Origin of the sequence: Niveispirillum sp. BGYR6 (assembly GCF_027568365.1) — a bacterium.
Classification (GTDB): domain Bacteria; phylum Pseudomonadota; class Alphaproteobacteria; order Azospirillales; family Azospirillaceae; genus Niveispirillum.
The window spans coordinates 170,446-226,967 of the sequence record NZ_JANLNL010000002.1; the positions used below are offsets into that span (position 1 = coordinate 170,446).

Annotated in this window: 55 protein-coding genes and 1 pseudogene (2 of these 56 only partly in view); 20 read left to right on the plus strand and 36 right to left on the minus strand. The window is 63.7% G+C overall.

The window, feature by feature from the left end:
• A protein-coding gene (locus PCJ49_RS04710; RefSeq protein WP_269909958.1) for a bifunctional diguanylate cyclase/phosphodiesterase crosses the window boundary here: on the plus strand, positions 1–686 show its 3' portion. It extends 619 nt beyond the left edge of the window; the window shows 686 of its 1,305 coding nt (coding positions 620–1,305); the start codon falls outside the window, past its left edge; its stop codon occupies positions 684–686.
• A gap of 150 nt (positions 687–836) precedes the next feature.
• Here the strand turns inward: PCJ49_RS04710 and mgtE are convergent, their stop codons facing one another.
• The 3 genes from mgtE to PCJ49_RS04725 all read right to left on the minus strand — a co-directional run bounded on the left by mgtE (position 837) and on the right by PCJ49_RS04725 (position 5,114).
• The gene (mgtE, locus tag PCJ49_RS04715) at positions 837–2,261 is read right to left on the minus strand and encodes a magnesium transporter (protein WP_269909959.1); all 1,425 of its coding nucleotides are present in this window, start codon (positions 2,259–2,261) and stop codon (positions 837–839) included.
• Positions 2,258–4,543: an NADP-dependent malic enzyme gene (locus PCJ49_RS04720; protein ID WP_089286793.1), complete on the minus strand. Its 2,286-nt coding sequence runs from the start codon at positions 4,541–4,543 to the stop codon at positions 2,258–2,260. The genes mgtE and PCJ49_RS04720 overlap by 4 nt, the downstream gene beginning before the upstream one ends.
• Positions 4,544–4,697: 154 nt before the next feature.
• Positions 4,698–5,114, minus strand: coding sequence for a 4-oxalocrotonate tautomerase (locus PCJ49_RS04725; RefSeq protein WP_269909960.1), 417 nt, complete (start codon positions 5,112–5,114; stop codon positions 4,698–4,700).
• Positions 5,115–5,223: 109 nt separating this feature from the next.
• On the opposite strand from PCJ49_RS04725, the gene PCJ49_RS04730 reads away from it, so the two are divergent.
• The 3 genes from PCJ49_RS04730 (at position 5,224) to PCJ49_RS04740 (ending at position 8,233) form a co-directional block, all read left to right on the plus strand.
• Entirely contained in the window at positions 5,224–6,078 is an 855-nt protein-coding gene (locus PCJ49_RS04730) for a LysR family transcriptional regulator (protein WP_269909961.1), read from the plus strand.
• A gap of 264 nt (positions 6,079–6,342) precedes the next feature.
• Entirely contained in the window at positions 6,343–7,617 is a 1,275-nt protein-coding gene (locus PCJ49_RS04735; RefSeq protein ID WP_269909962.1) for an ATP-binding protein, read from the plus strand.
• On the plus strand, positions 7,610–8,233 hold the full coding sequence (locus tag PCJ49_RS04740; protein ID WP_269909963.1) for a response regulator transcription factor: 624 nt from the start codon (positions 7,610–7,612) through the stop codon (positions 8,231–8,233). The genes PCJ49_RS04735 and PCJ49_RS04740 overlap by 8 nt, the downstream gene beginning before the upstream one ends.
• A gap of 189 nt (positions 8,234–8,422) precedes the next feature.
• On the opposite strand, the gene PCJ49_RS04745 is transcribed toward PCJ49_RS04740, so the two are convergent.
• The gene (locus tag PCJ49_RS04745) at positions 8,423–9,451 is read right to left on the minus strand and encodes an aspartate-semialdehyde dehydrogenase (protein ID WP_269909964.1); all 1,029 of its coding nucleotides are present in this window, start codon (positions 9,449–9,451) and stop codon (positions 8,423–8,425) included.
• A gap of 148 nt (positions 9,452–9,599) precedes the next feature.
• Here PCJ49_RS04745 and PCJ49_RS04750 point away from each other — a divergent pair, with 148 nt between their 5' ends.
• The 6 genes and pseudogenes from PCJ49_RS04750 to PCJ49_RS04775 all read left to right on the plus strand — a co-directional run.
• The gene (locus tag PCJ49_RS04750) at positions 9,600–9,935 is read left to right on the plus strand and encodes a DUF962 domain-containing protein (RefSeq protein WP_269909965.1); all 336 of its coding nucleotides are present in this window, start codon (positions 9,600–9,602) and stop codon (positions 9,933–9,935) included.
• Between the two features lie 39 nt (positions 9,936–9,974).
• Complete coding sequence (locus PCJ49_RS04755) at positions 9,975–10,238, plus strand: hypothetical protein (protein WP_089286702.1); 264 nt, start codon at positions 9,975–9,977, stop codon at positions 10,236–10,238.
• A 126-nt stretch (positions 10,239–10,364) separates the two neighbouring features.
• Entirely contained in the window at positions 10,365–11,657 is a 1,293-nt protein-coding gene (locus PCJ49_RS04760) for a pentapeptide repeat-containing protein (protein WP_269909966.1), read from the plus strand.
• Positions 11,658–11,779: 122 nt separating this feature from the next.
• Positions 11,780–13,855 (plus strand): TonB-dependent receptor, encoded by a 2,076-nt coding sequence (locus tag PCJ49_RS04765; RefSeq protein WP_269909967.1) that lies wholly within the window; start codon positions 11,780–11,782, stop codon positions 13,853–13,855.
• A gap of 244 nt (positions 13,856–14,099) precedes the next feature.
• Positions 14,100–15,368 carry an FAD-binding oxidoreductase gene (locus PCJ49_RS04770; protein WP_269909968.1) on the plus strand — a complete coding sequence of 423 codons (1,269 nt, stop codon included), beginning with the start codon at positions 14,100–14,102 and terminating at the stop codon, positions 15,366–15,368.
• Positions 15,369–15,440: 72 nt separating this feature from the next.
• Positions 15,441–16,790, plus strand: a pseudogene (locus PCJ49_RS04775) (IS1182 family transposase); the annotation flags it as partial.
• A gap of 265 nt (positions 16,791–17,055) precedes the next feature.
• On the opposite strand, the gene PCJ49_RS04780 reads toward PCJ49_RS04775, so the two are convergent.
• The 5 genes from PCJ49_RS04780 to PCJ49_RS04800 form a co-directional block, all read right to left on the minus strand.
• Entirely contained in the window at positions 17,056–18,789 is a 1,734-nt protein-coding gene (locus PCJ49_RS04780) for a hypothetical protein (RefSeq protein WP_269909969.1), read from the minus strand.
• 136 nt (positions 18,790–18,925) lie between these two features.
• Positions 18,926–19,387 carry a GNAT family N-acetyltransferase gene (locus PCJ49_RS04785; RefSeq protein WP_269909970.1) on the minus strand — a complete coding sequence of 154 codons (462 nt, stop codon included), beginning with the start codon at positions 19,385–19,387 and terminating at the stop codon, positions 18,926–18,928.
• Positions 19,380–20,162, minus strand: a complete 783-nt coding sequence (locus PCJ49_RS04790) for a PhzF family phenazine biosynthesis protein (protein WP_269909971.1) — start codon at positions 20,160–20,162, stop codon at positions 19,380–19,382. Before PCJ49_RS04790 ends, PCJ49_RS04785 begins: the two co-directional genes overlap by 8 nt.
• A 17-nt stretch (positions 20,163–20,179) precedes the next feature.
• The gene (locus tag PCJ49_RS04795; protein ID WP_269909972.1) at positions 20,180–20,611 is read right to left on the minus strand and encodes a GNAT family N-acetyltransferase; all 432 of its coding nucleotides are present in this window, start codon (positions 20,609–20,611) and stop codon (positions 20,180–20,182) included.
• Positions 20,612–20,625: 14 nt separating this feature from the next.
• Complete coding sequence (locus tag PCJ49_RS04800) at positions 20,626–21,243, minus strand: LysE family transporter (RefSeq protein ID WP_269909973.1); 618 nt, start codon at positions 21,241–21,243, stop codon at positions 20,626–20,628.
• 179 nt (positions 21,244–21,422) lie between these two features.
• Here PCJ49_RS04800 and PCJ49_RS04805 point away from each other — a divergent pair, with 179 nt between their 5' ends.
• The gene (locus PCJ49_RS04805; RefSeq protein ID WP_269909974.1) at positions 21,423–22,838 is read left to right on the plus strand and encodes a PLP-dependent aminotransferase family protein; all 1,416 of its coding nucleotides are present in this window, start codon (positions 21,423–21,425) and stop codon (positions 22,836–22,838) included.
• Here PCJ49_RS04805 and PCJ49_RS04810 read toward each other — a convergent pair.
• From PCJ49_RS04810 to fabI, 20 genes are all read right to left on the minus strand, one after another.
• Entirely contained in the window at positions 22,835–23,266 is a 432-nt protein-coding gene (locus PCJ49_RS04810; protein WP_269909975.1) for a DUF3293 domain-containing protein, read from the minus strand. The two genes, PCJ49_RS04805 and PCJ49_RS04810, sit on opposite strands and share 4 nt — an antisense overlap.
• Complete coding sequence (gene thiD, locus PCJ49_RS04815) at positions 23,263–24,063, minus strand: bifunctional hydroxymethylpyrimidine kinase/phosphomethylpyrimidine kinase (RefSeq protein WP_269909976.1); 801 nt, start codon at positions 24,061–24,063, stop codon at positions 23,263–23,265. The genes PCJ49_RS04810 and thiD overlap by 4 nt, the downstream gene beginning before the upstream one ends.
• 5 nt (positions 24,064–24,068) lie before the next feature.
• The gene (gene glmM / locus PCJ49_RS04820; protein ID WP_269909977.1) at positions 24,069–25,439 is read right to left on the minus strand and encodes a phosphoglucosamine mutase; all 1,371 of its coding nucleotides are present in this window, start codon (positions 25,437–25,439) and stop codon (positions 24,069–24,071) included.
• Between the two features lie 86 nt (positions 25,440–25,525).
• Positions 25,526–26,518, minus strand: coding sequence for a dihydropteroate synthase (folP, locus tag PCJ49_RS04825; protein ID WP_269909978.1), 993 nt, complete (start codon positions 26,516–26,518; stop codon positions 25,526–25,528).
• Between the two features lie 90 nt (positions 26,519–26,608).
• Entirely contained in the window at positions 26,609–28,534 is a 1,926-nt protein-coding gene (ftsH, locus tag PCJ49_RS04830; protein ID WP_269909979.1) for an ATP-dependent zinc metalloprotease FtsH, read from the minus strand.
• A 98-nt stretch (positions 28,535–28,632) separates the two neighbouring features.
• The gene (gene tilS / locus PCJ49_RS04835) at positions 28,633–29,946 is read right to left on the minus strand and encodes a tRNA lysidine(34) synthetase TilS (protein WP_269909980.1); all 1,314 of its coding nucleotides are present in this window, start codon (positions 29,944–29,946) and stop codon (positions 28,633–28,635) included.
• Complete coding sequence (ybgF, locus tag PCJ49_RS04840) at positions 29,937–30,851, minus strand: tol-pal system protein YbgF (protein WP_269909981.1); 915 nt, start codon at positions 30,849–30,851, stop codon at positions 29,937–29,939. Before ybgF ends, tilS begins: the two co-directional genes overlap by 10 nt.
• Positions 30,852–31,046: 195 nt before the next feature.
• The gene (gene pal, locus PCJ49_RS04845) at positions 31,047–31,547 is read right to left on the minus strand and encodes a peptidoglycan-associated lipoprotein Pal (RefSeq protein WP_089286740.1); all 501 of its coding nucleotides are present in this window, start codon (positions 31,545–31,547) and stop codon (positions 31,047–31,049) included.
• Positions 31,548–31,699: 152 nt separating this feature from the next.
• Positions 31,700–33,022, minus strand: a complete 1,323-nt coding sequence (tolB, locus tag PCJ49_RS04850; RefSeq protein ID WP_269910498.1) for a Tol-Pal system beta propeller repeat protein TolB — start codon at positions 33,020–33,022, stop codon at positions 31,700–31,702.
• 41 nt (positions 33,023–33,063) lie between these two features.
• A complete protein-coding gene (locus PCJ49_RS04855) occupies positions 33,064–34,059 on the minus strand; it encodes an energy transducer TonB (protein WP_269909982.1) in 996 nt (331 codons plus the stop codon).
• Between the two features lie 23 nt (positions 34,060–34,082).
• Entirely contained in the window at positions 34,083–34,481 is a 399-nt protein-coding gene (locus PCJ49_RS04860; RefSeq protein WP_244559383.1) for an ExbD/TolR family protein, read from the minus strand.
• A gap of 61 nt (positions 34,482–34,542) precedes the next feature.
• Entirely contained in the window at positions 34,543–35,274 is a 732-nt protein-coding gene (gene tolQ / locus PCJ49_RS04865) for a protein TolQ (protein ID WP_089286737.1), read from the minus strand.
• Positions 35,275–35,296: 22 nt separating this feature from the next.
• A complete protein-coding gene (locus PCJ49_RS04870; protein WP_269909983.1) occupies positions 35,297–35,782 on the minus strand; it encodes a YbgC/FadM family acyl-CoA thioesterase in 486 nt (161 codons plus the stop codon).
• Positions 35,775–36,839 carry a Holliday junction branch migration DNA helicase RuvB gene (gene ruvB / locus PCJ49_RS04875; RefSeq protein ID WP_089286909.1) on the minus strand — a complete coding sequence of 355 codons (1,065 nt, stop codon included), beginning with the start codon at positions 36,837–36,839 and terminating at the stop codon, positions 35,775–35,777. The genes PCJ49_RS04870 and ruvB overlap by 8 nt, the downstream gene beginning before the upstream one ends.
• A gap of 44 nt (positions 36,840–36,883) precedes the next feature.
• Positions 36,884–37,504: a Holliday junction branch migration protein RuvA gene (ruvA, locus tag PCJ49_RS04880; RefSeq protein WP_269909984.1), complete on the minus strand. Its 621-nt coding sequence runs from the start codon at positions 37,502–37,504 to the stop codon at positions 36,884–36,886.
• Positions 37,501–37,932: a type II toxin-antitoxin system VapC family toxin gene (locus PCJ49_RS04885; RefSeq protein ID WP_089286734.1), complete on the minus strand. Its 432-nt coding sequence runs from the start codon at positions 37,930–37,932 to the stop codon at positions 37,501–37,503. The genes ruvA and PCJ49_RS04885 overlap by 4 nt, the downstream gene beginning before the upstream one ends.
• Positions 37,933–38,193, minus strand: coding sequence for a type II toxin-antitoxin system VapB family antitoxin (locus PCJ49_RS04890; protein ID WP_089286733.1), 261 nt, complete (start codon positions 38,191–38,193; stop codon positions 37,933–37,935).
• Positions 38,194–38,272: 79 nt separating this feature from the next.
• On the minus strand, positions 38,273–38,800 hold the full coding sequence (gene ruvC, locus PCJ49_RS04895; RefSeq protein ID WP_269909985.1) for a crossover junction endodeoxyribonuclease RuvC: 528 nt from the start codon (positions 38,798–38,800) through the stop codon (positions 38,273–38,275).
• A gap of 32 nt (positions 38,801–38,832) precedes the next feature.
• Complete coding sequence (locus PCJ49_RS04900) at positions 38,833–39,585, minus strand: YebC/PmpR family DNA-binding transcriptional regulator (RefSeq protein WP_089286731.1); 753 nt, start codon at positions 39,583–39,585, stop codon at positions 38,833–38,835.
• 166 nt (positions 39,586–39,751) lie between these two features.
• Complete coding sequence (fabI, locus tag PCJ49_RS04905) at positions 39,752–40,522, minus strand: enoyl-ACP reductase FabI (RefSeq protein WP_089286730.1); 771 nt, start codon at positions 40,520–40,522, stop codon at positions 39,752–39,754.
• A gap of 206 nt (positions 40,523–40,728) precedes the next feature.
• Between fabI and PCJ49_RS04910 the strand changes: the two genes are divergently transcribed.
• Together PCJ49_RS04910 and PCJ49_RS04915 are read left to right on the plus strand one after the other, a co-directional pair.
• Entirely contained in the window at positions 40,729–41,847 is a 1,119-nt protein-coding gene (locus tag PCJ49_RS04910; protein WP_269909986.1) for a hypothetical protein, read from the plus strand.
• Position 41,848: 1 nt separating this feature from the next.
• Complete coding sequence (locus PCJ49_RS04915; protein WP_089286728.1) at positions 41,849–42,013, plus strand: DUF2256 domain-containing protein; 165 nt, start codon at positions 41,849–41,851, stop codon at positions 42,011–42,013.
• Between the two features lie 33 nt (positions 42,014–42,046).
• Here PCJ49_RS04915 and PCJ49_RS04920 read toward each other — a convergent pair whose 3' ends face one another.
• Positions 42,047–42,538 (minus strand): YajQ family cyclic di-GMP-binding protein, encoded by a 492-nt coding sequence (locus PCJ49_RS04920; RefSeq protein ID WP_089286727.1) that lies wholly within the window; start codon positions 42,536–42,538, stop codon positions 42,047–42,049.
• An 89-nt stretch (positions 42,539–42,627) separates the two neighbouring features.
• A complete protein-coding gene (locus PCJ49_RS04925) occupies positions 42,628–42,786 on the minus strand; it encodes a hypothetical protein (RefSeq protein ID WP_160105563.1) in 159 nt (52 codons plus the stop codon).
• 222 nt (positions 42,787–43,008) lie between these two features.
• Between PCJ49_RS04925 and PCJ49_RS04930 the strand changes: the two genes are divergently transcribed.
• Positions 43,009–44,361, plus strand: a complete 1,353-nt coding sequence (locus PCJ49_RS04930; RefSeq protein WP_089286726.1) for a TldD/PmbA family protein — start codon at positions 43,009–43,011, stop codon at positions 44,359–44,361.
• Here PCJ49_RS04930 and PCJ49_RS04935 read toward each other — a convergent pair.
• Entirely contained in the window at positions 44,358–44,759 is a 402-nt protein-coding gene (locus PCJ49_RS04935) for a DUF1465 family protein (protein ID WP_089286725.1), read from the minus strand. The genes PCJ49_RS04930 and PCJ49_RS04935 overlap by 4 nt on opposite strands.
• A gap of 293 nt (positions 44,760–45,052) precedes the next feature.
• Here PCJ49_RS04935 and PCJ49_RS04940 point away from each other — a divergent pair, with 293 nt between their 5' ends.
• Positions 45,053–45,511, plus strand: coding sequence for an Hsp20 family protein (locus PCJ49_RS04940; protein WP_089286724.1), 459 nt, complete (start codon positions 45,053–45,055; stop codon positions 45,509–45,511).
• A gap of 311 nt (positions 45,512–45,822) precedes the next feature.
• Here PCJ49_RS04940 and PCJ49_RS04945 read toward each other — a convergent pair whose 3' ends face one another.
• Positions 45,823–47,718 carry a propionyl-CoA synthetase gene (locus PCJ49_RS04945; RefSeq protein WP_269909987.1) on the minus strand — a complete coding sequence of 632 codons (1,896 nt, stop codon included), beginning with the start codon at positions 47,716–47,718 and terminating at the stop codon, positions 45,823–45,825.
• Positions 47,719–47,893: 175 nt separating this feature from the next.
• Between PCJ49_RS04945 and PCJ49_RS04950 the strand changes: the two genes are divergently transcribed.
• A complete protein-coding gene (locus PCJ49_RS04950) occupies positions 47,894–48,241 on the plus strand; it encodes a hypothetical protein (RefSeq protein WP_269909988.1) in 348 nt (115 codons plus the stop codon).
• Between the two features lie 22 nt (positions 48,242–48,263).
• Here the strand turns inward: PCJ49_RS04950 and PCJ49_RS04955 are convergent, their stop codons facing one another.
• The gene (locus PCJ49_RS04955) at positions 48,264–49,064 is read right to left on the minus strand and encodes a hypothetical protein (RefSeq protein WP_269909989.1); all 801 of its coding nucleotides are present in this window, start codon (positions 49,062–49,064) and stop codon (positions 48,264–48,266) included.
• Between the two features lie 171 nt (positions 49,065–49,235).
• Between PCJ49_RS04955 and PCJ49_RS04960 the strand changes: the two genes are divergently transcribed.
• A complete protein-coding gene (locus tag PCJ49_RS04960) occupies positions 49,236–49,862 on the plus strand; it encodes a DsbA family oxidoreductase (protein ID WP_269909990.1) in 627 nt (208 codons plus the stop codon).
• Positions 49,863–49,931: 69 nt separating this feature from the next.
• On the opposite strand, the gene PCJ49_RS04965 is transcribed toward PCJ49_RS04960, so the two are convergent.
• Entirely contained in the window at positions 49,932–51,341 is a 1,410-nt protein-coding gene (locus PCJ49_RS04965; RefSeq protein ID WP_200819790.1) for a 3-deoxy-7-phosphoheptulonate synthase class II, read from the minus strand.
• A gap of 247 nt (positions 51,342–51,588) precedes the next feature.
• Between PCJ49_RS04965 and PCJ49_RS04970 the strand changes: the two genes are divergently transcribed.
• On the plus strand, positions 51,589–52,944 hold the full coding sequence (locus PCJ49_RS04970) for an MFS transporter (RefSeq protein ID WP_269909991.1): 1,356 nt from the start codon (positions 51,589–51,591) through the stop codon (positions 52,942–52,944).
• Positions 52,945–52,962: 18 nt separating this feature from the next.
• Here the strand turns inward: PCJ49_RS04970 and PCJ49_RS04975 are convergent, their stop codons facing one another.
• Positions 52,963–53,652: a tyrosine-protein phosphatase gene (locus PCJ49_RS04975; RefSeq protein ID WP_269909992.1), complete on the minus strand. Its 690-nt coding sequence runs from the start codon at positions 53,650–53,652 to the stop codon at positions 52,963–52,965.
• A 299-nt stretch (positions 53,653–53,951) separates the two neighbouring features.
• Here PCJ49_RS04975 and PCJ49_RS04980 point away from each other — a divergent pair, with 299 nt between their 5' ends.
• Entirely contained in the window at positions 53,952–55,298 is a 1,347-nt protein-coding gene (locus PCJ49_RS04980) for a hypothetical protein (protein WP_269909993.1), read from the plus strand.
• 249 nt (positions 55,299–55,547) lie between these two features.
• Positions 55,548–56,522: the 5' portion of a retroviral-like aspartic protease family protein gene (locus tag PCJ49_RS04985; RefSeq protein WP_269909994.1), read on the plus strand. The gene runs 30 nt beyond the window's last position; 975 of the gene's 1,005 nt are visible here — the first part of the coding sequence; its start codon is at positions 55,548–55,550; its stop codon lies beyond the right edge, outside the window.

Sequence of the window (56,522 nt, forward strand, 5' to 3'; positions counted from 1 at the left end):
TCGGGGGGGAGGCGCTGCTGCGCTGGCGTCACCCAGTGCGGGGCATGATCCCGCCTGGTACTTTCATCCCTACGGCGGAGGAAACCGGCCTGATCGTCCCCATCGGCGAATGGGTGTTGCGCCAGGCGATCAACCAGATCAAGGCGTGGCTGGACCAGGGGCTGCCGCCCATCCAGATTGCTGTCAATGTGTCGGAACGCCAGTTCCGCTGGGGGCATCTGCCGGCCCTGATTGATGTGTTGCTGGCGGAAAGCGGTATCCCGCCGCATCTGCTGCAGCTGGAAATTACCGAAACCATCCTGCCGGCCGATCTTGACGGTGCCTTGCAGCAGATGCGCTGGATCGCCGATCGCGGGGTGGCGCTGGCGCTGGATGATTTTGGCACCGGCTATTCCTCCCTCTCCTATCTGCGGGAATTGCCGCTGGACTGCCTGAAGGTGGATCGGCAATTCGTCATGGATATGGAGCATGACCAATCCACCCGCCATATTGTGGAGGCCATTGTCGCCATGGCCCAGGCGATGGATCTGAAGGTGGTGGCGGAGGGGATTGAGACACAGGCGCAGTGGGAAATCCTGCAGCGGCTGGGGGTGGAGGAAGGCCAGGGCTATCTGTTCGCCCGCCCCATGCCGGCCGAGGATTTCGCCGCCTATATCCGCAATGGCGGTCCCCTGGCTAAAGGTTAAACCAAGGGGCGTGGAACACGACCCTTGGAGGCCAGCGACTGCTGGCCCGCGGGCGCGTGCCCGCGTGAGCCAAGGCGGTGGATGCCGCCGCCCGGCACTTGAGGGAACCCAAAATCTCCCTGGATCGGTCACGATCAAGGGAGATGGATATTAAAGCAACATCAGCGTTGCCAGCCCCAGGAAGGCCAGGAACCCCACCACATCGGTCACGGTGGTGAGGAAGACGCCGGATGCGACAGCCGGGTCAACGCGCATCCGGTCCAGGACAAAGGGGATCAGGGCGCCGAACAGGCCGGCGCAGAACAGGTTGACCACCATAGCGCAGGCAATCACCACGCCCAACAGCGGTTGTCCAAACCAGATATAGGCGATGACGCCGATAATAATCGCCAGGGCACAGCCATTCAACAAGCCTACCAGCACTTCCTTGCCGATCACGCGGGTGGCGTTGGCCGGTGTCAGTTCCTTGGTGGCCAAGGCGCGGACCGCCACGGTCAGGGTTTGCGTCCCGGCATTGCCGCCCATGCTGGCAACGATGGGCATCAGCACGGCCAGCGCCACCAGATGCGAGATGGTGACGGAAAACAGGTTGATCACCATGGCCGCCAGCAGCGCCGTCACCACATTGACGGCCAGCCAGCGGAAGCGTGACCGCGCGGTGCCCAGCACGGCGCGGTAGAAATCATCCTCCCCGACGCCGCCCATGGCCAGCATGTCGGCCTCCGCCTCCTCCTCGATCACGTCCACCACGTCATCGACGGTGATGACACCCAGCAGACGGCCGCCCTTATCCACCACAGGGGCAGACACCAGTCCGTAATTGCGGAACAGACGGGCCACCTCTTCCTGGTCCATGGTGGCGGGGATGCGGTGGATATCCTCATGCAGGATTTCGTTCAGCTTCACCCCGCGCCGGGCCCGCAGCACGCGTGACAGGGGCACTGTACCCACCACCCGATGCATCGGATCGACGATGAAAATATCGTAGAATTGTTCGGGTACATGGCTGTCATCGGCGGTGGCAGCGGCGCGCAGATAATCCAGCAAACCACCGACCGTCCAGAATTCCGGGACGGAAACAAATTCCCGCCCCATCAGGCGACCGGCGGAGAATTCCGGATAGGTCAGCCCTTCCTCGACCAGTGCCCTGGCCTCCGGCGGCAGGTTGGCCAGGATTTCAGCCTGCGCCTCCTCGTCCAGATCCTGGATGACGTCGATGGCGTCGTCGGTATCCAGTTCAGCAACGGCAGCAGCCAGGGCCTTCGGCTCCAACTGCTCCACCACCTCTTCACGCAGATCGACGGAGAGATAGGCCAGGATTTCAGCGTCGAAGCTGGGGCGCAGCAGCGCCACCAGCTCGACACGCCGTTCATCGTCGGCCTGCTCCAGCAGGTCGGCGACGTCGGACGGGTGCAGGTCCGCCAGCAATGTGGCAGCACCCTGCATATCGCCAGCCTCCATCAACGCGATGACGGCCAGCCGTTCACTTTCCCCGGCATCGCCATCATCAGCGATGACGTGCCGGGGGTCACCATGCGGCCGATCTGAAGGTGGGCGATCGGCCGGAGACATCATGCGGCACCTGCGGGGTTATGAACCTGCGCATCAATGACGGCCAGGGCCGACATGTTGACGATACCGCGCACCGTCACCGACGGGGTGAGGATGTGGGCCGGCTTGGCCGCCCCCAGCAGCACCGGCCCCACGGCCAGACCATCGCCCAGCACCTTCAACAGGTTGAAGGAGACGTTGGCGCTGTCACGGTCGGGCATGACCATCAGGTTGGCACTGCCCTGCAGGCGGCTGTTGGGGAAAATACGGCTGCGGATTTCCGGGCTGATTGCCGCATCTGCGTGCATTTCGCCTTCCACCTCCAGATCGCCACAACGGGCGCGGATGGCCTGCAGCGCTTCACGCATCTTCAGGGCCGCGGTATCATTATGGCTGCCGAAGCTGGAATGCGACAGCAGGGCCACCTTCGGCGTCAGACCGAAACGCCGCACCTCTTCCGCTGCCAGCTCGGTGATTTCCGCCAGATCGGCGGCCGTCGGGTTGGCATTCACATAGGTATCGGTGAGGAAGAAGGTACCGCGATTGAGGATCAGCACCGACAGGGCCGCCATGACGCGGGCCCCCTGCTTCTTGCCGATCACGTCATTCACATGCTTCATGTGCCAGTCATAAAGGCCGACCGTGCCGCAGACCAGGGCATCCGCCTCCCCCTTCTCCACCATCAGCGCACCGATCACGGTGGTGTTGGTGCGCACCACTTGGCGGGCGCGGTCGGGGGAAACGCCGTTACGTTCCATCTTGCGATGGTAGGTCTGCCAATAATCGTTATAGGCGGGGTCGTTCTGCGGGTCGATCAGGCGCACATTCTCGCCCAGGCGCAGACGCAGCCCCAGCTTTTCGATGCGGCGGGCCACCACTTCGCGGCGGCCGATCAGGATCGGCTGGGCGATACCATCTTCCAGCACCTGCTGCGCGGCGCGCAACACCCGTTCCTCTTCGCCCTCGGCATAGGCGATGCGGCGCGGATCGGCCTTGGCCTTGGCGAAGACCGGCTTCATCAGCAGGCCGGAGCGGAAGACGAACTGACCCAGCTGTTCGCGGTAGGCGTCGAAATCCTGGATCGGACGGGTGGCGACACCGCTATCCATGGCAGCCTGGGCCACAGCCGGGGCGATTTCCAGGATCAGGCGCGGGTCGAACGGACGCGGGATCAGATATTCCGGGCCAAAGCTCGGCGGTGCCTCGCCATAGGCCATGGCCACCACATCATGCACCTCCGCCTGGGCCAGACGGGCAATGGCGTTGACGGCGGCGATCTTCATAGCCTCATTGATGGTGGTGGCGCCCACATCCAACGCACCCCGGAAGATGAAGGGGAAGCAGAGGACGTTATTGACCTGATTGGGAAAATCCGACCGGCCGGTGCCGACGATGGCATCGGGCCGCACGGCCTTCACCTCATCCGGCATGATTTCCGGGGTGGGGTTGGCCAGCGCCATGACGATGGGGTGCGGCCCCATCTTCTTCACCATATCCTGCGTCAGCACGCGCGGGGCGGACAGACCCAGGAACACATCGGCATCGCCAATGATATCGTCCAGGGTGCGGGCATTGGTGGGCTTGGCGTAACGGGCCTTGCGTGGGTCCATCAACTCGGTGCGGCCTTCATAGACCACGCCCTTGATGTCGTTGACCCAGACATTTTCCACCGGCAGGCCCATATCGACCAGCAGGTCCAGACAGGCCAGGGCCGCCGCACCGGCACCGGAGCAGACCAGCTTGACGGTGGAGAAATCCCGCCCCGTCAGCTTAAGCGCGTTGGTGATGGCGGCGGCAACGATGATGGCGGTGCCATGCTGATCGTCATGGAAGACCGGAATCTTCATGCGGTCGCGGAGCTGCTTCTCCACATAGAAGCATTCCGGCGCCTTGATATCTTCCAGATTGATGCCGCCGAAGGTCGGCTCCAGCGCGGCGATGACATCGACCAGCTTGTCGGGGTCTTTCTCATTGATCTCGATATCAAAGACATCGATGCCGGCGAACTTCTTGAACAGAACGCCCTTGCCTTCCATGACCGGCTTGGAGGCCAGCGGCCCGATATCGCCCAGGCCCAGCACGGCAGTGCCGTTGGTGATCACGGCCACCAGATTGCCACGGCTGGTATATTTCGCGGCGTTGGCCTCGTCCTCAACGATGGCCTCACAGGCATGGGCCACGCCCGGCGAATAGGCCAGCGCCAGATCGCGCTGGGTGGCCAGCGGCTTGGTCGGGGTAACGGCAATCTTACCGGGCGTCGGCAACCGGTGATAATCAAGGGCCGCATCACGAAAGGCGTCGGTCATTTCCTAACTTGCTCCCAGCAACCGTAACGGAGGGTCTTTGCGGATTGTTTTTCTTTGGTCGCTAGTTAGGCTGTTCCGGGTGCGGCTGTCCAGTCTGTGGCGCTTGCGGCGGGCGTGGACCTGCCCCCCGCCCGCCGCGCCAATGCCGCGTTACTCATGCGCTGGTATTCACCTGCGACGCAGCCCAGCGCTGTTCCTGGGTCGAACCACCATAGCCATAGGCATGTCCATCGACAGCGTGGACCAGCACATAGCTTTCCGGGTGCAGAGGCCCCAACAGGTCCGCCATACCGGTGAAGGCTGCCTGCACAAACCGCGTGGTTTCTCCCTTAAGATTGGTGCCGGCCGTGATTTTGATATCCAGCCAGAAGGCGGCAAGACCAGCATCCGTGGGGCGCTGGCCGCCGATGCACCAACCGCCGGGGTCGGCCGGCTCCACCAGGACAGCGGTAACACCCTTGTCCTTTCCAAGATATTCGGCAGCCCAAGCGGCCGCAGCCTTGGCAATGGCAGGCCGGCGATCTGGCCCCCCGATCTCTGGCTCAACATAACGAATAGTGATCATCGGCATCGCTTGCTCCCATGTTCCAATGGCGATGACGAGATTATGGAGCGGTATCTATCATTTCATAACCGCATGAATTGTGATATTCAAGATCGTAAATTTTAATGGTGTGCTGATGCTTGATCTTGAATCGGTGCGCCTGTTCGTGTTGACGGTCGATCTGGGCGGGTTGACGCGCGCGGCGGAGGCTGTGGGAACCACGCAGCCGGTGGTCAGCCAGCGGATCAAGGCGCTGGAAGGGCAGTTGGGAACGCAACTGCTGGAACGCTCCCCCCGCTTTGTCCGCCCCACGGCAGCGGGGACAGCGTTTCTGGCACGGGCGCGGGCGCTGCTGGCTGCACATGACGCGGCGATCGGCTTCAGGGAGGCGCCAGCCCTGCATCTGCGGCTAGGGATCAGCGACCATGTGATGGGGGCGGCCGCTGGCACGCTTCTCCGCCGGCTGCGCGCCGTATTGCCGCCTGATCTACGCCTGGAACTGAAAGTATCCCTGTCGCAGCCCTTGCGAACGGCGTTCGAGCAAGGGGAACTGGACAGCATCATTATCCGCCGGGAGGCCGGGGGCGGCGACGGCGAGGTCTTGGGCAGCGAACCGTTGATCTGGTGTGGCGATCCAACCACCCTTCCCGGCACTTCCCCTTTACCCATTGCGTCTTTGGGGGAGCCCTGCGGGGTGCGTGCCACAGCGCTACGGGCGTTGGAACGGGACAATATTCCCTGGTACGAGAGTTTCATTGCCGGGAGCAGCAGCGCCCTGCTGGCTGGTATATCGGCCGGATTTGGGATCGCGCCGATGGGACAGTTCGGCGCTGCCAGCCATGATGTCGGGCCATTATTGGGGCTGCCCCGGCTTCCCGCGTCGAACATTGTCCTTCTGGGGCGCGCGGCCGGGCAGGCGCGCGCGAAGGCGATCAATGCCATCGCGGCCAGTGTCCGCGCGGCATTGGCCGCTGCCGCCGGGGGTAGATAAATCGTCGATCACAAGCGGGCGGACGTGCCGGCGATGAAGCGGCGGGGTGTGACTGGGGACAGGAAACGCGGGTCGTCGAAGCCCAGTTCCTGGGCATCGCCATAAATGCCAAGCCAGGGTCGATGCGGACAATTGTACCATCGGGGCAGTTATTTATCCCGCCATCGGCGTGACATTTATCCTGATACCTTCGACCTATGGCCGGTGCTGCCGTCGCGGTTTAAGCTGACTTATCACGCCCGTTGGACGGGAAGGAGGAAGGGCTTGTCGCTGCGGTGGCGGATCATTCTGCTGGTGACGCTGGCGGCGACCCTGTCGGCCCTGGCCGGGCTGGCGGTCACCGTGGCCGGTGCCCGCGTTTCTGTGCGGATGGAGATGATGGCGGCCCTGGAACTGGCGCGGGCAGAGCCACCCAGTGCAGCACTGCCGACTCATGTCCGCCATGTCACCCGCCAGTTCGTGCCCAATGGCACCCCCCTGCCCCCGGCGCAGCGGCACCATCCGGGGGTGCCGGGCTGGTTCGCCGCCCTGGTCTGGGATGGGGCGGATGATATCCTGCTGCCGGTGGAAGGCGGCGTCTGGCTGCAGCGCGCCGACCCGGCGGATGAGGTGGCGGAGGTCTGGGCGGATACGCTGGCCCTGGCGGTGACGGCTGCCATCATGCTGGTGCTGATGCTGCTGGCCCTGTCGGTTCTGGTGGGGCGGGCGCTGGCGCCGCTGAATGACTTTGCCCTGGCGCTGGACCGGCTGACGGAGGGGCGGCAGGCGGGGCCGGCTGCGGCCATTGCCATTCCCGAACTGGCCGCCATCGGCCGGCGGATCGCCCGGCTGGACCGGGAACTCGCGGCGGCACGGGCGGAGAATACCGCTTTGTCACACAGCCTGATCGCCCTGCAGGATCAGGAGCGGGCGCAGCTGGCCCGCGACCTGCACGATGAGCTGGGGCCGCTGCTGTTCGGCATCCGCGTGGATGCCCATGCCATCAGCCGTGCCGCCGCCACCGGGCCGGTACCGGGGGCGGATGCGGCGGGCCGGGCCGGGGCCATCGCCGATGCCGCCGCCGCCATCCGCGACCTGTCCCGCCGCATCCTGAACCGGTTGCGCCCGATGGGGCTGGATCATCTGCACACGGCGGAGATTCTGCGCGACCTGACGGCGGGGCTGGCGCGGCAGCACCCGCAGACCGTTTTCACCGTCGATCTGGACAGCGCGGCCTTCGCCCGCAGCGAGGCCGCCGACCTGACGCTGTACCGCATCGCACATGAGGCAATCCTGAACGCCCTGCGCCATGGCCAGCCCAGCCGCATCGGCCTGCAGGTGCAGTCCCATGCCGACCGCATCACCCTGCGGGTCAGCGATGATGGCGGCGGTATGAAGCCGGATGCCCCGCCGGGCCACGGTATCACCGGGATGCGGGAACGGGTGCGCGCGCTGGGCGGGCGCTTCAGCATCGCCAGCGGCGTGGACGGGCAGACCCTGGTGGAGGCCCATATTCCCGTGCCCGCCGTAACAGCAGAAGGATTGCATCATCATGGCTGAGGCTGCCGCTCCGCTGATTCTGGTGGTGGATGACCATGCCATCGTGCGCGGCGGCTGCCGGCAATTGCTGGAGCCGCCGCTGTCCCGCTTCCGCGTGGTGGAAGCGGCCGACGGGCAGGCCGCGCGAACCCAGGTGGCGCGTCATGATCCCGATCTGGTGATTACCGACCTGAACCTGCCGGGCACGCCCAACGGGCTGGACCTTGTACGGGAACTGACGGAGATGGGACGGCGTGTCGTTGTTCTGTCCATGCATGAAACGCCGGGCATTGCCAGCCGCTGTATTGAGCTGGGGGCCGCCGCCTATGTCACTAAGTCCGACGCGCCGGAAGCCCTGGTGGAGGCGACGGAGGCGGCCTTGCGCGGTGCGCGCTGGCTGTCGGCCGACATTGCCCGCGCCCTGGCCCTGCTCAACCGCGAAAACGATCTGACGGAGCGGGAGGCGGAGATACTGGATCTGCTGGCCGACACAGCCGACCTGGATGATGTCGGCCGCCGGCTGGGCATCAGTTACAAGACGGTAGCCAATACGCTGGTCCGCCTGCGCAACCGGTTCGGCGTGCGCCGCACGGCCGATCTGGTGCGCGTGGCGGTGCAGCGCCGGGTAGGTGGCTAGAGAATAAATATCTGTCTGATATTTCTCATTTATACCATCGGTAAAAATTCTTGACCGATGGTACGACGGCGATATGTCAGGGCTTTTTCAATAGGCCCAAGCCGTTGGCCCAATACCCCGATCCATCGGTACAAAAAAGCCCCGGAGAGCGAACCCTCCGGGGCTTTTTATCGGGCTTTGAAAGCCAGATCAGTCAGCCGGACCGATATGGCCGTCGCGGATCATCACTTCGGCAATCTGCACGGCGTTCAGGGCGGCGCCCTTGCGCAGATTGTCGGCCACGATCCACAGGTTCAGGCCATTCTCAACCGTCGCATCCTCGCGGATACGGCTGATATAGACATTGTCCTCGCCGGCAATTTCGACAGGGGTGACATAGCCCTCGTCAACGCGGTGATCGACGACAGAGATGCCGGGGGCGGCGCGCAGGGCGCGGCGGGCCTCGTCGGCGGTGATCGGGTTCTCGAACTCGATATTGACCGATTCAGAATGGCCGATGAACACCGGCACGCGCACGGCGGTGGCGGTAACCTTGATGGCGGGGTCGAGGATCTTCTTCGTCTCCACCACCATCTTCCATTCTTCCTTCGTCATCCCATCATCCATGAAGCTGTCGATATGGGGGATGACGTTGAAGGCGATCTGCTTGGTGAACTTCTTCTTTTCCACCGGATCGTTGACATAGATGGCGCGGGTCTGGGTGAACAGCTCGTCCATCGCTTCCTTGCCGCCGCCGGAAACCGACTGGTAGGTGGAGACGACGACGCGCTTGATCTTGGCCAGATCATGCAGCGGCTTCAGCGCCACCACCATCTGGATGGTGGAGCAATTGGGATTGGCGATGATGCCCTTCTTGCGCCAGCCGGCCAGATGGTGCGGGTTCACTTCCGGCACCACCAGCGGCACGTCCGGGTCCATGCGGAAATGGCTGGTATTGTCGATCACGCAGGCACCGGCAGCGGCGGCCCGGGGGGCGAATTGGGCCGATACCTTGGCGCCGGGGGAGGACAGCACGAAATCCGTGCCGCTGAAATCGAACTTGGCCAGATCCTGCACCTTCAGCACCTGATCTTCGCCGAAGGAGACCTGCTGCCCCGTGGAGCGTTCCGACGCCAGGGCCACCACTTCGGAGACCGGGAAGTTCCGGTCGGCAAGCGTCTGCAGCATCTCACGGCCGACATTGCCCGTAGCGCCAACGACGGCGACCTTGTAACCCATTTTCCCGGTCCTCAGATGATGATGTTGAAAGGATATGACGAAAGAAGCTGCCATTGCGACAGCTTCAAACGCTATTCTGACTTATTGAAAGGGCGCCCGCATGGCAAGAAAATGACACGTGCGCCCATGTTGCGGGAGGAATGCAACCATGGCACAGCGCCAGTATCGCACCTTTGCCGAGTTCTGGCCGTTCTATTTGCGGGAGCATAGCCGGCCCCGCACGCGGGCCTTGCATTACGTGGGCAGCGCCCTGGCGCTGGCCTGTCTGGCGGCGGCGATCCTGCTGCTGGATGCAAGGCTGCTGTTGGCAGCGCTGCTGGCCGGTTATGCTTTTGCCTGGGCGGCCCATGCTGCCGTTGAGCATAACCGGCCGGCCACTTTCACCTATCCGCTCTGGTCGCTGATCGCCGATTTCCGCATGTTCTTTCTGTTCCTGGCCGGCAAGCTGGGGCCGGAGTTGCGCCGCGCCGGTATTTCCGGCTGAATGCCGATGTGTGGCTGTTAACCAAAAGGGGGCATTCGCGTGTCGGAACCGATCGTGGAGATCATCGCCAAATCCATCAAGAATGCGGATAAAAGCTTCTTCAACGAAGATTATATCAAGCAGGCCAAGGCGGTGGTGGACGGGCTGCGCAAGGCGGGGCTGGAGGTGGTGCCGATCACCCCGCCTGATGCCCTGGTGACCTACGCATCGGAGAATATCCCCTTCGGTCGCTTGCGCCCCACCGACTTCATCCGCACCATGTATTCCACCATGGTGGCCAACGCCCGGAAGTTCGTCAGTTGACGCAGACGTCACGTTGACCCTGGGCCGGCAAGCCCGTACTTTCATCATATCTACTTCGGATGTTTCAGCATCCTGGTTCCGCGCCATCGGCGCATCGGCGGGCCCTATCCCGGAGAATGCAGCGGCATGGCAGAAGAGGCCCAGCCAAAAGCAGAGGCGATGACCTGGCGCCGGCCCTCCCCGGAGGAGCTGATGGAGGCGCTGCGGCGTCATACCAAGCTGATGGAAGGCAGGCTGGGCGGACAGCGGGCCATTTTCGTGCTCTGCGATCTGCGTGCTGTCAATCTGTCCGGCGCCGACCTGCGGGCGGCTGAATTGACCGGTTCCCGCTTTGATCAGGCACAGTTGGTGAAGACGCGGCTGACCGGGGCCAATCTGTTTGCCGCCGATCTGCGCCTGTCCAACCTTCAGCAGGCAGACCTCAGCAAGGCGGACCTGCGCGGGGTCACCATGCGCGGGGCCGATCTCAGCCGCGCCAAGCTGCGCGATGCCGATGTGCGGGAGGCGGTGCTGGCGGTCTATCGCGGCGGCAAGCCGTTGCCACAGGCCTTTGACGGGCGCATTGCCAATCTGGCCGCCGTCATCGCCAATTCCGCCGATTTTTCCGGCGCCAAGATGAATGGCGCCATCACCCTGAAGGCAGATTTCACCGACGCCAATCTGCGCCATGTCGATCTGCGGGGCGCTGATCTGCGCGGGGCCAACTTCAAGGGCGCTTTGCTGGAAGGCGCCAACCTGCAGGACGCCAAGCTTCAGGAAGCTGATTTCGCCGGAGCCGTGCTGACGGACGCGCTGCTGCGCGGCGCCCTGGCCGACGGGACCAATTTCCGCGGCGCCATTCTGGACAGTGGCGCGCTGGCGGATTTGCGCCGGGGCGGCGCGCTGCTGCCCGGTGCCGCCGATGAAGGGGAACCGGTAGGGCAATTGCTGGCCCGCCACGCCGAATGGATTGCCAATGCCGGCCGCAGCGGCCTGCGCGGCGATTTCAATGGGCGCGATCTGGCCGGGCACGACCTGCGCGGCAGCAATCTGACGGCGGCCCGGTTGGGCTTTGTGCTGGCGCGGCGGGCGCTGCTGTCCAATGCCGTTCTGGTGATGGCTGACCTGGAATGTGCTGACCTGCGGGAGGCGGAGTTAAGCCAGGCCGACCTGCGCGGCGCCAATCTGGAACGCGCGCATCTCAACCGTGCGCAGATGCAGGGGGTTAACCTGTCCCCGCTGGTGAGCGCTGAAATGTCCGATCGGCGCTGGCCGGCCCGGCTTTCCGGGGCGCACCTGCAACAGGCCGACCTGCGCAATGCCGATCTGCGGGGTGCGGTGGCACGGGGGGCGGATTTCACCGGTGCGGACCTGCGGGGGGCCAAGCTGGATGGCGCTGATCTGGAAGGGGCCATCTTCACCCAGGCCCGGCACGATTAATCAGGGTGCTTTCCCAACCATTTGCCGACCCTGCGACAACAGTACCCATTTGCGATACTTGACCCGTTCGCCATCACGCGCCTATCAGGAGTTACGTTATAACGTAATTTGAGAGAATCGTGATGCGCGAGGAAAAGGCGAAGGTTTGGCTGGCGGCGGCCCTGATGGGTGGGCTGATGGCATCCGCCCTGCCGGCGATGGCGCAGGATGTTCAGGTCGCGGCGGCCAACCCGCATTCCCATGATGATGTGGAAGAGATCGTCGTCACCGCCTCGCCCCTGGGTGCCCGCCAGTTTGACGTGCTGCAAGGCACCTCTGTGCTCTCGGGGGAGGCGCTGGAACGCTCGCTTTCGACCACGCTGGGTGCCGCGCTGGCCAATCTGCCGGGCATGAGCCAGACGGGCTTTGGCCAGGGCGCGTCGCGTCCGATCATCCGTGGCCAGGGCGGTGACCGTATCCGCATTCTGTCCGGCGGTATCGGCAGCATCGATGCCAGCACCACCAGCCCCGACCATGCGCCGGCCCTGGATCTGGCCACGGCCAAGCGGGTGGAGGTGGTCCGTGGCCCCGCCACGCTGATGTATGGCAGCAACGCTGTGGGCGGCGTCATCAATGTGCTGGATGGCCGCATCCCCATTGCCGCCCCCAAAGATGGGGTGGATGGGTTCGCCCGCATCGGCGTCGGCAGCAATGCCCATGAACGCTCCCTGGCGGCCGGCATGGATGCCAAGCTGGATAGCCCGCTGGTGGTGCATGTCGATGGGTTCTGGCGCCAAACCGACAATTACAAATTCCCCGGCACCCTGGAATCGGCCCGTCTGCGGGCGCAGGAGGTGGCGCAGGGGAAAACCGATGCGGACGGGCAAGACGGCCATAAGGTTCCCAACAGCAGCCTGACGCAGAAGGGGGCCACAGGTGGCCTCTCCTATGTGGCGGATTGGGGCTTCCTGGGGGCCAGTGTCAGCCGGCTGGAATCCAACTATGGCGTTCCCCCCGATGCCGGCGGGGGTGACGGTGGCGAAGATGAAGGCCCGGTCCGGATCGATCTGGGCCAGACCCGGGTCGACCTGATGGGAGAGGTGAACCAGCCCTTCCTGGTGTTCGACACCACGCGCGTCCGCTTCGGCTGGGCTGATTACAAACATACCGAGCTGGAGGATGGTGCGCCCGGTACGCAGTTCCTGAACAAGGGCTGGGAAGGGCGGCTGGAGCTGGTGCAGCACCAATATGGCGCCCTGTCGGGTGCGGTGGGCGTGCAGGCCAGCCAGCGCGATTTCCAGGCCATCGGCGAAGAAGCCTTCCTCCCGCCCAGCAAGACCGTGCAGGTGGGCGGCTTCACCGTGCAGCGGCTGGATTTCGGCCCCTGGGCGCTGGAAGGCGGCCTACGGCTGGAACAGCAGAATATCAAGGCGGACAGCATTAATTACGACCGTGATTTCACCATGGTCAGCCTGTCGGCCGGCGCCTCCTACAAGCTGGGGGATGGCTGGCTGGCGGGCATCAGCCTGTCGCGCAGCGAGCGGGCGCCGAATGCCGAAGAACTGCTCTCCGACGGCGCGCATCTGGCGACCGGCACCTATGAGCTGGGAGATCGTACGCTGGGCAAGGAAACCGGGCTGGGCGGGGAACTGACCCTGAAAAAGACCGGCGGCCCGATCACCGGATCGGCCAACCTGTTCCTGACCGATTACGACAAATATATCTATGAGCGCTACACAGGTGAGCAGCGGAATGGCGTGCCCGTGGCGGCCTTCAGCGCCACCGATGCCCGCTTCTGGGGTTTTGAACTGGAAGCGGCGACGGACCTGTTCCGCCAGCAGGATCAGCGCGTGACCCTGGATGCCGGCCTGGATTACGTGCGGGCGGAAGATACGACCACCAAGACCGACCTGCCGCGCATTCCGCCGCTGACCTTCAAGACCGGTCTGGAATATGCCCAGTCCAGCTTCTCCACTCGGGTGGAGATGGTCTGGGCTGACAGCCAGAACAAGACCAGCGCCTTTGAACTGCCGACCGATGGCTATACCCTGTTCAACGCCTCGCTCGACTGGCACCCGATCGCGGACCGCGACGTGACCATGCTGTTCGAGGTGCGCAATATCACCAACGAGGAAGTGCGGCTCTCCACCTCCTTCCTGAAGGATCGTCTGCCCCAGCCGGGCCGCGATTTCCGTATGGCCCTGAAAATGGGTTATTGATCAGTGCCTAACACCCACAGCGATGGATCATCGCTGTGGGTAATTATCAGTTCCCTGGGACTGGTGACAACCAAGGGAGTTTTCGGGCTCCATCAGTCGCTAGGCGCTGTGACGACGGTCGCCGGCCTCCACCCCGCCTATAAGGTCAACCTTTAGGCGGGGTGGTCCAAATCTTAAGAGCCATGATCCAAGGCTCTTGGTATCATGACGCCGCTGCTTATAGGAAACAAATCGGTAACACCTCATGCGCCATGCCCCGTCCTGGTACGTCGACACCGCCCATCCCGCGCCTGCCCGTCCGATGCTGGTGGGGGACAGGGTGGCAGATGTCTGCATTGTCGGTGCCGGCTATACGGGGCTGGTGACAGCTATCGAGCTGGCCCAACGGGGCCTGTCCGTGGTGGTGCTGGAGGCGGCAAAAGTCGGCTGGGGGGCCTCTGGCCGCAATGGTGGCCAGATCGTCACCGGCTATAACAAGTCCATTACCGAGATCGAACAGCTGGTGGGCAAGGCCGATGCCCGGCGGCTGTGGGACATGTCGGAGGAAGCCAAGCAGATTTTAGCTGGGCTGGTGGAGCAGCATCAGATCGATTGCGATCTGAAATGGGGCTATCTGCTGGCAGCCTTGAAGCCGCGCCATGTCAGTGCGCTTGCGGAACATCAGGCGGAACTGGAAGGGCTGGGCTATGGCCAGTCCCGCCTGATGGGGCAGGCAGAAATGCGTGAGATGGTGGCGACCAAAGCCTATCTCAGCGGCCTTTATGATGCGGGGTCCGGCCAGCTGCACCCGCTGAACTATGCGCTGGGGCTGGCCCGCGCCGCTGAAAGCCTGGGCGTGCGCATCCATGAAGATAGCCGGGTGGTGCGTGTGGAGACGGGCGATCAGCCCTTCGCCACCACGGCCACCGGCAAGGTCTCTGCCCGTTATCTAGTGCTGGCCGGCAATGCCTATCTGGGCGAGCTGGCCGGGTCTGCCAGCAGCCGGATCATGCCCGCCGGCACCTATATTATCGGCACAGCACCGATGGACCCGGCCCGCGCGGAGGCGCTGATCCCCAGCGGCATTGCCGTAGCCGATATTAATTTCGCCCTGAATTATTACCGCCGCTCACCCGACCACCGCTTCCTGTTCGGGGGTGGCGTCAGCTATTCCGGCTTTGATGCGCCGGGCCTGAAGCAAAGCCTGCGCCGCACCATGTTGCAGTATTTTCCGCAACTGGCTGACCTGGCGATCGATTATCTCTGGGGTGGCCATGTCGCCATCACCATGAACCGCCTGCCCCATCTGGGCCGGCTCAGCCCTACCACCTATTTCGCCCATGGCTATAGCGGCCATGGGGTGGCGTTGACGGCCATGGCCAGCAGGGTGATTGCGGAAGCCATCGGCACCCAGGCCGAACGGTTTGATGTTTTCGCCCGCATCCCTCACCTGCCCTTCCCTGGCGGTCAGGCCCTGCGGATGCCAGCCCTTGTCCTGGCCATGACCTGGTACAGGCTGCGCGATTTATTATAATATCAACAGTCAGGGCCTGTTGAAAAAGCCCTAACATTTTGATTCGATGGCGATGTCACGGGAGGCATCGCCATGTTGGGACAGAAGGATCGTCGTCAGCCTGAGCTGTTTGTGTCGGGGTCGTTGCGGGATCTGTTGCCTGCGGACCATGTGCTTGTTCGGGTTGACAAGGTTCTCGATCTGGATTGGCTTGAGGCGGAGGTCGCCGATCTTTACAGCGCTCAGACGGGCCGCCCTGGGATTGCGCCGGAGGTTGCGGTTCGGTTGATGCTGGCTGGTATGCTGCTGGGCATCGTTCATGACCGGCGGCTGATGCGGGAGGCACAGGTCAATCTGGCGATCCGCTGGTTCATCGGCTATGGGCTGCATGAGCCATTGCCGGACCATTCGAGCCTGACCCGCATCCGCCAGCGCTGGGGTGCCGATCGGTTCCGCCGGATTTTCGTGCGCACCGTGCAATCTTGTATCGCCGCCCGGATCGCCAAAGGCGAGATCGTCCATATCGACAGTTCGTTGATCCGGGCCAATGTCAGTTGGGATGCCATCGCGCGGCGCCATGTCGACGCCGTTGAGACCGCCAATCCGCAGGAGAGCGGGGAAGATCGGGGCGATAGCCCGCCGCCGCCGCCGGCGAAGGACGCGAAGAAGACTAAGAAGAATAAGAAGCAGACCACCATCTGCACCAGCGATCCCGATGCCACGCTGACCACCAACAAGACCGGCCGCCGGAGCGAGCCCGCCTACAAACATCACACGGCGGTGGATGCCGAACGTGGGGTGGTGCTCGACGTGGCGGTGACCACCGGTGCCGTCCATGACACCAAGATGGCCGAGGCCCAACTGGATGCCATCACGGCCACCACCGGGGTCGCCATCCAGGTGGCGACCATGGATGCCAGCTACGCCATCACGCGGATTTTTGCCGACCTGGAAGCGCGCAGCATCGAAGCGATCATTCCCACCAAGAGCGAACGAGCCCCCAAGAAGGGTGTCATCCCCGTGCGCCGTTTCAAGCTCGACGCCAGGCACCGCATCGTCCGCTGTCCCGGCGGAAAGTGGCTGAGGCCCCATGGCAAACCCGACAGCGACGGTTTCCAGCATTACCGGGCACGGGCGACCGACTGCCAAGCCTGCCGCCTGCGCTCCCGATGCTTCAGCCCGACCATGAAGCGCCGCGCCATCCTGCTGCACAAGAACCACGACGCCTTGCTGCGTGCCCGCCGCAAACATGCCCGATGGGGCGACCATGAAAAAGCTCTCTACCGCAGCCACCGTATCCGCGTCGAAGGCTATCATGGGGAGGCCAAGACCTGGCACGGACTGGGCCGCGCCGTTCGCCGTGGCCTCGATAACATGCAAATCCAGGCATACCTCGCCGCCACCGCGGTCAACCTCAAGCGGCTGGCCGCCTGTCTGCTGCTGTTCTGGCGCTGGGGGCTCCTGCCAAACAGAACGCTGAACACTTTCACCCGCTGACCAGACTGCAAATCATCAGATCAGCGGGCGGATTGTTCAACAGGCCCAGTCATAATTCATGACCGTTGGTAATGCTGCGGCCGCCGGCCCGCCGCACGTGCGGCGCAAGCCAAGAGCGCGGATGCGCCCGCCCGGCAGATGAGGGAACGCAAAATCTCCCTGGATCGGTCACGATCAAGGGAGATTGGTATAAAACGAACAAGGGGGGCATTCAGCCCTGCGGCACCAGTGATTTATCCACCAGCCCCGACTCCGCCATGGCACTGCATAGTTTGAAATAAGCGTCGCGCCGTTCCTGCGCGCCGGGGAAACGTTCCAGATAGTTCAGGATGAATTCCGGCCGTTTCAGCGCCTGGGTCAACTGGTCCCCCGCCAGCTGACGCGCCCGCCCCTCCGGCAGACCGCCACAGAGGCGGATGATAGCCAGGATGCGGTCAGTATAGTTCATCGTCTGGCTGCTGAGGATTTCGGTGCGGATATTCTCAAAAATCGCCGTGTCGAGAATATCCAGCATCTCCCGCCGCAAGCCCACCGGCATCCCGGACATGGCGACGCGGCGGGCCAGGGTCGCCAGCGTCTTGATTGCCTCCAGCCGGCTTCCCTCTTCCCGGATAATATCCTCAGGGGCGATCAGCGGGCGCAGATATGTCGCAATCTTGGCCTTGGGCGCGTCACCCGGCGCGCTTTCCGCCAGGCTCAACACGGTTTCGGCGCGGGTCAGCGTGCTGCGGATCGGCCCGATCAGTTCCGACATGGCCTCGGGCTGGATCAGGCGATCCGCGCGCTGGGACAAAGCCTCCAGCACCTCCTCATCCCGCGCCAGCGCCGGGGCCTTGCGCCGCAGATGAGTCAACACCTCCACCGTGGCCTGCATCTCATCCCGGATGCCGCGATCACTGCGCAGCGGCAATCTTGCGTGCAAGTGCCGCAACAGGCCCAGCCGCAGCTCCGCCAGGGTGCGGGGCAGCGCGCCATCCGCCAGCAGGGTGGACAGGGCGCGCACGCCGGGCAACTGCACCCCGCCTTCGCGGGCCAGATTGCCGACATAAAGATCAATGGCCTTCAATACCAGATCCAGGCGCGTCGTCTCCTGCCCCGCCAACTCCTTCAAGGCAAAGGGGGAAGCCAGGATTTCCGCTGCCAGACTGTCCAGCAGCCGCATTTCCCGGCTGCTCAGTGCCGGGTTGGCCAGCTGGAACAGCCGATCCAGCTTTTCCACCCAGTTCTTGGTATCCGCCAGATAGGCGGCCAAAGCGCGGTAAAGCGCCGGCACCAGCTGATCCGCCGGCCCCTTATAGGCATCGAACAGGGCGGCCAAGCCGCCGGGCCCAATGGCCAGGGCCGGCCCGGTCTTGGCATTGCGCAGCAGCCGGGCCAGACCATTGTCGGCCAGGGCCATCAGTTCCTTCATCCGCGACACGGCTGTCTGCTTGGTACCGCGCACCTGGATGGAGGCAAGACGTTGCAAGGCCCCCTGCACCACGGTGCCCGCCCCGTCCAGCGCCTTGGCATGGACCTCATAGGTCAGCACTTCCAACGGGGTCAGCCGCTTTTCATCCAGATATTTGGCGAAGAAGACGCGCATCACCTGTCGCTGCACATCACCCAGCACATCATCAGGCTGGTCGCACCAGGATGCATCGCGGCCCGGATTGGCCCGCGCCAGCGGATCAGCCTCCTGCACGCCGGCGCGCAGCCGCTTCACCATGGTGACGGTGGTGGTGAATTCATGATCGATATAGTCAGTGCGCCGCACCAGACGGATGCCATCCACCTCCGCCCGCTGCACCAGCATGGCGGCGGACGGTTCCAGCTGACGCAGGTCAGGCGATTCCCGCACGACAAGCCAGGTGTCGCCGTGAAAGCTATGCAGCTCGAAGACCGTACGGACGGTTCCGATTAATTTGTCCTTATCCACAGACAATGCCCAGAAATAACCGTCCATCGGACCGCATAACCGCTTTACGCGCAGGGCGCGAAGTGTCAGCGGAAAACCGAAAGCATTTTGCTCAATTCCTCAGACAAGGTAAACAAGGTAATACGCATTTCGGCCAGCCGCTCAGGGCTGGGCTATTTTGCTGTCATGCGCGGCTGGGCAGCCTTGCCATCACCCGGTCAGGCTCCACCAGACCGGAAAAGCCAAATTGCTGATAAAGCCCATGGGCATCGGCGGTAAATAACAGCCAGCGCCGCACTGCCCGCCAAGCTGGAATGCCGGTGACGGTGCCGACCAGGAACTTGCCCAGACCCAAGCCGCGCAAGCCGGGCTCAACCCAGACATCGGCCAGATAGGCGAGTGACACCTGATCAGTGATCACCCGGCAATAGCCCACCTGCCTTCCATCAGGCGCATAAAGCCCAAAGGGAATGCTATGGGCAGCGGCCATCTCCACCGCCTGCCGGCTGATCCCTGGCGACCAGTAGCTGGCCGCCAGGGAGCGGTGGATGAAGTCGAAATCCAGTCTCTCCCGATCGCTGGAAATGACATGGCCGTCGTCCCGCCGGCAATGCCAGCCGGCGGGTGAGAAGCCGCCCTCAGACATGGATAGTGCCTTCCAGATACAGCACGGCGTGGCCGGCAATCTGCACCCGAGCCCCCTCCATCCGGCACCAGAGCTGGCCGCCACGGGCGGAAATCTGCCGGGCGGTCAGCTCAGGTTTGCCCAGCCGATCCGCCCAATAGGGGATCAAGGTGCAATGGGCGGAGCCCGTCACCGGATCTTCCGCAATGCCAACGCTGGGGGCAAAGAAGCGGGAAACGAAATCAACATCGTCGCCGGGGGCGGTGATGATGATTTTCCGGCCCGTGCGGGCCAGGGCGGCGAAGTCCGGCTTTACCGCCGCCACCTGTTCCGCCCGGTCATAAACCAGCATCAGGTCGCGGGCGGCAAAGGCGGCCTCTGGTGCTGCCACGCCCAAGGCCGCCAGCACATCCGCCGACACCTCTGCCACCGCCCCCGGCCGGGCCGGGAAATCCAGGCTGAAACGCTCCCCCTGGCGGGTAACGCGCAGTTCCCCCGCCACCTGGGTGGAAAAGCGGATCAGCCCTGCCCCCGGCTTCAGGAAATGCGCAATGACAAAGGCACTGGCCAGCGTGGCATGGCCGCACAAGTCAATTTCCGCCTCCGGCGTGAACCAGCGGATGGCCCAATCATCCCCATCGGGCAGGATGAAGGCGGTTTCGGCCAGATTATTCTCTGCCGCGATCTTCTGCATCACCGTATCCGGCAGCCATTGCGACAGGGGCACCACGGCAGCCGGATTGCCGGCAAACAGCTGGTCGGTAAAGGCATCCACCTGATAAAGGGGCAAGCGCATCTTGGGACCTCAGCGGGTCAGAGGTTGGTGAAATCGAAGGCATTCTCCAGCCGGGCCAAGCCCGCCTTGGGGTAATAGCCCATGGCGGCGGGGGCGGAGAGCAGCAGGCAGCGCAGCGGCCGCCCGCCATCATCGGCAATGTCGCGGCTGGCGGCATCGCGGGTTTCCCGCATCAGGCGCCGACCGATGCCCCTGCCTTGCCAAGCCTTATCCACCGCCAGATCAGAGAGATAGCAACAGAACGAAAAATCGGTGACGGCGCGCGCCACACCCACCAGTAGCCCATCAGCACGGGCAGTGACGATCAGGTTGGCATGGCGCAGCATGGCATCGATGCGGGCAGGATCATCCACCGGACGCCGCTCGGCCAAACCGGAGCGGCGCAGCACATCAATGAATTCGGCGGTGCGCAGACGGCTTTCGATGGCATAAAGGACGTTGGGTTGCATCTTCTGAACCTCCATCACGACACCAACAGCAACAGGGCGCTGGCGGCGGTGGCCAGCCCAAGGCCGGCGTTGAACAGGCGCAACCGCCTGTCATCACGCAACCAGCGCCCCACCCCTTGCCCGAACAGCGCCCAGACCAGGGTGCAGGGCATCCCGACGAACAGGAACATGCCGGTCACCGTCAGGATGCTGCCCCATTCCCCCAGTTCCGGAATGCGGAAGGTGGCATGGGATGAGATCGCCATAGCCAGCCCCTTGGGATTGATGAACTGGAAGGCCGTCGCCTGCCAGAAGCTGAGCGGGCGCGACCGCGTTCCCGCCTCTGCCCGCCCTGCCGTACCGATCTTCCAGGCCAGATACAGCAGATAGGCCATGCCAGCCCATTTCAGCACCACGGCCAGCAGCGGCACGGCGCGCATCAAGCTTTCGCCACCGATCCCCGCCAGGAAGACCAACCCAATGAAGCCGACAATAATGCCCGCCATGTTGGGCAGGGTCCGACGGAAGCCGAAGGTGGCCCCGCTGGCCGCCAAAATCATATTGTTCGGGCCGGGCGTGATGGATGTGGCGATACAATAGGCTGCCAGCGCCACGATATGCTCAGTAAGACCGCCGGTGACAGGTTCATTCATCTCAACCCCCTGATTGTCACCGTACAATCCTTTCATCATCCACCGGCACAGCGCTGCGACATTCCTGCAAGCCAGCCCTATGCCCCTTGAAACCATCCGGTCATCGGCATAATATCAGGACAATCTTCAAGCAATCGACAGATTGTATCTGTTACAATTATCCGGACCGGACGAAAATCATGAACCAGCCCGCGACAATCGCCTGGCGCCCCGCCTTGGAAGGCCGGTCTGGTCCGCTTTACCGCGCCATTGCCACCGCCCTGTCCGATGATATTGCCGCCGGTCGGCTGGCGCCGGGCACCCGCCTGCCCACCCACCGCGATCTAGCCTGGGAACTGAAGGTGACGGTGGGCACCATCACCCGCGCCTATCAGGAGGCGGAGCGGCTGGGCCTGATCGGGGGGGAGGTCGGGCGCGGCACCTTTGTGCGCGACCCGCGCCGCCTGCTGGAACCGGTTTCAGAGCAGGGCGGGTTGCTGGCGCTGGGGGGCCTGATCGATCTGTCGGTCAATGCGTCGGCGCTGTGGAATGATGGGGCGGCTTTGACCTCGGCCACCATGGCGGTGGCACAGCAGCCGGACCTGCTGGACCTGATGTCCTATCAGACGCCGATGGGCCATCCCCGCCTGCGCGCCAGCATCGCCAGCTGGCTGGCGGAAAGTGCCGGGCTGGAATGCTCCCATGATCAAATCCTGCTGGCCACTGGCGGCCAGGGGGCGATGCACGCTGCCCTGGCCGCCGTCACCCATCCGGGTGACGCGCTGCTGGTGGAACAGCTGACCTATCCCGGCATCCGCTCCCTGGCGTTGCATCTGGGGCTGCGGCTGATCCCGGTGGCGATGGATGGGGACGGGCTGCTGCCCGATGCGGTGGAACAGGCGGCGCGCAACCATGGGGCGCATGTGCTCTATTGTATGCCGACCCTGCAGAACCCGACCACCATCACCATGCCGCTGGAACGCCGCCGGGCGCTGGTGGATGTGGCCCGGCGCATCGGCCTGATGCTGGTGGAAGATGATGTTTATGGCTTCCTGAAATCCCCCCCGCTGCCCACCCTGGCCAGCCTGGGGCCGGATGTAACGCTGCATGTCTCCAGCGTCTCCAAAAGCCTGTTTCCCGGCTTGCGCACCGGCTATGTCGTCGCCCCCCGCCCGCTGCTGGACCGGCTGGCGACCGTGCTGCGGGCGACCGTGCTGACGCCAGCCCATCTGGGCATGGTGGTGACGGCGGAACTGATCGACAGTGGTGAGGCCAGCCGCATCGCCGCCCGCCGCCGCCAGCAGGTGGCCAACCGCCAGCATCTGGCCCGCGCCATCCTGGATGGCGACCGGCTGGCTTATTCCGACCCGGATGTCACCCACCTCTGGCTGCCCTTGCCCGACCATATCCGGCGGGAAGATCTGGTGCGGGTGGCGTTGGAACGCGGCGTGAAAATTACCCCGGCCGATGCCTTCGCCGCCGGCCGGGGGGAGATTGCCAATGCGGTGCGCATCTGCCTACTGGGGGTTGAACAGGAAAGCACCCTGGAAAAGGGGCTGGATATTCTCTCCACCCTGATTGAACACCCGGTGGCCAGCAGCGCGGCACTGGTTTAAACGGCCAGTGTGGTGAACATCAGATGGGCCGGCTGGCCCTGGCCCTGCCAGACAATGGCATATTGCCCCAGCATTTCCGCCAGTTGCAGCGCATCGAACGGGGCCAGATCGAAAATGGCAAAGCCCTTTTCTACCGGCCAATCCTTTGATGCCGGGCGGAATTCCGCCGGCAGGTAATCCAGCTCTTCCTCTTCCAGAATATCCTGCAGCTTGGCGGTCGCCTTCTCATTGGCCTCAGCACTGGCGGGCTTGGATTTCGGGTTCCAGGCGGTGACGAAGACAATTTCCGCCGATCCGCGCTTTTCCAGCAGCGCGTCGATCTCCCCATTCAGGGCCATCACGCGGGCAGTGGCGCTGCGCTTGCCCTCCAGCACGACATAGGATGTCGCCTGATAGGCATCCAGCAATTTGGCGTCAATCCGGCTCATGCGAAGGCCCCCACGGTATGGCTGTGATTTAAGGGGCCATGCCCCTGGCCGTAACCCGGCGCGGTGCGGATGGCGATATCGACATAGCGACGCGCCCGCGCCACGGCCGCCACCACATCCAGCCCCTGGGCCAGCCCGGTGGCGATGGCAGAGGCCAGGGTACAGCCGGTGCCATGGGTGTGGCGGGTATCCAGCCGTTCGCCCAGGAAAGCGTGCTCCCCATCCGCCGTCAGCAACAGGTCGGTCAGCACCGGGCCTTCCATATGGCCGCCCTTCATCAGCACGGCCCTGGCCCCGCGCGCCAGCAGGTCACGCCCGGCGCGGCGCATATCCTCAATCGTGCGGATGTCCAGCCCGGTCAGTGCCTCGGCCTCCGGCACATTGGGGGTCAGCACGCTGGCCAGCGGCAGCAGGCGGGTCAGTACGGCATCGGTGGCGTCCATATCCAGCAGCCGGTGCCCCCCCTTGGCCACCATCACCGGGTCGGCCACCAGCTTCACGCCCGGTGCGCGCGCCGTCAGCGTGTCGGCCACGGCATGGATCACCTCCGCCGTGGCCAGCATCCCGGTTTTCACCGCATCGGCCCCCAGATCGGCCAGCACCAGTTCCATCTGCTGCACCAGGAACGGTACCGGCACCGTGTGGATGCCATGGACGCCATGGGTGTCCTGCGCCGTCAGCGCGGTAATGGCGGTCATGGCATAGCCATCAAGGGCGGTGACGGCCTTGATATCGGCCTGAATGCCCGCCCCACCGCCACTGTCCGAGCCGGCGACGATCAGAACCCGTCCCTGCATTGCCCTTACTCCGCCGCCACCTTGGCCGCCGCCGATTGTACGGCGGCGCAGATATCATCCACCACGTGCTTCACCAGCCCCTCATCCTCCCCTTCCGCCATCACACGGATCAGCGGTTCGGTGCCGGATTTGCGGATCAGCACACGGCCACGCTCGGCCAGCCTGGCCTCCCCTTCGGCGATGGCGGCCTTGACCTGCACATCCTCCAGCGGCTGCACGCCGCCACCGGCCTCATAGCGGACATTCTTCAGCAATTGCGGCAGCGGCTGGAACACGCGCAGCACCTCAGACGCCGGACGCCCCGCCTTGCGGATGCAGGCCAGCACCTGCAAGGCCGCCAACAACCCGTCACCGGTGGTGGCGAAATCCGACAGCACCACATGGCCGGACTGTTCACCGCCGACATTGAAGCCATGTTCCCGCATATGTTCCACCACATAGCGGTCACCAACGGCGGTGCGGGCCAGGCTGAGGCCCAGCCCCTTCAGATAAAGTTCCATGCCCATGTTGGACATGACCGTGGCCACCACACCACCGCCGCGCAGCCGGCCGCTTTCCGCCCAGCTGGCCCCGATCAGGGCCATGATCTGGTCGCCATCGATCTGACTGCCATTTTCATCGGCCAGGATCAGCCGGTCAGCATCGCCATCCAGGGCGATGCCGATATCGGCCTGATGTTCCAGCACGGCGGCGCGCATGGCCGCCGGCGCCGTGGCGCCGCATTTATCATTGATGTTGAAGCCATTGGGCTGGTTGAACAGGGTCACCACCTCGGCCCCCAGTTCGTACAGCACGCGCGGCGCCACCTTGTAAGCGGCCCCATGGGCGCAATCGAGGACGATTTTCATCCCGTCCAGCCGCAACCCCCGCGGGAAGCTGCTCTTCACCACCTCAATATAGCGGCCGGAGGCATCCTCCATCCGCTGGGCACGGCCCAGATCGCGTGGATTGACCAGATCAACGGCGAAGGGCTGGGCCATCCGCGCCTCCATCCCCCGCTCAATCTCATCGGAGAGCTTATACCCGTCCGGCCCGAACAGCTTGATGCCATTATCATGATAGGGATTATGGCTGGCCGACAGCATCACCCCCAGATCGGCCCGCATGGAACGGGTGAGCATGGCAACGGCGGGCGTGGGCAGCGGACCGACCAGGATCACATCCATGCCCATGGAGATGAAGCCGGCCGTCAGCGCCGGCTCCAGCATATAGCCCGACAGGCGCGTATCCTTGGCGATCACCACCGTATGGCGATGGTCGCCACGCCGGAACTGCAAGGCCGCCGCCATGGCGGCTTTCAGGGCGGTTTCGGCCGTCATCGGCTCGGTATTGGCGGTACCACGGATGCCATCCGTGCCGAATAATTTACGCGACATCGATCAAAAATCCCTGTGAGCGCCGGGGTGTATGTCACTTTATAGCACGCTCGACGGCAGCGACGGCAATGACGATCAGCGTTCTATCAGGCCGATTGCAGCGCCTGCCAGACGGCCACCGCCTGCACGGTGGCCGCCACATCATGCACTCGCAAGATATGTGCCCCCTGCCCCAGCGCGTGCAACGCAGCGGCGATGGAACCCGCCACCCGATCCTTCGGCGCCTCCCCTTTCGACAAGGCGGCGATGAATCGCTTGCGGCTGACCCCGATCAGGAGGGGGCAGCCCAGCCCGTGCAAGCCGGCCGTGCGGGCCAACAGATCGACGTTATGGGACAGGTCTTTGCCAAACCCGATGCCGGGGTCGATGGCAATCTTCTCCCGCGCGATGCCCGCCCCCCTCGCTGCCTCGATCCGCGCGGCCAGCCAGTCAAAAACCGCCGCCGTCACATCCGCATAGCGGGGGGCCAGCTGCATGGTCTGCGGCTCCCCCTGGATATGCATCAGCACCAGGGGCAGGCCGCTGGCTGCCGCCACCGACAAGCTGTCAGGGTCACCGGTCAGGGCTGTCACATCATTGATGATCTTGGCACCGGCCGCCGCAGCGGCCTGCATCACGGCGGCATGGCGGGTATCGATGGAGATGACAGCCCCATCCGCCGCCAGGGCCGCAATGACGGGCACCACCCGGGCGATCTCCACATCCACCGGAACCGGCTCCGCACCAGGCCGCGTCGACTCCCCGCCAATATCCAGGATATCCGCCCCCTCCGCCAGCAGCCGGCGACCATGGGCGATGGCCGCCGCCACGCTGGCATGGTCGCCGCCGTCGGAAAAACTGTCCGGCGTGACATTGACGATACCCATGATCAAAGGCCACGACAGGTCAAACCCGGCCCAGGCCGGGCGGGGTTTGATCAGCGGATGGCCAGCGGCAAGCGCGGTGGCCGGCTGGATACCATCGGCCGTTTCAACCAATGAAAAGGCCAACGGCCCCCCTGCCAGCGGCTGGGCTGTACCAGCGGCCACAGCGGCACAGGCAGCCCTGCCGGAAAGCAGGGCGAGCGGGCGATGATGCATGGCGATAGCTTCGTCTGACGGGGCAACCAAAGCACAAACCCCCGGCATTTCCATGCCGGGGGCCTGCAGCTCAACATAAACTCATCCGGTTTACAGGCCCGGCTGGGGCTCCGGCTCACCGCCGCCCGTGGTGGGCACGGAGGAGCGGCGGCCGCCGGTGGATTTGGGCGGTTCCACCGCCGGCGGACGCGGGGCCGGCGGATCGGTGCGCACCACCTCTTCCCCACGCAGCAGTGCCCGAACCTCGTCACCCGACAGGGTTTCGAATTCCAGCAGCGCTTCGGAAACCTTGTGCAAATCCTGCAGATGGGTGGTCAGGATGGTACGCGCCTGCACCTCGCCCTCTTCGATCAGCCGGCGGATTTCCTCGTCGATCAGTTGGGCGGTGGCTTCAGAGACATTCTGCTGCTGCGCCACCGAATGACCCAGGAAAACCTCCTGCTCATTGGCGTTGTAGCGGACACGGCCCAGCTTATCGCTCATGCCATATTCCGCCACCATGGCGCGGGCCCAGCGGGTGGCCTGCTGGATGTCGCTGGCGGCACCGGTGGTCACATTTTCCGGCCCGAAGATGATTTCTTCGGCCACGCGACCACCAAACAGCACGGCCAGACGCGACTCCATCTCCCGCTTGGTATAGTTGGTGCGGTCGCGTTCCGGCAGGTTCATGGTCACGCCCAGGGCGCGACCACGCGGAATGATCGTCACCTTATGCAGCGGATCATATTCCGGCACCATCAGGGAGACGAGCGCATGGCCTGCCTCGTGATAGGCGGTCAGCTTGCGCTCCTTCTCGCTCATCACCATGGAGCGGCGTTCCGCCCCCATCATCACCTTGTCCTTGGCCGCCTCGAAATCGGCCATGCCAACGACGCGCTTGCCGGCACGGGCCGCCAGCAGGGCCGCTTCATTGACCAGATTGGCCAGATCCGCACCGGAGAAGCCGGGGGTGCCACGGGCAATGATCTTCGGGTCCACGTCCGGCGCCAGCGGCACCTTGCGCATATGGACCTTCACAATCTTCTCACGCCCCAGCACATCGGGGTTCGGCACCACGACCTGACGGTCGAAGCGGCCGGGACGCAGCAGGGCCGGGTCCAGCACGTCGGGGCGGTTGGTGGCGGCGATCAGGATCACGCCCTCATTCGCCTCAAACCCGTCCATCTCCACCAGCAGCTGGTTCAGCGTCTGCTCACGCTCATCATTGCCACCGCCCAGGCCGGCACCGCGATGACGGCCAACGGCGTCGATTTCGTCGATGAAGATGATGCAAGGCGCGTTTTTCTTGCCCTGTTCGAACATGTCGCGGACACGGGACGCACCCACACCGACAAACATTTCCACGAAGTCGGAACCGGAAATGGTGAAGAAGGGCACATTGGCTTCACCGGCCACGGCGCGGGCGGTCAGGGTCTTACCCGTGCCCGGCGGGCCGACCAGCAGAACGCCCTTGGGGATCTTGCCGCCCAGGCGCTGGAATTTCTGCGGGTCTTTCAGGAAGTCGACAACCTCTTCCAATTCCTGCTTGGCCTCATCAATACCGGCCACATCATCAAAGGTGACACGGCCGACTTTCTCCGTCAGCAGGCGGGCGCGGGATTTACCAAAGCCCATGGCCTTGCCGCCGCCCGACTGCATTTGGCGCATGAAGAAAATCCACACGCCGATCAGCAGCAGCATCGGGAACCAGCTGAGCAGGATGCTGAGCAGGGAGGGGTTGGTATCTTCCGGCACGACAGAGACGCGGACATTCTTGTCGACCAGCCGGTCGGCAACATTGCTGCCCTGGGGCGCGATGGTCGAGAAGGTCCGGCCGTCATTGGTGGTGCCGGTGATCTGGTCCCCCTTGATCATCACGGATGTGACGATGCCGCGATCCACCTCCGCCAGCAGCTCGCTATAGGCGAGCCCGGACTGGGGCGAACGGGTGGAAGAGCTTTGGAACAGGTTGAACAGGGCAATCAAGAGCACCCCGATCACCAGCCAAAGCGCCAGATTCTTGCCGAAATTATTCACGTCACAAGCCTTTCATCCACCGCATCCCTTCCGGTGCCCTGCGCAACAGCCGACAGGACGGCTGACAGGCGGGTAACCCCGGATGGGGGAACATCCCATTAGATAATGTCATTCGCGGCGCTGACAACAGCGAAGCGTGGCCCAAATGCAGGAACTGCTACTTCCGGAAGGATATAGCAGCTTAGCGTGGCTCGGTCCGCCCTGTTAAATCCCAAATGGGGAATGGCGCATATTTCGTCGCGCTCGGTCAAAACCGGGCAGGTGCGGCGGATGGCAGCGGCCAGCGGCGCGCGTCTCAGCGCCGGTTCCAGGGCCGTGGCCCGCTGCCACAGCAGATCATCCAGCGCCTGCACCTGCCCTTGCATAGTCCCTTGGATCGACAGACGGAATCGGCCGTCCCATGTCACAGTGCCGCCGCCGGGCGGTACCGGAACCGGGCCTTCCAGATGGCGTTCCTCCCGCATCAGCTGCCAGCCACCCGCCGTGGCAGCCAGACGACAGCCGGCCAGGGTGGCCCCCGTCCGCACATCCGCCGCCATCCGCTGCCAGAGCGCGGCGACAGCCGACGGCGACGGCGGGTAAGCGGCACCGCCAATGGCGCGCAGCAGGCTGGTCAGCAGCCGGGGGCCCATGCCAGCGGCATCAGACACAATGCCGGCAGACAGCATGGCCCAGCCTTCCGGCTGGAATCGGACATGGCGGGCGGCCAGCCCGGCCAAAGCCTGATCCAGCATGGCGCGCGCCTGCCCGGCAGCCGTCGCATCCTGAAAGGCCGAATCTGTGTCAGGCCCCTGCTGGCGCAGCGCCACCCGGGCATAGCGGGAATCGCGGTTGGACGGATCTTCCACCCAGGTCTGGCCCAACCCCCTGCAGGTTGCCAGCAGCCGGGCCTTGGGAAAGGGCAAGAGTGGCCGGATCAGCCGCACCGACCCTAATTCCCGAATCAGCGGCATCCCGGCCAACCCATCCCCGCCGCTGCCGCGTGCCTGCCGCAACAGGGCGGTTTCCGCCTGATCATCGGCATGGTGGGCCAGGGCCAGATGCAGGATGCCCTGCGCGGCGGCCGCCTCGGCCAGAAGGCGCAAGCGGGCGGTGCGGGCGCCGGCCTGGATACCGGTGGTCGGCTTGCGCCCTTCCCAGGCCAGGATCTGGTGGTCGATTCTCCGGTCCCGCATCCAGGCGGCCACCTGGGCCGCCTCCTGCCCGCTTTCCGGCCGCAAGCCGTGATCAACCGTCAGCGCCAGCAGCCGTCCGCCCCTTTGGCGACACCAATCGGCCAGCAGCAAGGCCAGGGCCAGGCTGTCGCCACCGCCGGAAACACCAACCGCCAGATGGGGTTCAGGCTCGAAGGGACCGGCGGCGGCCATGCAGGCCGCGAACTGATCCGGTCGAACCGGTTCCATCAGCTGCATTTCAGACGATTCTTCTCCTGCTCGGCGCGGCGCCGGGTGGTGGCGGACGCGTCCTTGTACTTGCCAAGCAATTCGCCCAGAGCCGCACAGGCATCTTCATTCGCCTTCATGGCGGACAGGGACAAGGAAAGCTTCAGCAGCGAATCCGGCGCTTTGCCACTCTTGGGGAATTTCTGATACCCCTCGGCAAAGGCGACGGCCGCTTCCTTGAACTTGTTCCGGACATAAAGCGATTCGCCCAGCCAATATTGCGCATTGGATGCCAGCGGGTCACTGGGATGGGCCTTCAGGAACTGCGCGAATCCCTTTTCCGCATTCGCGTAATCGCCCTGCCGCAGCAGGTTGAAGGCTGCGTTATATTGATCCTGCGAGGAACCACTGGGCAGGGAGCCGCCCGCCTCCGGCTCCGCCGCAGGGCTTGCCGCCGCTGCCTTATCCGCCTTTCCGCCGGCGCCCTTTTCCGGTGCGGGGGCTGCGGCCGGTGCCGAGGCCCCCAGACCGCCGCCGGACTGCTGTTCCAGGCGGCTGAGGCGGAAATCCATGTCCGTCTGCATCTTGGTCAGCTGCTCCCGCAACTGACCTACCTGGAACGCCGCCTCCTCATAACGCCCGGTCAAGGTCTGCATCTCCGACTCCAGGCGCTGCAAACGCACCTCGAATCCGGCAGCGACATTGCCGGTCGGCGCAGAGCCTGAGGCGGCGGGCGGCGTGCCGCCATTGCCGCGATAAACCTCGCGGCTGATGGTCTGCATCTCATTTTCCAGCCGCTGCAGCCGATTCATCAGCTCCCGCGTGTCACTCTGCCCAAAGGCCGGGCCGGTAAGGGACAAGGCAGTCAACGCGATGGCGGCCACCGCCAGGCGACGGCGCAGAAACAGGCGTTGGGTGCGGAGCGGGCTGATCATCAAGGGACCGGCTGTAACAGGGTGGAGGATGGTCCGCACCCTATCGCGTCGGGCGGACGGGTGGAAGGGTGCAGCAGCGATGGGGCGGGATTGTGGCCGCATTGTCGGCCGCCAGCGCCAAGAAAAAGGGCGCCGCTGGAAACCCAGCGGCGCCCGATTTCATCGGCCTTGGCCGAAACGTCGGTCAGACAGTGATCAGTTGATCACGGTCACGCCACGACGGTTCTGCGTCCAGGCGGCTTCGTTGGAACCAACAACAGCCGGACGCTCCTTGCCGTAGGAGATGGTCTGAACGCGGGCACCGTCAACGCCCAGGGCGGTCAGGTAGTTCTTGACCGCGGTGGCGCGACGCTCACCCAGGGCCAGGTTGTACTCACGGGTACCGCGCTCGTCGGCATGACCTTCAACGGTCACGGTGACGCCCTGGTACTGCTTCAGCCAAGCGGCCTGACGGTCCAGCGTAGCGGTCGCTTCCGGGGTCAGGTCGGACTTGTCGAAGCCGAAGAAGACGCGGTCGCCGACATTGACGACGAAGTCTTCAGCGGAACCCGGGACCGGGCCGGTCGGCTTGGCAGCGGCCGGAGCGGCCGGCGCGGAGGTGCCAGCGGTCGTGGCGGTAGCGGTCGGCTCCTTCTTGGAGCTGCAGGCGGTGGCCAGCAGGGCAACCGCGACGAGGCTGACGATCTTGAAGTTCATTTTGAGACCCCCTAGGTGGAACTCAGTTCAGTGTTGAGATAACGCATTTGCCCCACGAACCGTGCCATCGCAGCCAGTCGCCGCATTTAACGATCTTAGTGACTGGAAGGATTTGAGCACTGTTCTTGCGATGCGAACGTAGTGTGACGCAGTCACGGAATCAAGGGCGACCACGCAGGGTCAGACGCATCAGTGGGCGTTAAGACCTGCCTCTCATTAAACCCTGTCAGGTCAATTGAGTATAGCTTGGCCTGACGCTGCTTGCCGCCGGCCCCGGCGGGACGCTCCTTGAAGAACATCAGAACGCGGCCATTGGGCGCCCAGGTCGGCCCTTCGACGTGGAACGCCTCGGTCAGGATACGCTCACCGGTACCATCGGGCCGGATAACACCAATATAGAACTTACCGTCGGCCAGACGGGTGAAGGCAATCAAATCACCACGCGGCGACCAGACCGGCGTAGCATAACGGCCGGACCCGAAAGTAATGCGCTTAACGTCGCCGCCATCGGCGTTCATCGTGTACAGCTGCTGCGTACCGCCCCGGTCGCTTTCAAACACGATTTTGCTGCCATCCGGGGAATAGCAGGGCGACGTATCAATGCCGGGATGATTGGTCAGCTGGGTTTGACGGCGGGTGCGCAGGTCCAGCGCATAGATATCAGTGTTGCCGTTCTGGGCCAGCGACATGATCACTTTGTTGCCGTCCGGCGAAAAACGCGGCGCAAAGGTCATGCCCGGAAAATCGCCCAATACTTCCTGGCGACCGGTATCGATATTGAACAGATAGACCCGAGGCTTGTTGTTGAAGTAGCTCAGATATGTAATTTCCTGGGTGCTGGGCGAAAAACGCGGGGTCAGTACCAGCACGCGGCCATCGGTCAGGAACCGATGGTTCTGCCCATCCTGGTCCATGATGGCCAATTGCTTGACGCGCTGCAATGCAGGCCCTGACTCGGCAATATAGACAACACGGGTGTCGAAATAGCCTTCTTCCCCGGTGATGCGCTTATAAATCGCGTCGGAGATGATATGGGCGACTCGTCGCCAGCCATCGGCCTGCACCGTATAGGCAAGGCCGGTCAATTGCTGGTCGGCCGTCACGTCCCACAGGCGGAATTCAATGCGGGTGCGCCCGTCGGGGGCCTGGGTCACGGTGCCGGTCACCAGACCCTGCGCCTGGATCAGGCGCCAGTCGGCATAGCGTGGGCCGGCGCGCAGCTGTTCCGGCGTCTGGATGAACTTGGCCGGATCAATGGGCCGGAACAGGCCGGACCGTTCCAGATTGGCTGAAATGACCGCCGCGATATTCTGCCCGGTCTGCTGGGCCTGCGGATTGTCGCCGGCGAAATTCGTCACGGCGATCGGCATCGGCTGCGGGTTAGCCTTGGTGATGTCAATCTCAAGCTCGGCATGGGCCGGCAGGGTGGCCGCACCGCTGGCGGCCACGACACCCATCACGGCCAGCGACCGCATGACGGTCCGGCGCCCCAGGGAAAAATCGGCTTTGGCTGGCATCAGAACATATCCTTCGGGCTGAACTTCATCAGGATTGACCCTTTGTCCGCATATTTTTCCCGCGGAATGTTGAGTGTATTGCACCCCGGCAACAACGGTGCACGAAGCGCCGATTCAACGAAGGCACGGTAGTGCGGATCGCTGTTCGGGTTACCGTTGCCACCAACGTACTGAACATTCGTGACGCGCATATTGGTATCGTAGCTGACGCGGATTTCCGCGATCATCTGCTCTACCCCTTTTGCGCCGATCGGGGCATTCCAACATTGGGCGATCTGGCGACGCAGCGCATCTTCTTCGCTGATCGTCAGATGATCACCGGTCTTGGCATTGCTTGGCTGCGGCGGCGGAGAACTCTCCTGCTTTGCCGTTTCCTTGGCCGGCGGGCTGTCAGGTTTCAGCTTGGCCACACTCTTGAGAACGCTGTCGAAGGACTTTTTCGGCTCCTCCTTCTTCGGCTCCTCTTTCTTGGGCTCCGGCTTCTTCTCTTCCTTTTTCGGTTCCGGTTTCGGCTCAGGCTTGGGCTTCGGCTCCTCCTTCTTGGGAGGCTCCGGCTTGGGCTCTTCCTTCTTCGGTTCCGGTTTCGGCTCGGGCTTGGGTTCCGGCTTCGGCTCGGGTGGCAGCGGCTTCGGCGGTTCCGGCTTCGGCTCGGGTTTGGGCTGCGGCTTGGGTGGCTCCGGCTCAGGCAGCTTCTGCGCCACCTGCGGCGGTGGCGGCTCCGGCGTCTTGATGTCCGGCGGCGGCGGCTCTTCCTTGGCCTGGACCGGCGGCTGCGGCGGCTGCGGCTTGGGCGGGGTGGGACGCGGCGGCTGGGGGCGCGGCGGGGTTGGCTGTTCCAGCTTGGCAATGGTGGCCGGGCCGATTTCCACAATATCGACCGGCACTTCCTGCAGCTGGATCACCTCCCGCTCGCGCACCAGATGCGGCAGGCCGATCAATGCCAGCAGAATCAGCGCCAGATGCAGCAGGCCGGAAAGGATGAGGGGCGTGCGCATGATCGGGTTCGACCCATTCCCCCTTACCGGCGACCGTCGGATTCGATGACGAGCTTGGCTTCCGACAGCCCGGCGCGGCGCGCCTCGCTCAACACATCAACGATGCTGGCATATGTCGCCTGCCGGTCACCCCGGACCAGTACCTTGCGTTCCGGATTTTCCTGCGCCACCACGGCCAGACGAGGAGCCAACTCCGCAATGGCGAACATGTCGTTGTCGAAAACCTTCTTATCCTTGAAGGAGACCTTGCCGTCGGCCGTCACCGTCACCCATAGCGGGTCTTCTTCCGATTTCAGCGCCTGGGCTGCCCCTTTGGGCAGATTGACGGGAATACCGGCGGTCAGCAGCGGGGCCGCCACCATGAAAACGATGAGCAACACCAGCATCACGTCCACCAGGGGCGTGACATTGATGTCCGACATGGCGCCCCGGCCGCGGCGGCGGCCGCGGCCGGAGGATTTACCGGGAAGGCTTGCCCCCATTTCAGCCCCGCTCCTCAAGATGACGCTGAAGGATCGCGGAGAATTCTGTCACAAATGAGTCGAGCCGGTCGCCAAAACGGCCGATTTCCGACGAGAAGTAATTATAGGCCAGCACGGCCGGAATGGCGGCCACCAGACCGATGGCGGTGGCGAACAACGCCTCCGCGATACCCGGCGCCACCACGGCCAGCGAGGTATTCTGCTGGGCGGCGATATTGGTGAAGGCGCCCATGATGCCCCAGACGGTGCCGAACAGGCCGACGAACGGACCGGCAGAGCCGACCGAGGCCAGCACCGTCAGGTACCGTTCGGTGTTCGCCATCTCCCGGTTCACGGTCACGGACATTACCCGTTCGATCCGCTGGGCCAGATTGGCGCGCATGGCGCCGGTGCTGGTCAACCCGCGCTCGGTGGCATGGCGCCATTCGCGCATCCCGGCGGCGAACACGGCCGACAGCGGGTCGGCAGGATTGGCCGAGACCTGATCATAAAGCTGATCCAGGGAGCCGCCGGACCAAAATTGCTCTTCGAAATCGGCCGCTGCCGCCTTGATGCGACGCAGCTTCTTGACCTTGTCGTAGACAATGGCCCAGGTCCAGACCGAGGCGAAAACCAGGCCCAGCATCACGAGTTTCACAACCGGATCGGCCTGCATGAACAGGCCCCAGGCGGTCAGTTCATGGGCTGGAACGGCACCGCCCAGCGGGGCGGCCTGCAACAGGGTGGGATACATTCGGTTCAGTCCTGACCTAGCTTTACGACAGCACCCGTTCCAACACATCCCGCAACGCTGCGGGCAGCCGGACCGGCCTTCCGTTCTGATTGATCGCCGCCAAACGCAGAGAGACACGCACCAGCATGTCTCCCGGCAGCCGCTCAATATCCGAGCCCGCCTGCGGCGGCAAGCCGGCGCGACGGACCTCCTGTTCCATATCCACGGTGGCGGCGCCGATGGCCGTCACCCGGCTCCACACTTCCAGCGGTTGATCCAGCTTGGCCGGCGCGCGGAAATCCATCTCGCAATGACGCACGGCCAAGGCTGTCCCCAACGCGTTAACCATTTCCGCATGGGGAAAACCCGCCAAACGCAGCATTTCATTGCGCGCACGCTCACAAAAGCGCAAGTAATTTGCGTGATAGACAATGCCGCCGGCGTCGGTGTCCTCGTAATAGACACGCACGGGAAAGATGTGGTTCTTGCCCTCCGTCCAGCCGGCCGGCGGAACATGCATATCAGGCATCGACATCCCCAGCGAACAGATCGGCCCCCAGCGGCACCGCGTTGCCCAACAGATCCAACTGGCGGGCTGGTGTTGCCGGCACGGGCAATCCCAGATAGCGGTATCCGGTATCCGTCAACATGCGCCCGCGCGGTGTGCGCTGCAACAGGCCCTGTTGAATCAGATAGGGCTCGATGGTTTCCTCCAGCACGTCGCGCTGTTCGCCCAGTGCTGCCCCCAGCGTTTCCACACCGACCGGACCACCACCATAATGGTCGGCGATGCAGGAGAGATAGCGCCGGTCCATGGCATCAAAGCCCAGCCGGTCCACCTCCAGCCGGGTCAAGGCGCGGTCGGCCGCTTCCGCATCAGTGACCAGCAGCCCGGTAACGGCAGAGATATCCCGCACCCGGCGCAGCAACCGGCCGGCCACGCGCGGGGTGCCGCGCGACCGGCGGGCAATTTCCAATGCCCCCTCATCCGTCAGTTCCATGCCCAGGATGCGGGCGCCACGGCTGACGATCAGCTGCAGCTCTTCCGGTTCATAGAACTGCATCCGCAGCGGAATGCCGAACCGTTCCCGCAACGGCCGGGTGATCAGGCCGGAACGGGTGGTCGCCCCCACCAGGGTAAAGGGCGGCAGGTCGATGCGCACGCTGCGCGCCGCCGGCCCCTCCCCGATGATCAGGTCGAGCTGGAAATCCTCCATGGCCGGATAAAGGATTTCCTCCACCGCCGGGGACAGGCGGTGGATTTCATCGATGAACAGCACATCAAGCGGCTGCAGATTGGTCAGCAGCGCGGCCAGATCACCGGCCCGCGCAATAACGGGGCCGGAGGTGGCGCGGAAGCCGACATTCATCTCCTTGGCGACAATCTGGGCCAGCGTCGTCTTGCCCAGGCCGGGGGGGCCGAACAGCAGCACATGGTCCAATGCCTCCCCGCGCGACCGGGCAGCCTGGATGAACAGAGCCAGATTTTCGCGCACCTGCCGCTGGCCGGTGAATTCCGCCAGCGACAGCGGACGGATGGAATTCTCTGCCGATGCATCGCCGCCGATCCGGTCTTGGTCGACCATGCGCTCAGGTTTCGGCGCTTCCGGCTTGGCTTTGGGGGCGCGGCTCACTGGCTCAGTTCCTTCAGGCCGGCACGGATCAGGGCGGAGACATCAGCCCCCTCCCCCAATGCCTGGGCCGCCTTATTGACCGCCGTGAAGGCATCGATCCGCTTGTATCCCAGATTGACCAAGGCCGACACCGCATCTCCAACCGCGCCACTGGGGGCCGCTGGCTGCGGCCCGCCTTTTATCGCTGTGGCCGCTGCCATCGGGGCAACAGCCAATGTGGCCACCTTATCCTTCAATTCGTTCAAAATTCGGGCAGCCAGTTTCGGCCCCACCCCGTCGGCCTCACACAGGCTGGTCTTGTCCTGGGCGGCAATCGCACTGGTCAGCCGGTCGGGCGCCAGGGCGGAGAGCAGATTCAGCGCCACCCGCGCGCCCACCCCCTGCACCGTCGTCAACAGCCGGAACCAGTCACGTTCGCCTGCATCGGCAAAACCATAAAGGGCGATCTTATCTTCCGACACCCACATGTCGGTCAGCACCGACGCCCGGTCGCCGGGGCTGCCCAGCCGGCGCAGCGTGCGCGATGAGGCGGAAAACAGATAGCCGACGCCATTCACGTCGATGATGGCCCAATCGAGACCGGTGGAATCGAGCAGGCCGGAAAGTTTGGCGATCATTGGCTTATCCCCGCCTCCGGCACCAGCAAAGGCAGCGCCGCGATAATGTCGGTATGGATGAAATCCTGCCCCTTGAACAGCAAGGGGGCATCCTGGCTCTTGGCCAGGGCATAGGCGGCGCAGTCGCCCAGATTAAGCTGGGCCTTATGGCCCCGCCCCTTGCCATAACGCGCATAGGCAGCCGATGCCGCCTCGGCCTGCGCGGCGTCAAAGGGCGCGACTTCAACGCCCAGCGCCTGCATCAATTGGTCCACATCATCCGCCGCGGCCGCACCATAACGGCCCATCACCACCGTGCGCGCTTCAAACAAGGTCACCGCCGACAGAACAAGTCCAGCCGCGTTCCGCATCGCCGTCAGATAATAGCTGCCATCCGGTTCCCGGAACAGAAAGGCGGCCAAGGCCGATGTATCCAGCACGGTACGCATTCAGTCGAACGTCCCTTGCTGATTATAGCCGATGATTTGATCCGGGGACCGGGCGTCCTGCACCGGGTTTGCCTGGATTCGCCGGATGATCTCTTCTGCCTTGGCCCAGCGGGCCCGTTTCAGCGCCAGCTCTTCCGCGGACAGACGCTCCAGCCGCTCCCGCACGGCCTTATGCATGGCCTCCGTCAGGCTCTCACCCGTCAGTTCGGCCAGCCGGCGGACATCGCGTTCCGCCTCTGGGGATTTAATGTTCAGGGCCATGGCGTCGCCATCCTTTCTTCCCTACGGGGAAGAATTCTACACCATATGAACAAAACGGCAACGGCGTGGCGCTGTTTTTTCAGCGGCGCACGCCCAGGATGGCATCATCCACCTTGCGGCGGGTCTGGGCATAATGGGCGTGGCAGATGGCGACGGCCAGCGCATCGGCGCTGTCGGCGCTGGTGCGCTGGATGCCGGGCAGCAACATGCGGACCATGTGCTGCACCTGCACTTTATCGGCATGACCGGTACCGACGACGGATTTCTTCACCGCCATGGGCAGATATTGTTGCACCGGCAGCCCGGCCTTGGCCGCACTCAGCAGTGCCACGCCGCGCGCCATGCCCAGCTTCAGGGTGGAGGACGGGTTGACGTTGGAGAGGGTTTCTTCCACCGCCGCCTCATCGGGCTGCCAGGCGGCGATGACATCGGCGATGCCGTCATGCAGTTCCAGCAGCCGGATGGCCAGATCATCGCCGCTGTCGGTATTGATCGTCCCGTTGGCCACATGGCTCAACCGGTTGCCGCAGACGTCAATCACGCCCCAGCCCAAATGCCGCAGGCCGGGGTCGAGCCCCAGGATACGGGTCGTCACCTGTCCCGCCATTCCCGTCCCTCCCCGGCCTGCAACAATATCAATCAGCTCAACTTTTCCAGAATCTCGGCCGGAATGTCGAAATTGCCCAGCACGGTCTGGACATCGTCATTGTCTTCCAGCACGTCCAGCAGCTTCAGCAGCGTCTGCGCCGTGTCTTCGGCCGGCACCGGCACCAGATTCATCGGCGTCCAGGTCAGCTTGGCGCTTTCCGGGGCACCAAACTTGGCTTCCAGCGCGTCACGCACCTCGCCCAGCGAATCCGTGCCGGTAGTGATGGCGTGACCGCCTTCATCCGACTGCACATCCTCTGCCCCCGCCTCGATGGCGGCTTCCAGCATCGTGTCGGCATCGGCCGCACTGGCCGGATAGGTGATCTGGCCGACGCGGTTGAACATGAAAGAAACCGAATTGGTTTCGCCCAGGGTACCGCCATGCTTGGTGAAGGCCGAACGCACTTCCGATGCGGTGCGGTTGCGGTTGTCGGTCAGCGCTTCCACGATCAGCGCCACACCGCCGGGGCCGTAACCCTCGTACCGCACTTCATCATAATTCGTGTCGTCGCCGCCGCCGGGCTGGCCCAGCTTGATGGCGCGATCGATGCGATCCTTCGGCAGGTTCTGCGCACGACCCGCCTGGATGGCGGCCCGCAGGCGCGGATTCATGGCCGGGTCGGGCAGACCCGACTTGGCGGCCACGGTGATTTCGCGCGCCAGCTTGTTGAAGATCTTCGACCGCTTGGCGTCCTGCGCGCCCTTACGGTGCATGATGTTCTTGAATTGGCTATGACCGGCCATGGGACCCCAGACGCCTGTAAGTGATATCGTTCAGATATATGGGCTGAATCTGGGGCTATGTACCATATCTTGGCCGGCTTTGGCACCTGTTGCGCGCAACGGCCCCGCCATGCGGCTGGCGGGACCGTGCGGCGAACAAATAATGCCGATCAACAGCCGTTCAGCGTCAGCCGAGGATGTTGTACCCGCCATCGATATAGGGCACCGAGCCGGTAATGGCGCGGGCATCATCGCTGGCCAGGAAAGCGGCATAGGCACCGACATCGGCCACGCCCACCTGCTGACGCAGCGGGGCCTTTTCCGCTGCGCGGGCCAGCAGCTCGTCAAACCGGTCGATACCGCTGGCAGCGCGGGTCTTCAGTGGGCCGGGCGACAGGCAGTGCACGCGGATATCCTTCGGCCCCAGCTCGGCCGCCAAGTAGCGGGTCACCGACTCCAGAGCCGCCTTTACCGGTCCCATCAGGTTATAATGATCCACCACCTTTTCCGACCCATAGAAGCTGACGGTCTGCAGGCAGCCGCCATCCTTCATCAGCGGTTCAGCCAGCCGTGCCATACGGATGAACGAATGCACCGACACATCCATGGCCGTCAGGAAGCCATCACGCGAACAGTCGGTGACGCGGGCGTGCAGATCTTCACGCGGGGCGAAGGCGATGGAATGCAGCAGGAAATCCAGCTTGCCCCATTCCGCCTCGATCCGCTCGAACACAGCCTCCAGCTGGCCCGGCTCCCGCACATCGCAGGGCAGGATCAGCGTGGCGCCCAGCGCCTCTGCCAACGGGCGGACATGCGGCTCCGCCTTGGCGTTCAAATAGGTGACGGCCAGATCGGCGCCCATGGCGCGGAATGCATGGGCACAGCCATGGGCGATACTGCCCTCATTGGCGATACCCACCACCAGACCGCGTTTACCAGCCAAAGAAAACAGAGCCATATCATTCCCTCACATCATCATTCGGGCACTATCATGGTGCAATGCAGCATAATAGGTGTGTCTCGCTACAGCCAGATGACAAAATGAGATGTTGCGGATTTGTATCGCACTGGCCCCAAAAAGCGCCCGCATACTGGGACTTGGCGGTAAAGCATTATAGGAAGATCATGGTTTCATCCGCCGTCGCTCCAGGGAAGGTTCCGCCCTTGTCCATCCTGCACCGCCTCATCCCCCTTCTGGCCCTCATCTGCCTGTGGCTGACCGGTCAGACCGGCCAAGCCGCCGAATTTCGCAACGGGGAGGATGTGCGTGTCACCAGCCCGGTGAGCGACAATCTGTTTGCCGCCGGCAGCAAACTCACCATCGCCGCACCGGTGGATGGGGATGTGATCGCGGCCGGCTTTAATCTGGACCTGAAAGCCCCGGTCAGTGGCGATGCGATCCTCGCCGGCTTTGATCTGCGGGTGGCAGCCCCGGTGGCGGGTGATCTGCTGGCGGTGGCTGCCGATCTTGACATTAAAAGCAGCATCAGTGGCGATGCCCGGGTCACCGGGGCGGAGGTGCGGTTGAGCCGGGGCGCCACCATCAGTGGTGATTTCAGCGCCAGCGGCGGGGAAATCACCCTGGAAGGCGACGTGGCCGGGAACGCACAGCTGGCTGCGGAAAAGGTGGTGATTGCCGGCAGCATCGCCGGCAATCTGGACGTGGCAGCGGTGGAACTGGAACTGCTGCCCGGTGCGCGAATCACCGGCAGCATCCGCCATACCGGCCCCCGCTCCGTTCCTGTGCCCGATGGGGTGGATGTCGGTGGCACGGTGGAATTCCGCGCCAAGGAAGACCTGGACACCGATGGTCCCGGCGTGATGACGCTGCTGGGCACCATGGCAGCCCTGTTCATCCTGGGGCTGGCGGTGCTGTGGCTGTTCCCGGCGCTGGTGGCGGGCAGCAGTGCCGCCATCCGCCGCAATCCGCTGGGCCGGGTGCTGGTGGGCCTGGGCCTGCTGCTGGTTGTGCCGCCGCTGGCCATCCTGCTGATGTTCAGTGTGATCGGCCTGCCGCTGGGCCTGCTGCTGGGCGGCCTCTATCTTCTGGCCTTCCCGCTGGGGCTGGCCGTGGCGGCCCTGGGGCTGGCGGAAAGCCGGCAGGGGCGCAATGGCCGCGACGGGCCGCCCGCCCGCGTGCTGGGCCGTTTCGCCCTGGTCACCCTGGCCCTGGCGCTGGTGTCGCTGGTCCCCTATCTGGGGGCTATCGGCTTGCTGCTGGCAGTGGCCCTGGGTCTGGGGGCTATGGCGGGGGCCGTGCTTAATGCAAGGCGGGCGGGCTGAGATGCCGCGCGGTGTCGCCAAAGCCGATCTGCCGCAAAAAATTTGCGCCCATTGCGGCCGCCCTTTCACATGGCGGCGCAAATGGGCGCGGGACTGGGAACAGGTGAAATATTGTTCCGACGCCTGCCGCCAGGGCAAAATGCCCAAGCGGCAAGCGGAAAGCTAAAGCTGTTTCCGCTGACCGGAAATACGCTCCCACTCAGTCGCGGAAGTTCAAATATTGCAGCGGCTGTTCGATGTTCAGCCCCTTCACCAGCGCGATGGCGGCCTGAAGATCATCGATCTTCTTGCCGGAGATGCGCAGTTCATCGCCCTGAATGGCGGCCTGCACCTTCATCTTGCTGTCCTTCAGGGCCTTGACGATCTGCTTGGCCAAAGCCTGCTCGATCCCCTGCTTCACCTTCACCACCTGGCGCTTGGTGCCACCGGCGGCATTCTCTTCCTTGGACCAGTCCAGACAGCCGGGATCCAGCTTGCGGCGCACGAAATAGCCTTTCAGCATTTCCTGCAGCTGCTCCAGCTTGGTGTCATCCTCTGTCTGGATGATGATCTCGTTTTCCTTCTCCTTCAGTTCCATGGTGGATTTGGAACCTTTGAAGTCGAATCGGGTCTGCAGCTCACGCAGCACACCCTGAACGGCGTTATTGACCTCGGCGATCTCGGTCTTGGAAACGATGTCGAAAGACGGCATGGCTCTGAACGTCCATCCTTTTAGGCAACGAACAAACGGGATGGCCGCAGCTTACCACCGCACCACCCGTATCGTCACGGAAAAGGCCGTCAGCCCCCAATGACAGCGGAGGCACCTGCCGCGCTGGCGGCATCTTTCTGTACGGCCCTGTCGGTCGCCGACAGGGCGACCACCAACACCAGACCGGCCAGCAGCAGGGCCTGCAGGGCCAATGTGGTCCGGTGGTTTAATCGTTTCATCCCCCGCATGATCGGCCTCCCTGGCAGCACGCAAACGCTTTTGGTCTGATACGCACCATATCCCCCTCACCCTTTCTGAAAGATGACGCGGATCATTCCGATCTTGTCGAATTGGTAACAGTCTCCCCCTGTGACATGATCGCCACAGAATGGGGGCTTCTACCCCTGGGGCGGCGGTGCTAGATGAGAGGGACAGCCCCGGACGAGGGCGCCCAAGATGGACCCGTGCCGATGACCAAGCCGCGCTTTGACGCCGATTCAGCCAACCTGCTGGAAGATTTGATCCGCCGCGCCCGTGCCGCCGGGGCCGACGCGGCCGATGCGCTGCTGGTGGATGGCGCCTCGCTGTCGCTTTCCACCCGCCTGGGCAAGCCGGAGGGAATCGAGCGGTCGGAAGGCGGCGATCTGGGGCTGCGGGTCTTTGTCGGCCAAAGCATGGCCATGGTCTCTTCTACCGACCGCTCCCCGGCGATGCTGGCGGAACTGGCAGAACGCGCCGTGGCCATGGCGCGGGCCGTGCCGCCCGATGCCTATTGCGGCATCGCCGATCCGGATGCCATCACCCATGACTGGCAGGATCTGGACCTGTGCGACCCGGCAGAACCCACCGCCGAGGAACTGATCGAGGCGGCGCAACGGACGGAGGATGCCGCCCGCGCCGTGGCCGGCGTCACCAATTCCGACGGGGCCGATGCCAGCTGGAGTCGCAGCCATGTGGTGCTGGCGGCCAGCAACGGCTTTGTCGGCGGCTACAGCGTCTCCCGCCGTTCGCTTTCCGTCTCCGTGCTGGCCGGCCAGGATACGGGCATGGAGCGGGATTATGATTACCATTCAACCGTTTATGGCAGCGATCTGGAAGACCCCGCGCTGATCGGCCGCCGGGCCGGCGAAAAGGTGGTGGCCAAGCTGAACCCCCGCAAGGTGAAAAGCCAGTCGGTGCCGGTGATCATCGATCCGCGCTTGTCCGGCGGCATGATCGGCTCCCTCTGCGGGGCGATTTCCGGCGGGGCCATTGCGCGCGGCACCAGCTTCCTGAAGGACAAGCTGGGCCAAGCCGTGTTCGCCCCCGGCATCACCATCGTGGAAGACCCCCATCTGCGGCGCGGCCTGCGCTCCAAGCCGTTCGATGCAGAGGGGATTGCCAACCAGCGGCGGGAGCTGATTGCCGACGGGGTGCTGACCACCTGGCTGCTGGACCTGCGTTCAGCGCGTCAGCTGGGGCTGACCACCACCGGCCACGCGTCGCGCGGCACGGGCGGCCCGCCCTCCCCCAGCCCCACCAATGTTTATATGCAGCCGGGCAGCCTGTCGCCCAAGGAGCTGATGGCAGACATTAAGCAGGGTCTCTACATCACCTCCCTGATGGGCCAGGGCGTCAATGGGGTGACGGGCGATTATTCGCGCGGCGCTGCCGGCTTCTGGATCGAGAATGGGGAGATTGCCTATCCGGTCAGTGAGATCACTGTGGCCGGCAATCTGAAGGACATGTTCCGCAACCTGACCCCGGCCAGCGATCTGGAGCGCCGCCATGGTATCGACGCGCCGACCCTGCGGATTGAGGGGATGACGGTGGCGGGTATCTAAGCTACCGCCTGCCGCACCATGTCTTCCAGGCGGCTGACCCGCATATAAAGGCTGTGGCTGCGTTCCAGCAGGGAACGCAGCCCCGTCGGCAATTCAGCATTATCCGGCCCGGAAGGGTCGGAGCAGATTTCACCACCGGAGAGGGCAAACTCCTCCCCCACGGCGCGGGCCTGCGTCATCTCCCCGGCATAGACGGCCTTCTGCGCCAACATCCAGGCCATCACCTGGGTCAACCGGCTGGTGACGCGCATCGATTCGTAGGAGACCTGCAGGCGTTGGCCCGGTGCCAGACTGCGCTGATCAACCCCTTCCTGGAAGGCGACATAATTGCGCGCCTCCACCAGCAGGGACATTGTTTCGTCATAGGCCTTATCGATGAAGGGGCTCGGTCCGCTCACCCTGATCTCCCCTCTGACGGCGCTCCTCGCGCCGTTTCGCTGCTAAACAGTCTAAGGTCTAACAGCACCGGCTGGCAACCAATCCCAAAGCGTATGGTGTAGGCCGCTTGCGATTTCCACCAACCCGGCCGGGGTACGATTTTTTCACCCCGCCCCCCTCTTGAAGCGGCGGCGGGGCCTGCTTAACTCAATAGCATGGACGGGCAGCCCAAGCGGGGGTCCGGGACCATATAGCCAGGGAACCGGCCGAGATCGGGGGTTCCCGTCACCTGTATCGCTCGTGGAGGATACCTATGCGTAGCTATGACCTGTCGCCTTTGTTCCGTTCCACCGTCGGCTTTGACCGCGTGACGCGCCTTCTGGAGGCTGCGATGAACGGGGAGGATAATGGCAGCGCCTATCCGCCCTATAATATTGAAAAGCTGGGTGACGATAATTATCGCATCAGCATGGCGGTGGCCGGTTTCGCCATCGACGATATCGACATCACTGCCCACCCTAACCTGTTGATCGTGCAGGGCAAGGCCAAGGAACAGGAGGGGGGTACCTTCCTGCATCGCGGTATTGCCGGCCGCGCCTTTGAGCGGCGTTTCCAGCTGGCCGACCATATCCGCGTAACGGAAGCCAATCTGGAAAACGGCCTGCTGCATATCAGCCTGGTCCGGGAAGTGCCGGAAACCCTGAAGCCCCGCACTATTCCCATCATCGCCAATGTCGCGCAGAAGGCGGTTCCCGCCCCTGTCGCCGCGTAGCCAAGGGCGCGGACGCGGCCGCCGGCGATTGAGGCGTGACCATCGGTCAGGATTTCGCGCCGCTGGCATAATTGGTCTTATTGCCGGGCCTGAAATTGATGAGGGCCGCTGCGATGCAGCGGCCCTCTTTTTATACCCGTTTCCCTGAAGCCCCGCCCGTTCAACCCGGAACGAACGAGGCGCAAGGTATGCAGTTCGGGCAGATCGGTCAATCATTCTGACGCTTCTTTCTTAACCCACTGTCAAATAACCGTCATGCTTGTTGCCATTTTACCTCACTTTTAGAGGTCAAACCCGCAATAATCGTACAATTAGCGGGCATAGCCGACGTCGCGCAGCGCCTGTGCCACCTCTTCCAGGATGATCGGATCGTCGATGGTGGCCGGCATCTTCCAAGACTCGCTGTCGGCGATCTTCTGCATCGTGCCGCGCAGAATCTTCCCCGACCGGGTTTTTGGCAGCCGATCGACAATAACCGCCTGTTTGAACGCGGCCACCGGGCCAATGTCATCCCGCACTTTTTTGACCAGTTCCGCCAGGATATCGGCATAGGGGCGATCCACCCCCTTCTTCAACACCACCAGCCCCAGCGGCAACTGCCCCTTCAATTCATCGGCCACCCCGATCACCGCGCATTCCGCCACATCCGGGTGCCCGGACAGCACCTCTTCCATGGCGCCGGTGGACAGGCGATGGCCGGCGACATTGATGATGTCATCGGTGCGGGCCATGACATAGATATAGCCATCCGCGTCGATGAAGCCGGCATCAGAGGTCTGATAATAGCCGGCAAAATCCGCCAGATAGCTTTTGCGGAATCGGTCATCGGCATTCCACAAAGTCGGCAGGGTACCGGGCGGCAGGGGTAGCTTGGCGACGATGGCCCCGATATCCCCGCGCCGCACCTCCTGCCCATCCGGCGCCAGGATGCGGATATCCCAGCCCGGCAGCGGCTTGGTGGTGGAGCCATATTTCACCGGGAACAGGCCCAGCCCCACCGGATTGCCGGCGATCGGCCAGCCGGTTTCCGTCTGCCACCAATGGTCAATCACCGGCACTTTCAGGTTTGTTTCCGCCCATTGCAGCGTATCGGGATCGGAGCGTTCGCCAGCCAGGAACAGGGTGCGCAAGCTGGAAATATCATAATCCTTGATCAGCAGCGCCTGCGGGTCTTCCCGCTTGATGGCGCGAAACGCGGTGGGCGCGGTGAAGAAGGCGACAACCTTGTGATCGGCAATCACCCGCCAGAAGGCACCGGCATCCGGCGTGCCCACCGGCTTGCCCTCATAGAAGATACTGGTACAGCCCTGCAGCAGCGGGCCATAGACGATATAGGAATGGCCGACCACCCAGCCGACATCGCTGGCGGCCCAGAACACTTCACCCGGCTTGACGCCATAGAAATATTCCATGGTCCATTGCAGGGCCACGGCATAGCCGCCGGTATCGCGCACCACCCCCTTGGGCTGGCCCGTGGTGCCGGAGGTGTAGAGCACATAGAGCGTATCCGTGGCCGCCATGGGCACACAGTCAGCCGGCGAAGCCGCTGCCAGCGCCGCATCCCAGTCCAGGTCGCGGCCAGGCAGCAGCTGGGCCTGCACCTGCGGGCGCTGCACGATGAAGCAATGGTCGGGCTTGTGGCTGGCCTCTTCAATGGCGGCATCCAGCATCGGCTTATAGGGCAGCACTTTGCTGCCTTCGATGCCGCAACTGGCGGTGACGATCACCTTGGGCTTGGCATCATTGATGCGGGTGGCCAGCTCGTGCGGCGCAAAGCCGCCAAAAACCACGGAATGGATGGCGCCGATACGGGCGCAGGCCAGCATGGCCACGGCAGCTTCCGGGATCATCGGCATATAAATAATGACGCGGTCACCCTTGGCCACGCCGGCCCCCACCAGGGCACCGGCAAAGCCTGCCACCAGATCGCGCAGTTCGGCATAGGTGATGGTGCGCTTGGTGCCAGTGACGGGGCTGTCATGGAGGAAGGCCGCCTGATCGCCCCGCCCGGCAGCGACATGCCGGTCCACCGCGTTCCAGCACATATTCAGCACCCCGCCCTTGTACCAGCGGTAAAGCGGCGCGGCACTGTCATCCAGAATGGTGGCGGGCGGAGTCAGCCAGTCAATGGCCTTGGCGGCATCGGCCCAGAAACCCACCGGGTCCGCCAGTGACCGGTCATACATCTCCTGATATCGGGCCGACATGATTTTCCTCCCCTGTTTGTTATCGTCGCTTTTCCAGCGAGGGCGCTTTTTCGCCTCGCTAAAAGGCACGAGGCTGGGCATAGTCAACGCCGTCGCCACCGCAGCGGCCATGATCTGAATCAGCCTGATGGAACCTGCGGTTTCATCCCCTACCTTGGTCTTCCATCGAGCCCCGATGATTGTCGACAGCCGCCAGATCCAATTTTCCGCTGAGGCGTTGAAAGACGCCGTGAAGACCTATCGGGAATTGTTTCCACAGAAACAGCCGCCGGGCCTGCTGGGTACGGTGATGATCCGGGGCATCAACCCGATCTCCCTGGGTGTCAAGGTCCAGGCCATGGGATCGCGCGTCTATCGGGAGGTGGAGATGGCGGAAAGCGAGGTGGCGGCCATGCTGATCCTTTATTGCCGCAAGCTGCGCATCCCCCTGCCGCGCACGGCGGACAAGGCCATCAAGGTGCAGGGCGACAATATCGCCCTGATCGTTTCCAAAACGCTGACCTTGCCGGCGGTCCCGGCCTGAGCGCCGGCGCCAATCGCTGCAATCAGGAAAACTGCATTTCCGGTACAAGCCTGGGGCGCGCCGCCTGTTCTGCCAGCAATTCCACAACGTCTTCCTGTCGCAACAGCGGATAGCGGGTGCGCAACAGGGTGGTCAATTCATCCACCGGCCATTCCATCAGGGCCGCCGGATCGAAATGCAGGGCCAGATAATCGGCTGCCCGCAGGGACCCCTCACGGGCAAAGAACTGGATCTGGCGCAGGGCCTCCGTGGAAGGCAGCCCTTCCACGGCCTGCGCCAGGGCGGGTTCACAGAGGGTGCTGACCTGCAACAGCCCATCGCGCGCCGGATCGGCCTGCCACGCCCGCACGGCCCTTAACACGGCCTGGGCGGATGAGGTGTCTCTGTCAGCGGACTCACGCAGCAACTGTTCCAGTAATCCAGCCGAACGATCCATTGCCTCATCCAGATCGAAGATGGTTGGCATGTCGCGCCAGCTCTTCAATTCCTGCTGAATGATGGCTTCTGCCGGACGCCCCTTGTCGCTGCTGAACCAGTGCTGGTCGAACCATTGCAGCGCCCGTTCCAGTCTTGGCTCATCCGACGGGGCGCGGATCACCTGATCGATCAGCACATGGTCATCCAGCAATTCATCGGCCGTCGGCACCGACTCCGGCAGCAAGCCGGTCAATACGGGATCCAGCTCATGGGTCAGGTTGACGGCCAGCAGCACGGTGACGTGGGAGACGAAAGCCGCCGCCATATGTCGTATTTCCGCGCGTTCCTCCACCATGAGCTTTACCTTCCACTCTTCCTCAGCCCGGTCCATCCATCCTATGGACATGTTGTTGTAACATCATGGAGCCTTGCGCCCGGTGCGGCAATGGGAGTCGCGGCAGTGTCACCTTTCGAATAGGCTGGCAGCGAGAGCCACCTGCGTTTAGAGCGGATTCACGCCAAAAGGTGATTTCACATTTCGGCGATCCGCTCTATCCCCTCGCCTGGAACGCACATCATGTTTATCGAGATCTATGCCGACCTTGTCTGCCCCTGGTGCTATATCGGCAAACACCGGATGGAACAGGCATTGGCGCAGCGTCCCGGCCTGTCGGTGGACATACGCTGGATGCCTTTTCAGTTGAATCCAGAGCTGCCGGCAAGCGGCATGGACCGGGCGACATATTTGGTCGCCAAGTTCGGCAGCACCGAACGGGCACGGCAGCTTTCCGCCATGGTGGAACAGGCCGCACTCAAGGAAGGGCTGCCCATGCGCCTGGACCTGGCGCGCCGCATCCCCAACACCACCAACGCCCACCGGCTGGTCCGGTTCGCCGAACGGTTCGGCCGGTCGACGGAGATGATATCCGCCCTCTATCAGGCCTATTTCGCCCAGGGGCTGGATATCGGCACCACATCGATTCTGCTGCAACAGGCGACGGCGACCGGTCTGCCGGAAGAAGAAGTGGCGCACTATCTGAGCAGCGAAGCGGATATGGCCGCCATCCGCACCGGGGATCAGCAGGCGCGGCAACTGGGTGTTCAGGCTGTGCCCTGTTTTGTCTTCGAACGGCGCTATGCCCTGTCCGGCGCACAGGAGCCGCAGGCTTTCCTGCCCTTTCTGGACATGGCGCGCGGCGTATGAAAAAAGGCCCCGATCCAACCGGGTCGGGGCCTTTCACAGATCAAGCAGGCGTAAGCCGGGTGAAAAAACTCACTCCGCCGCCACGCGGGCCTTGGGCTGGCCATCGCGGGCCGCCTTCAGCCCTTCGGCCACCAGGAAGGCCAGTTCCAGCGACTGGCTGGCATTCAGGCGCGGATCGCAGGCGGTGTGATAGCGCTCGGCCAAAGCATGATCGGTGATGGCCTGGGCGCCGCCCGTGCATTCCGTCACGTCCTGACCGGTCATCTCAAAATGCACGCCGCCCGGATAGGCGCCTTCGGCCCGGCAGACATTCATGAAGCCGCGAACCTCCGCCAGCACCCGCTCAAACGGGCGGGTCTTGTAGCCGCTGGAGGATTTCACCGTATTGCCATGCATCGGGTCGCAGGACCAGACGACCTGGCGGCCTTCGCGCAGCACGCGGCGCACCAGCGGGGCCAGCTTGTCATCCACCTTGTCGGAGCCCATGCGCACGATCAGCGTCAGTCGCCCGGCCTCATCGGCCGGGTTCAGGATGTCGATCAGGCGGATCAGGTCATCCGGGTCCATGCTCGGGCCGCATTTCAGGCCGATCGGGTTCTTCACCCCGCGCAGGAACTCCACATGCGCGCCGTCATGCTGGCGGGTCCGGTCACCGATCCACAGCATATGGGCCGACACGTCGTACCAGTCACCCGTGGTGCTGTCGATGCGGGTCAGCGCCTGTTCATAGGGCAGCAGCAGCGCCTCGTGGCTGGTGAACAGCTCCGTCTCCCGGATCTGCGGCGTGGTGGCACCGGTGATGCCGCAAGCCGCCATGAAGGACAGCGCCTCATCCAGCCGGTTGGCCAGGTCCTGGTACCGCTCGCCCTGCGGGCTCTTTTCCACGAAGCCCAGGTTCCACTGATGCACCTTATGCAGGTCGGCATAACCGCCCTGGGCGAAGGCGCGCAGCAGGTTCAGCGTGGCCGCCGCCTGATTATAGGCCTGCACCATACGTTCCGGATCGGGCACGCGGGCGTCGGAATTGAAATCAAAGCCGTTGATGATGTCGCCGCGATAGCTGGGCAGCTCCACCCCGTCGATCACTTCCGTATCGGCCGAACGCGGCTTGGCGAACTGGCCAGCCAGCCGGCCCACCTTCACCACCGGGGTGGCGGAACCGAAGGTCAGCACCACAGCCATCTGCAACAGCACGCGGAACGTATCGCGGATATTGTTGGGATGGAATTCGGCGAAGCTTTCCGCGCAATCACCACCCTGCAGCAGGAACGCCTCCCCGCGCGCCACCTTGCCCAGATGGGCCTTCAGGCTGCGCGCTTCGCCTGCAAAAACCAAGGGTGGATAACTGGACAGGCGTGTCTCAACAGATTTCAGCTTAGCTTCGTCGGGATAAAATGGGACCTGCCGGATCGGCTTGGCGCGCCAGCTGTCAGGCGTCCAGCGCCCAGCGGTCCCCACCTTCTGCATATCCGTCGGCATGATCCTACCTCGTCCTTCCTGTAATTTCAGCACCGCCTGGCCTCTCTCTTCGCCGGCGGGTCCGCATATGGGTACCCATCGCCGGCCTTTCACCGGTGGGTTTATCTTTTTAAGCGACAGTGCGATGTATTTTCCAGTCCCAAACACCTGCGATCTGCGCAATGTTCGTGCGCAAATTGGCCGCGCGATCGGCAGGGCCGGCGCCTATACTGCGCCACCACCTTGAAAACAGTGTCGGAACAGGCGAATGGCGACGGCGGAACGGGCAAAGACCAAACCGGGTTGGCGGGATGTGGCGCGGTCGCTGCGTCGGCCCAAGGTGCTGGTGGCACTGCTGCTGGGCTTTTCCTCTGGCCTGCCTTTCCTGTTGACCGGCAATACGCTGGGCTTCTGGCTGCGGGAAGAAGGCAACAACCTCGCGGTCATCGGCTTCCTGTCTTGGGTGGGCGTTGTCTATTCGCTGAAAATGTTCTGGGCCCCGCTGGTGGACCGGCTGGATGTGCCGCTGCTGGGGCGGCTGGGCCGGCGGCGGGGCTGGATGGTGCTGTCGCAATTGCTGGTCGGCGCCGGGCTGCTGGGCATGGCGCTGGTCGGCCCGTCGGGTGGCCAGGGTCTGTGGGCGCTTGGCGGTTTCGCCCTGCTGGCGGCCATTGCGTCCGCCACCCAGGATATCGTGGTGGATGGCTGGCGCATTGAAAGTGCTGCCGATGGGGATGAACAGGGGCTGCTGGCCGCCACCTTCCAGATGGGCTATCGCGCCGCCATGCTGGCCACCGACAGCCTGATCCTGCTGCTGGCGGCGGTGATCGGCTGGCAGCTCTCCTATGGGGTGGCCGGGCTGGCCATGGGGCTGGGGCTGATCGCCACCCTGATGGCCACCGAACCCCAACGCCACCTGCCGGCCGGCGATGCCGCCGCTGCCCCGCTCTGGACCGGCAAGGGCCTGTTCGATGCCATTGCCGGCCCGTTCCTGGCCTTCCTGCGCACCCACCGGGAATTGTCGGTGCTGATGCTGCTGGTGGTCTCGCTCTATCGGCTGGGGGATTTTCTGATCGGCCCGATGATCAACCCGTTCTATGTCGATCTCGGCCTCAGCAAGGAAGTGGTGGGGTCGGTGCGCGCCTCCATCGGGCTCTGGGCCTCGCTGCTGGGGATCGCGGTGGGCGGGCTCTGCTCGGTCAAGCTGGGGTTCAACCGCACCTTGATCCTGGGGGCCATTCTGGGCCCCTTCTCCAACCTGGCCTTCTCGGCCATGGCGCTGGCCGGGCCGGATATCACTGTCTTCGGGGCCGCCATTCTGGTGGATAACTTTGCCACCGGCTTTGCCGGTGTGGCGCTGACCGCCTATATGGCCAGCCTGACTAGCATCGGCTATACGGCCACGCAATATGCGCTGCTGACCTCCTTCTACGCCCTGCTGGGCAAGGTGCTGAAGGGCTTCTCCGGTCAGGCGATGGAGGGGCTGCAGGCGCAGTTCGGCAGCACGATGGGCAGCGCCGCCTTTTTCGCCGTCACCGCCATGATCGGCGTACCGGTGGTCATTCTTTGCGTGATGCTGGACCGGGCCGCGCGCAAGCGGCAGCAACACCAGCCATCCGACTGAGGCAAACAGGCACCGGGGTCATTCCCGGTGCAGCAGCTTGTCGGTCAGTAGATTGGCCCAGCGACGGGACAGGAAGTCCCGCTTCAGCTGCTCCCGATCATATTCCTTGTCGAGCCATTCATAGAACTCATCAACCGTGCGCCCGCCGGTGCGGGCGAAGCTATCGAAGAAATAATCCAGAATACCGGTCTTGGCCTGCCGAATATGACCGAAGCGCCAGCTCAGCTGCTGCTGCGCTTCCGCCAGGGGGCGGCCTTCGACCACAAACATGTACAGCGTACTCATGAAGCCGACACGGTCGGCCCCCGCCTTGCAATGCATCACAGCGGGGCTGCGGATGCGGCTCCACATCTCCCGCGCGGCAAACAGATCTTCCTTATAGGGTGCGTCACGCGAGCGCACCCGGAAATCAATCAGATCAATGCCATAGCGGGCACAGGCCCTGACCTCGAAGAAATAAGAACCGCAGCTCTCGCGCCGGCCGCGCAGATTGATGATGGTGCGAATGCCCATCGCCGCCAGATCCGCCACCTGTCCCGGTGTCGGCTGGCTGGACCGGTACATCCGGTCACCCAGCGGATAGAAATTGCGGTGAATCATGCGGATGAAGGCATGATCCTTGAAAAGCATATTCAGATAACGTGCAGTCAAGGCCTTGCGGCAATTGGAACTTGCCCATTCCGGCAGCAAACGCGCGGGATGAACCATGCGTGGTTCTTCATACTGCATGCCCTGCCCCATTTGCCAAAGCCCGCCTGCCTGACGGCACCTCTCGGCCCGCTCTATCTATTTCATACGATATAGGCCACCTGGGTGGCGAGCCGAAAATAAACAAATATGGTTATGTTTGTTTGACAGTTTTCCATCACTATAAAGACCAAGCTGCGGTTAACGCACCACCGACCTGCGGCAAGGCAAAGCAGCCGGCCATATTTATCGCCCCTTGCCTTGGCGGCGGCACTGGCCTAGGGTCCGCTCGCCCATAGTGGAGAGGGGTCTGTTAAACCGTGGTCCGTTCCGTGTCGTCCACCATCGCCCGCCTGCTGCTTGCAGGCGCGGCCATTTCCTTTGCCGGCGTTGCCGCCGCGCAATCCGCCAACAATGAACAGGCCCAGCCGCCGGCCGGCGGACTGATCCTGCCGGGCACGGTGCAGACGCCGCAGCAGGGCGGCAGCCCGGCTGCTGGCACCATCGGCGGCGGTGGTCCGGCCGCTGGCACGATGGGCGCCCCGCAGGCCCAGCCGCAGCGCCCGGCCGCGGCCGCACCACAAGGTGCTGCCCCGCAAGGTGCCGCGCCGAAGCCCGGCGCGCCTGCCCCGGCGCAGGGTGGCCCGGCCACCCCGCCCAAGCCGTCCAAGATGGGCACCCTGAAGGGCGAGTGGAAGGTGCAGCCGCAGGTCTTCACCGACGGCTCCTTCAAGATGTGCGCTGTCGGGGCGGAATTCGACAATAATCTGCACCTGCTGTTCCTGCGTAATCCCACCAAGCATACCCAGATGATTCTGGGTATTCCCGGCGCGCAGATGCCGCCGGGCCAGCGCACTGGCGTCAAGCTGTCGGTGGATGGCAAGGTGACGCGCGAACTGGGTGCCATTGTCAGCCAGCCCAACGCGCTGGCCATTGGTCTGGGCGACGATGCCGATCTGATCAAAGCGATCAGCACCGGCAAGACCCTGTCCATTGAGGTGCCGGGCGATACGGCCAGCTTCCAGCTGAAGGGCACCACCAAGGCCTTCAGCGACCTCAACAGCTGCGTCGACCAGGGGGTTGCCGGCACCTTGAAGCTGCCGCCGCCCAGCGAACCGGTGATCGATCCGGCGCTGGCCAAGACACTGGTGGATGCCGGCCTGCAATCGGCCCGCGCCATCCCGGTGGACAAGATCCCGCCGCAGCAGCGGCCGGGTGACTATGCTTGGCAGATCGGCGACAAGGTGCTGGGTTCCGTGCGCAGCTTCCCCCTGGGTGAAGCCGCTGGCGATTTCGCCAAGGTTTCCGACACCTATGCTGAACAGCTGAAGAAGAGCTGCGAGGGCACCTATACGCCCGCCTTCGCCGCGATTGAGACGCTGACGGCCTATAAGCTGCGCACCGGCACGGTGTCGTGCGACAGCAATGGCAACAAGATCCATGTCGCCGTGCTGATGCAGTTCATCGAGCTGCCCAAGCAGCAGGGCCAGGAACAGGCCCTGCGGATTTTGAACGTCTATTCGCATGAATCCGCCGATGCCGATAAGGCACAGGCGGACAATGCGATGCAGGCGATTGCCAAGGTGATCCGCGAAAAAGGCAAGGAGCCGCTGAAGGTTCCGGGCCAGCCGCAGGCCCCGGCTGCCGCATCGGCCGCCAAGCCGTAATCGGTAAGCGATTTAGTTTCATGAGAGGGCCGGGCGGAAACGTCCGGCCCTTTCTGTTTGGCGGGAATTGGCTCCAAACCCGCCCCTGTTGCGGGGTCCCCCCCCTTTGCCATGCGGCTTGACCACAGCATAATCAACCCTACCGGCGTATGATTATGGGGTGTCTGGGCAGCCGCCCTGGCAGAAAACAAGGCCGGCAATCGGCTAAAATGACAGCACCGCAAAAGACGGTGCTGTGAGGGGGGCACCATGCGGCACAAAACAGCCAGCAGCGCCGATCAGCAACCGCCGTCTCTTTGGCGGCAATGCCGTTGCTGGGCATGGATATTCTGCCTGCTTCTGGGTGGTTTTTCGCCGGCCCTGGCCTCCTCCCCCGCCGTTCCCGGATTGGAGCCGGAGCCGGTTCACGCCATCCCGACACGGCCGGATCGGGCCGGGCGCCTGCTGGCGCCGGTTCTGGTGGATGGTGCGGGGCCTTTCCGGTTTCTGGTGGATACCGGCTGCAATGGTACCATGATTGGGGAGAAACTGGCCCTGGCCATGGGGTTCAAACCTGATCCGGCCGGGGGCGGGCCAAATGTGATCGTGCATGATGTGCTGGGGCCGGTGCGGATGCCGGCCATGCGGCTGGGTGAACTGAATATGGGGCGTTTCAGCACCCGCAACGTGATCGCCCCCATCATGTTGATCGCCGATCGTTCCGGTGCCGATGGGGTCATCGGCACCAACAGTCTGGCCGGCCATCGCCTGATGGTGGATTTCAAACGTGATCTTATCCGCATCGAACCCTCACGCCGCCAGCCCCCTTCCGGGTTCGAAACGATCAAGGGGCGGATGCACGGCGATAATCTGCTGATCGTTCCGGTTCAGATCGCCGGCATCACCGTGCCGGCATTGGTTGATACGGGTGCAGAACGATCCTTGTTTAACAAGGCTTTACTGAACCGCATCCTGGCGTCGGATGATACCGAGCCCCTAGGCTATCTGCATCTGGTCAATCTGGCCGGTCTGGAGGTCAAGGGACCGGTGCATCTGCTGCCCCGATTCCGCCTGGGCAGCCTGACCATCCGCAACCTTGCGGCCATTCTGGTGGAAGCTCACGCTTTTGATCGTCTGGGCCTGTCTGACGAGCCGGCCCTGGTGCTGGGTATGGATGTGCTGGGCATCGCCGAGAGTATTGCCGTGGATTTCGGCCAGAGCGAACTGCATCTGCGAATGACCGAT

Coding starts and splice junctions, on each gene's coding strand:
- mgtE (WP_269909959.1), bottom strand. CDS start 2,261: ATGATGTCTCCGGCCGATCGCCCACCTTCAGATCGGCCGCATGGTGAC.
- PCJ49_RS04720 (WP_089286793.1), bottom strand. CDS start 4,543: ATGACCGACGCCTTTCGTGATGCGGCCCTTGATTATCACCGGTTGCCG.
- PCJ49_RS04725 (WP_269909960.1), bottom strand. CDS start 5,114: ATGCCGATGATCACTATTCGTTATGTTGAGCCAGAGATCGGGGGGCCA.
- PCJ49_RS04730 (WP_269909961.1), top strand. CDS start 5,224: ATGCTTGATCTTGAATCGGTGCGCCTGTTCGTGTTGACGGTCGATCTG.
- PCJ49_RS04740 (WP_269909963.1), top strand. CDS start 7,610: ATGGCTGAGGCTGCCGCTCCGCTGATTCTGGTGGTGGATGACCATGCC.
- PCJ49_RS04745 (WP_269909964.1), bottom strand. CDS start 9,451: ATGGGTTACAAGGTCGCCGTCGTTGGCGCTACGGGCAATGTCGGCCGT.
- PCJ49_RS04750 (WP_269909965.1), top strand. CDS start 9,600: ATGGCACAGCGCCAGTATCGCACCTTTGCCGAGTTCTGGCCGTTCTAT.
- PCJ49_RS04760 (WP_269909966.1), top strand. CDS start 10,365: ATGGCAGAAGAGGCCCAGCCAAAAGCAGAGGCGATGACCTGGCGCCGG.
- PCJ49_RS04765 (WP_269909967.1), top strand. CDS start 11,780: ATGCGCGAGGAAAAGGCGAAGGTTTGGCTGGCGGCGGCCCTGATGGGT.
- PCJ49_RS04770 (WP_269909968.1), top strand. CDS start 14,100: ATGCGCCATGCCCCGTCCTGGTACGTCGACACCGCCCATCCCGCGCCT.
- PCJ49_RS04780 (WP_269909969.1), bottom strand. CDS start 18,789: ATGGACGGTTATTTCTGGGCATTGTCTGTGGATAAGGACAAATTAATC.
- PCJ49_RS04785 (WP_269909970.1), bottom strand. CDS start 19,387: ATGTCTGAGGGCGGCTTCTCACCCGCCGGCTGGCATTGCCGGCGGGAC.
- PCJ49_RS04790 (WP_269909971.1), bottom strand. CDS start 20,162: ATGCGCTTGCCCCTTTATCAGGTGGATGCCTTTACCGACCAGCTGTTT.
- PCJ49_RS04795 (WP_269909972.1), bottom strand. CDS start 20,611: ATGCAACCCAACGTCCTTTATGCCATCGAAAGCCGTCTGCGCACCGCC.
- PCJ49_RS04800 (WP_269909973.1), bottom strand. CDS start 21,243: ATGAATGAACCTGTCACCGGCGGTCTTACTGAGCATATCGTGGCGCTG.
- PCJ49_RS04805 (WP_269909974.1), top strand. CDS start 21,423: ATGAACCAGCCCGCGACAATCGCCTGGCGCCCCGCCTTGGAAGGCCGG.
- PCJ49_RS04810 (WP_269909975.1), bottom strand. CDS start 23,266: ATGAGCCGGATTGACGCCAAATTGCTGGATGCCTATCAGGCGACATCC.
- thiD (WP_269909976.1), bottom strand. CDS start 24,063: ATGCAGGGACGGGTTCTGATCGTCGCCGGCTCGGACAGTGGCGGTGGG.
- glmM (WP_269909977.1), bottom strand. CDS start 25,439: ATGTCGCGTAAATTATTCGGCACGGATGGCATCCGTGGTACCGCCAAT.
- folP (WP_269909978.1), bottom strand. CDS start 26,518: ATGCATCATCGCCCGCTCGCCCTGCTTTCCGGCAGGGCTGCCTGTGCC.
- tilS (WP_269909980.1), bottom strand. CDS start 29,946: ATGCAGCTGATGGAACCGGTTCGACCGGATCAGTTCGCGGCCTGCATG.
- ybgF (WP_269909981.1), bottom strand. CDS start 30,851: ATGATCAGCCCGCTCCGCACCCAACGCCTGTTTCTGCGCCGTCGCCTG.
- pal (WP_089286740.1), bottom strand. CDS start 31,547: ATGAACTTCAAGATCGTCAGCCTCGTCGCGGTTGCCCTGCTGGCCACC.
- tolB (WP_269910498.1), bottom strand. CDS start 33,022: ATGCGGTCGCTGGCCGTGATGGGTGTCGTGGCCGCCAGCGGTGCGGCC.
- PCJ49_RS04855 (WP_269909982.1), bottom strand. CDS start 34,059: ATGCGCACGCCCCTCATCCTTTCCGGCCTGCTGCATCTGGCGCTGATT.
- PCJ49_RS04860 (WP_244559383.1), bottom strand. CDS start 34,481: ATGTCGGACATCAATGTCACGCCCCTGGTGGACGTGATGCTGGTGTTG.
- tolQ (WP_089286737.1), bottom strand. CDS start 35,274: ATGTATCCCACCCTGTTGCAGGCCGCCCCGCTGGGCGGTGCCGTTCCA.
- PCJ49_RS04870 (WP_269909983.1), bottom strand. CDS start 35,782: ATGCCTGATATGCATGTTCCGCCGGCCGGCTGGACGGAGGGCAAGAAC.
- ruvB (WP_089286909.1), bottom strand. CDS start 36,839: ATGGTCGACCAAGACCGGATCGGCGGCGATGCATCGGCAGAGAATTCC.
- ruvA (WP_269909984.1), bottom strand. CDS start 37,504: ATGATCGCCAAACTTTCCGGCCTGCTCGATTCCACCGGTCTCGATTGG.
- PCJ49_RS04885 (WP_089286734.1), bottom strand. CDS start 37,932: ATGCGTACCGTGCTGGATACATCGGCCTTGGCCGCCTTTCTGTTCCGG.
- PCJ49_RS04890 (WP_089286733.1), bottom strand. CDS start 38,193: ATGGCCCTGAACATTAAATCCCCAGAGGCGGAACGCGATGTCCGCCGG.
- ruvC (WP_269909985.1), bottom strand. CDS start 38,800: ATGGCGGGACAGGTGACGACCCGTATCCTGGGGCTCGACCCCGGCCTG.
- PCJ49_RS04900 (WP_089286731.1), bottom strand. CDS start 39,585: ATGGCCGGTCATAGCCAATTCAAGAACATCATGCACCGTAAGGGCGCG.
- fabI (WP_089286730.1), bottom strand. CDS start 40,522: ATGGCTCTGTTTTCTTTGGCTGGTAAACGCGGTCTGGTGGTGGGTATC.
- PCJ49_RS04915 (WP_089286728.1), top strand. CDS start 41,849: ATGCCGCGCGGTGTCGCCAAAGCCGATCTGCCGCAAAAAATTTGCGCC.
- PCJ49_RS04920 (WP_089286727.1), bottom strand. CDS start 42,538: ATGCCGTCTTTCGACATCGTTTCCAAGACCGAGATCGCCGAGGTCAAT.
- PCJ49_RS04925 (WP_160105563.1), bottom strand. CDS start 42,786: ATGCGGGGGATGAAACGATTAAACCACCGGACCACATTGGCCCTGCAG.
- PCJ49_RS04930 (WP_089286726.1), top strand. CDS start 43,009: ATGACCAAGCCGCGCTTTGACGCCGATTCAGCCAACCTGCTGGAAGAT.
- PCJ49_RS04940 (WP_089286724.1), top strand. CDS start 45,053: ATGCGTAGCTATGACCTGTCGCCTTTGTTCCGTTCCACCGTCGGCTTT.
- PCJ49_RS04945 (WP_269909987.1), bottom strand. CDS start 47,718: ATGTCGGCCCGATATCAGGAGATGTATGACCGGTCACTGGCGGACCCG.
- PCJ49_RS04950 (WP_269909988.1), top strand. CDS start 47,894: ATGATTGTCGACAGCCGCCAGATCCAATTTTCCGCTGAGGCGTTGAAA.
- PCJ49_RS04955 (WP_269909989.1), bottom strand. CDS start 49,064: ATGTCCATAGGATGGATGGACCGGGCTGAGGAAGAGTGGAAGGTAAAG.
- PCJ49_RS04960 (WP_269909990.1), top strand. CDS start 49,236: ATGTTTATCGAGATCTATGCCGACCTTGTCTGCCCCTGGTGCTATATC.
- PCJ49_RS04965 (WP_200819790.1), bottom strand. CDS start 51,341: ATGCCGACGGATATGCAGAAGGTGGGGACCGCTGGGCGCTGGACGCCT.
- PCJ49_RS04970 (WP_269909991.1), top strand. CDS start 51,589: ATGGCGACGGCGGAACGGGCAAAGACCAAACCGGGTTGGCGGGATGTG.
- PCJ49_RS04975 (WP_269909992.1), bottom strand. CDS start 53,652: ATGGTTCATCCCGCGCGTTTGCTGCCGGAATGGGCAAGTTCCAATTGC.